51 protein-coding genes and 2 pseudogenes (1 of these 53 running past the window's edge) are annotated in these 57671 nt (G+C 59.9%); 27 read left to right on the top strand and 26 right to left on the bottom strand.

What is annotated here, in order from left to right; genetic code table 11:
- The 3 genes from KW848_RS25170 to rarD all read left to right on the top strand — a co-directional run.
- Window positions 1-878: the final stretch of a PhoX family phosphatase gene (locus KW848_RS25170; RefSeq protein WP_218538426.1), read on the top strand. The gene continues 1024 nt to the left of window position 1, outside the view; 878 of the gene's 1902 nt are visible here — the last part of the coding sequence; its start codon lies beyond the left edge, outside the window; it ends in the stop codon at window positions 876-878.
- Window positions 879-1069: 191 nt separating this feature from the next.
- Window positions 1070-2044 carry a serine/threonine protein kinase gene (locus tag KW848_RS25165; RefSeq protein ID WP_111448561.1) on the top strand — a complete coding sequence of 325 codons (975 nt, stop codon included), beginning with the start codon at window positions 1070-1072 and terminating at the stop codon, window positions 2042-2044.
- Between the two features lie 181 nt (window positions 2045-2225).
- Complete coding sequence (gene rarD / locus KW848_RS25160) at window positions 2226-3113, top strand: EamA family transporter RarD (protein WP_218538425.1); 888 nt, start codon at window positions 2226-2228, stop codon at window positions 3111-3113.
- 215 nt (window positions 3114-3328) lie between these two features.
- Here the strand turns inward: rarD and KW848_RS25155 are convergent, their stop codons facing one another.
- On the bottom strand, window positions 3329-3847 hold the full coding sequence (locus tag KW848_RS25155) for a glycine cleavage system protein R (RefSeq protein WP_007947710.1): 519 nt from the start codon (window positions 3845-3847) through the stop codon (window positions 3329-3331).
- Window positions 3848-4381: 534 nt separating this feature from the next.
- On the opposite strand from KW848_RS25155, the gene KW848_RS25150 reads away from it, so the two are divergent.
- Window positions 4382-6559 carry a malate synthase G gene (locus KW848_RS25150; protein WP_218538424.1) on the top strand — a complete coding sequence of 726 codons (2178 nt, stop codon included), beginning with the start codon at window positions 4382-4384 and terminating at the stop codon, window positions 6557-6559.
- A 69-nt stretch (window positions 6560-6628) separates the two neighbouring features.
- Here KW848_RS25150 and KW848_RS25145 read toward each other — a convergent pair whose 3' ends face one another.
- The gene (locus KW848_RS25145; protein ID WP_111448558.1) at window positions 6629-7075 is read right to left on the bottom strand and encodes a response regulator; all 447 of its coding nucleotides are present in this window, start codon (window positions 7073-7075) and stop codon (window positions 6629-6631) included.
- Window positions 7076-7328: 253 nt separating this feature from the next.
- On the opposite strand from KW848_RS25145, the gene KW848_RS25140 reads away from it, so the two are divergent.
- From KW848_RS25140 to KW848_RS25105, 8 genes are all read left to right on the top strand, one after another.
- On the top strand, window positions 7329-9269 hold the full coding sequence (locus KW848_RS25140) for a putative nucleotidyltransferase substrate binding domain-containing protein (protein WP_218538423.1): 1941 nt from the start codon (window positions 7329-7331) through the stop codon (window positions 9267-9269).
- The gene (locus KW848_RS25135) at window positions 9266-9973 is read left to right on the top strand and encodes a PolC-type DNA polymerase III (protein WP_218538422.1); all 708 of its coding nucleotides are present in this window, start codon (window positions 9266-9268) and stop codon (window positions 9971-9973) included. Before KW848_RS25140 ends, KW848_RS25135 begins: the two co-directional genes overlap by 4 nt.
- A gap of 239 nt (window positions 9974-10212) precedes the next feature.
- Entirely contained in the window at window positions 10213-10731 is a 519-nt protein-coding gene (locus KW848_RS25130) for an RNA polymerase sigma factor (protein ID WP_218538421.1), read from the top strand.
- Complete coding sequence (locus KW848_RS25125) at window positions 10728-11702, top strand: FecR domain-containing protein (protein WP_218538420.1); 975 nt, start codon at window positions 10728-10730, stop codon at window positions 11700-11702. Before KW848_RS25130 ends, KW848_RS25125 begins: the two co-directional genes overlap by 4 nt.
- A gap of 255 nt (window positions 11703-11957) precedes the next feature.
- The gene (locus KW848_RS25120) at window positions 11958-14387 is read left to right on the top strand and encodes a TonB-dependent siderophore receptor (RefSeq protein ID WP_218538419.1); all 2430 of its coding nucleotides are present in this window, start codon (window positions 11958-11960) and stop codon (window positions 14385-14387) included.
- 72 nt (window positions 14388-14459) lie between these two features.
- Entirely contained in the window at window positions 14460-15590 is a 1131-nt protein-coding gene (locus KW848_RS25115) for a PepSY domain-containing protein (RefSeq protein ID WP_218538418.1), read from the top strand.
- Window positions 15587-15766 (top strand): hypothetical protein, encoded by a 180-nt coding sequence (locus KW848_RS25110; RefSeq protein WP_218538417.1) that lies wholly within the window; start codon window positions 15587-15589, stop codon window positions 15764-15766. The genes KW848_RS25115 and KW848_RS25110 overlap by 4 nt, the downstream gene beginning before the upstream one ends.
- A gap of 159 nt (window positions 15767-15925) precedes the next feature.
- Window positions 15926-16555 (top strand): glutathione S-transferase, encoded by a 630-nt coding sequence (locus KW848_RS25105; RefSeq protein ID WP_192409247.1) that lies wholly within the window; start codon window positions 15926-15928, stop codon window positions 16553-16555.
- A gap of 210 nt (window positions 16556-16765) precedes the next feature.
- Here KW848_RS25105 and creD read toward each other — a convergent pair whose 3' ends face one another.
- The 4 genes from creD to KW848_RS25085 form a co-directional block, all read right to left on the bottom strand.
- Window positions 16766-18136, bottom strand: coding sequence for a cell envelope integrity protein CreD (creD, locus tag KW848_RS25100; protein ID WP_218538416.1), 1371 nt, complete (start codon window positions 18134-18136; stop codon window positions 16766-16768).
- Window positions 18137-18422: 286 nt separating this feature from the next.
- Window positions 18423-19844 (bottom strand): two-component system sensor histidine kinase CreC, encoded by a 1422-nt coding sequence (gene creC / locus KW848_RS25095; RefSeq protein ID WP_218538415.1) that lies wholly within the window; start codon window positions 19842-19844, stop codon window positions 18423-18425.
- Window positions 19844-20524 carry a two-component system response regulator CreB gene (gene creB / locus KW848_RS25090; protein WP_218538414.1) on the bottom strand — a complete coding sequence of 227 codons (681 nt, stop codon included), beginning with the start codon at window positions 20522-20524 and terminating at the stop codon, window positions 19844-19846. The genes creC and creB overlap by 1 nt, the downstream gene beginning before the upstream one ends.
- Window positions 20525-20598: 74 nt before the next feature.
- Window positions 20599-21105: an ATP-dependent zinc protease gene (locus tag KW848_RS25085; RefSeq protein ID WP_218538413.1), complete on the bottom strand. Its 507-nt coding sequence runs from the start codon at window positions 21103-21105 to the stop codon at window positions 20599-20601.
- Between the two features lie 314 nt (window positions 21106-21419).
- Here KW848_RS25085 and KW848_RS25080 point away from each other — a divergent pair, with 314 nt between their 5' ends.
- The gene (locus KW848_RS25080) at window positions 21420-22307 is read left to right on the top strand and encodes an acyltransferase (protein ID WP_218538412.1); all 888 of its coding nucleotides are present in this window, start codon (window positions 21420-21422) and stop codon (window positions 22305-22307) included.
- A gap of 1 nt (window position 22308) precedes the next feature.
- Here the strand turns inward: KW848_RS25080 and KW848_RS25075 are convergent, their stop codons facing one another.
- The 9 genes from KW848_RS25075 to KW848_RS25035 form a co-directional block, all read right to left on the bottom strand.
- Window positions 22309-22860 carry a DUF2780 domain-containing protein gene (locus KW848_RS25075; RefSeq protein ID WP_192409241.1) on the bottom strand — a complete coding sequence of 184 codons (552 nt, stop codon included), beginning with the start codon at window positions 22858-22860 and terminating at the stop codon, window positions 22309-22311.
- A gap of 203 nt (window positions 22861-23063) precedes the next feature.
- The gene (gene fdhA / locus KW848_RS25070) at window positions 23064-24263 is read right to left on the bottom strand and encodes a formaldehyde dehydrogenase, glutathione-independent (RefSeq protein ID WP_111448543.1); all 1200 of its coding nucleotides are present in this window, start codon (window positions 24261-24263) and stop codon (window positions 23064-23066) included.
- Between the two features lie 205 nt (window positions 24264-24468).
- Window positions 24469-25326, bottom strand: a complete 858-nt coding sequence (purU, locus tag KW848_RS25065; RefSeq protein WP_111448542.1) for a formyltetrahydrofolate deformylase — start codon at window positions 25324-25326, stop codon at window positions 24469-24471.
- 228 nt (window positions 25327-25554) lie between these two features.
- On the bottom strand, window positions 25555-26187 hold the full coding sequence (locus tag KW848_RS25060) for a sarcosine oxidase subunit gamma (protein ID WP_218538411.1): 633 nt from the start codon (window positions 26185-26187) through the stop codon (window positions 25555-25557).
- 175 nt (window positions 26188-26362) lie between these two features.
- Window positions 26363-29380 (bottom strand): sarcosine oxidase subunit alpha, encoded by a 3018-nt coding sequence (locus KW848_RS25055; RefSeq protein ID WP_218538410.1) that lies wholly within the window; start codon window positions 29378-29380, stop codon window positions 26363-26365.
- Window positions 29377-29706 (bottom strand): sarcosine oxidase subunit delta, encoded by a 330-nt coding sequence (locus KW848_RS25050; protein ID WP_046818244.1) that lies wholly within the window; start codon window positions 29704-29706, stop codon window positions 29377-29379. Before KW848_RS25050 ends, KW848_RS25055 begins: the two co-directional genes overlap by 4 nt.
- 14 nt (window positions 29707-29720) lie before the next feature.
- On the bottom strand, window positions 29721-30971 hold the full coding sequence (locus KW848_RS25045; protein ID WP_007947735.1) for a sarcosine oxidase subunit beta: 1251 nt from the start codon (window positions 30969-30971) through the stop codon (window positions 29721-29723).
- Between the two features lie 23 nt (window positions 30972-30994).
- Window positions 30995-32248: a serine hydroxymethyltransferase gene (gene glyA, locus KW848_RS25040; RefSeq protein ID WP_074871495.1), complete on the bottom strand. Its 1254-nt coding sequence runs from the start codon at window positions 32246-32248 to the stop codon at window positions 30995-30997.
- 285 nt (window positions 32249-32533) lie between these two features.
- Window positions 32534-33250 carry a TraX family protein gene (locus tag KW848_RS25035; RefSeq protein WP_218538409.1) on the bottom strand — a complete coding sequence of 239 codons (717 nt, stop codon included), beginning with the start codon at window positions 33248-33250 and terminating at the stop codon, window positions 32534-32536.
- Between the two features lie 133 nt (window positions 33251-33383).
- Between KW848_RS25035 and KW848_RS25030 the strand changes: the two genes are divergently transcribed.
- The 3 genes and pseudogenes from KW848_RS25030 to KW848_RS25025 all read left to right on the top strand — a co-directional run bounded on the left by KW848_RS25030 (window position 33384) and on the right by KW848_RS25025 (window position 35478).
- On the top strand, window positions 33384-34424 hold the full coding sequence (locus tag KW848_RS25030; RefSeq protein ID WP_111448537.1) for a low specificity L-threonine aldolase: 1041 nt from the start codon (window positions 33384-33386) through the stop codon (window positions 34422-34424).
- Between the two features lie 23 nt (window positions 34425-34447).
- Window positions 34448-34543: pseudogene (locus tag KW848_RS32265) on the top strand (metal ABC transporter ATP-binding protein); the annotation flags it as partial.
- A gap of 110 nt (window positions 34544-34653) precedes the next feature.
- A complete protein-coding gene (locus KW848_RS25025; protein WP_218538408.1) occupies window positions 34654-35478 on the top strand; it encodes an NAD(P)-dependent oxidoreductase in 825 nt (274 codons plus the stop codon).
- 105 nt (window positions 35479-35583) lie between these two features.
- On the opposite strand, the gene gbcB is transcribed toward KW848_RS25025, so the two are convergent.
- On the bottom strand, window positions 35584-36684 hold the full coding sequence (gbcB, locus tag KW848_RS25020) for a glycine-betaine demethylase subunit GbcB (RefSeq protein ID WP_111448535.1): 1101 nt from the start codon (window positions 36682-36684) through the stop codon (window positions 35584-35586).
- A 281-nt stretch (window positions 36685-36965) separates the two neighbouring features.
- Here gbcB and gbcA point away from each other — a divergent pair, with 281 nt between their 5' ends.
- Window positions 36966-38261: a glycine-betaine demethylase subunit GbcA gene (gene gbcA / locus KW848_RS25015; RefSeq protein ID WP_218538407.1), complete on the top strand. Its 1296-nt coding sequence runs from the start codon at window positions 36966-36968 to the stop codon at window positions 38259-38261.
- Between the two features lie 775 nt (window positions 38262-39036).
- On the opposite strand, the gene KW848_RS25010 is transcribed toward gbcA, so the two are convergent.
- The 8 genes from KW848_RS25010 to KW848_RS24975 all read right to left on the bottom strand — a co-directional run bounded on the left by KW848_RS25010 (window position 39037) and on the right by KW848_RS24975 (window position 48796).
- Entirely contained in the window at window positions 39037-40218 is a 1182-nt protein-coding gene (locus tag KW848_RS25010; RefSeq protein ID WP_218538406.1) for a retropepsin-like aspartic protease, read from the bottom strand.
- A gap of 94 nt (window positions 40219-40312) precedes the next feature.
- Window positions 40313-40879 (bottom strand): GNAT family N-acetyltransferase, encoded by a 567-nt coding sequence (locus tag KW848_RS25005; RefSeq protein ID WP_192409232.1) that lies wholly within the window; start codon window positions 40877-40879, stop codon window positions 40313-40315.
- A gap of 137 nt (window positions 40880-41016) precedes the next feature.
- Window positions 41017-41787, bottom strand: coding sequence for an electron transfer flavoprotein subunit beta (locus KW848_RS25000; RefSeq protein WP_111448533.1), 771 nt, complete (start codon window positions 41785-41787; stop codon window positions 41017-41019).
- Between the two features lie 15 nt (window positions 41788-41802).
- Window positions 41803-43023: an electron transfer flavoprotein subunit alpha/FixB family protein gene (locus KW848_RS24995; RefSeq protein WP_218538405.1), complete on the bottom strand. Its 1221-nt coding sequence runs from the start codon at window positions 43021-43023 to the stop codon at window positions 41803-41805.
- On the bottom strand, window positions 43023-44972 hold the full coding sequence (gene dgcB, locus KW848_RS24990; protein ID WP_218538404.1) for a dimethylglycine demethylation protein DgcB: 1950 nt from the start codon (window positions 44970-44972) through the stop codon (window positions 43023-43025). The genes KW848_RS24995 and dgcB overlap by 1 nt, the downstream gene beginning before the upstream one ends.
- 162 nt (window positions 44973-45134) lie before the next feature.
- Entirely contained in the window at window positions 45135-47195 is a 2061-nt protein-coding gene (gene dgcA / locus KW848_RS24985; RefSeq protein ID WP_008008115.1) for a dimethylglycine demethylation protein DgcA, read from the bottom strand.
- Window positions 47196-47210: 15 nt separating this feature from the next.
- A complete protein-coding gene (locus KW848_RS24980) occupies window positions 47211-47741 on the bottom strand; it encodes a DUF5943 domain-containing protein (protein ID WP_008033249.1) in 531 nt (176 codons plus the stop codon).
- Between the two features lie 77 nt (window positions 47742-47818).
- Window positions 47819-48796, bottom strand: a complete 978-nt coding sequence (locus KW848_RS24975; protein WP_007907542.1) for a dipeptidase — start codon at window positions 48794-48796, stop codon at window positions 47819-47821.
- A gap of 236 nt (window positions 48797-49032) precedes the next feature.
- Here KW848_RS24975 and KW848_RS24970 point away from each other — a divergent pair, with 236 nt between their 5' ends.
- From KW848_RS24970 to KW848_RS24955, 4 genes are all read left to right on the top strand, one after another.
- The gene (locus KW848_RS24970) at window positions 49033-49434 is read left to right on the top strand and encodes a lysozyme inhibitor LprI family protein (protein ID WP_192409228.1); all 402 of its coding nucleotides are present in this window, start codon (window positions 49033-49035) and stop codon (window positions 49432-49434) included.
- A gap of 212 nt (window positions 49435-49646) precedes the next feature.
- Window positions 49647-49901, top strand: coding sequence for a type II toxin-antitoxin system RelE/ParE family toxin (locus tag KW848_RS24965; protein ID WP_218538403.1), 255 nt, complete (start codon window positions 49647-49649; stop codon window positions 49899-49901).
- Window positions 49885-50208 (top strand): helix-turn-helix transcriptional regulator, encoded by a 324-nt coding sequence (locus KW848_RS24960; protein WP_111448528.1) that lies wholly within the window; start codon window positions 49885-49887, stop codon window positions 50206-50208. Before KW848_RS24965 ends, KW848_RS24960 begins: the two co-directional genes overlap by 17 nt.
- A 32-nt stretch (window positions 50209-50240) precedes the next feature.
- Window positions 50241-50657 (top strand): DUF3010 family protein, encoded by a 417-nt coding sequence (locus KW848_RS24955; RefSeq protein ID WP_111448527.1) that lies wholly within the window; start codon window positions 50241-50243, stop codon window positions 50655-50657.
- Window positions 50658-50796: 139 nt separating this feature from the next.
- Here the strand turns inward: KW848_RS24955 and KW848_RS24950 are convergent, their stop codons facing one another.
- On the bottom strand, window positions 50797-51756 hold the full coding sequence (locus KW848_RS24950; RefSeq protein ID WP_111448526.1) for a GlxA family transcriptional regulator: 960 nt from the start codon (window positions 51754-51756) through the stop codon (window positions 50797-50799).
- Between the two features lie 211 nt (window positions 51757-51967).
- Here KW848_RS24950 and choX point away from each other — a divergent pair, with 211 nt between their 5' ends.
- From choX to KW848_RS24920, 6 genes are all read left to right on the top strand, one after another.
- Window positions 51968-52912 (top strand): choline ABC transporter substrate-binding protein, encoded by a 945-nt coding sequence (gene choX, locus KW848_RS24945; protein ID WP_218538402.1) that lies wholly within the window; start codon window positions 51968-51970, stop codon window positions 52910-52912.
- 88 nt (window positions 52913-53000) lie between these two features.
- Window positions 53001-53888 (top strand): 3-keto-5-aminohexanoate cleavage protein, encoded by an 888-nt coding sequence (locus KW848_RS24940; protein WP_218538401.1) that lies wholly within the window; start codon window positions 53001-53003, stop codon window positions 53886-53888.
- Between the two features lie 139 nt (window positions 53889-54027).
- Complete coding sequence (locus tag KW848_RS24935; RefSeq protein WP_218538400.1) at window positions 54028-54993, top strand: L-carnitine dehydrogenase; 966 nt, start codon at window positions 54028-54030, stop codon at window positions 54991-54993.
- 165 nt (window positions 54994-55158) lie between these two features.
- A complete protein-coding gene (locus KW848_RS24930) occupies window positions 55159-55635 on the top strand; it encodes a thioesterase family protein (RefSeq protein WP_218538399.1) in 477 nt (158 codons plus the stop codon).
- Window positions 55636-55649: 14 nt separating this feature from the next.
- Complete coding sequence (locus tag KW848_RS24925) at window positions 55650-56813, top strand: gamma-butyrobetaine dioxygenase (RefSeq protein ID WP_218538398.1); 1164 nt, start codon at window positions 55650-55652, stop codon at window positions 56811-56813.
- A 388-nt stretch (window positions 56814-57201) separates the two neighbouring features.
- Entirely contained in the window at window positions 57202-57465 is a 264-nt protein-coding gene (locus tag KW848_RS24920; RefSeq protein WP_111448520.1) for a hypothetical protein, read from the top strand.
- 112 nt (window positions 57466-57577) lie between these two features.
- Here the strand turns inward: KW848_RS24920 and KW848_RS31950 are convergent.
- Window positions 57578-57671 (bottom strand): annotated as a pseudogene (locus KW848_RS31950) (IS110 family transposase); the annotation flags it as partial.

The following is a 57671-nucleotide window of genomic DNA, read 5'->3' as shown; positions in this document are numbered from 1 at the left end:
GCGAGTTCATCTACAAATTTGTCAGCCGCGACAGGATCAACCACAAAAACCCCAAGGCCAACCGCGACCTGCTGGACCACGGCACCTTGTACGTGGCGCGCTTCGATGCGGGCGACGGCAATGCCGATCACCCGAAAGGCCAGGGCGAGTGGATCGAACTGACCCACGGCAAAAACGGCATCGACGCCAGCAGCGGTTTCGCCGATCAGGCCGAAGTGTTGATTCACGCCCGACTCGCGGCCAGCGTGGTGAAAGCTACGCGCATGGACCGCCCGGAATGGATCGTCGTCAGCCCCAAGGATGGCCAGGTCTATTGCACGCTGACCAACAACGCCAAGCGTGGCGAGGACGGGCAACCGGTGGGCGGGCCGAACCCGCGCGAGAAGAACGTCTACGGGCAGATTCTGCGCTGGCGCACTGACCGTGACGATCACGGCTCGAAAAGCTTTGCCTGGGATCTGTTTGTGGTCGCCGGCAACCCGGGCGTCCACGCCGGCACGCCGAAGGGCGGTTCATCGAACATCACACCGCAGAACATGTTCAACAGCCCGGACGGCTTGGGTTTCGACAAGGCTGGGCGGTTGTGGATTCTGACCGATGGCGATTCGAGCAACGCAGGCGACTTCGCGGGCATGGGCAATAACCAGATGCTCTGCGCTGACCCGGTCACCGGGGAAATCCGCCGCTTCATGGTCGGGCCAGTGGGCTGCGAGGTGACGGGGATCAGCTTTTCGCCGGATCAGAAGACCTTGTTTGTCGGGATTCAGCATCCGGGGGAAAACGGCGGGTCGACGTTCCCTGAGCATCTGCCGAATGGCAAACCGCGGTCTTCGGTGATGGCGATTTCTCGTGAGGACGGTGGCATCGTCGGCGCCTGATCGGGCCTCTTCGCGAGCAAGCCCGCTCCCACATTGGATCTGTGGCACACCGCAAATCTCCTGTGGGAGCGGGCTTGCTCGCGAAGGCGTCAACCCAGACAACACTCATCTCAAGCCCAACCCCTAAAGACACCCCGTCTGCGCTACCATGCTTGGCCGGACGCGGCAGCCTGCTGCGCGCAGGAGTCAGCATGGCCCACCCGTTTGCAACCCTCACCCCAGACCTCGTGCTCGATGCCGTCGAAAGCATCGGCTTTCTCAGCGACGCGCGCATTCTGGCGCTCAACAGCTACGAGAACCGTGTCTATCAGGTCGGTATCGAAGACTCCGAACCGCTGATCGCCAAGTTCTACCGTCCGCAGCGCTGGACCAACGAAGCGATTCTCGAAGAGCACCAATTCACCTTTGAACTCGCCGAATGCGACGTACCGGTGGTCGCGCCGATGATTCACAACGGTGCCAGCCTGCACGAACACAACGGTTTCCGTTTCACCCTGTTCCCCCGCCGTGGTGGCCGTGCGCCGGAGCCGGGCAATCTCGATCAGCTGTATCGCCTGGGGCAACTGCTCGGTCGCCTGCACGCCGTCGGCTCTACCAAACCGTTCGAACACCGCGAAGCGCTGGGTGTGAAGAACTTCGGTCATGACTCGCTGACGACATTGCTCGAAGGCAATTTCGTACCCAAAAGTCTGCTGCCCGCCTACGAGTCCGTGGCCCGTGACCTGCTCAAGCGGGTGGAAGAGGTCTACAAGGCCACGCCGCACAAGAACATCCGCATGCACGGCGACTGCCACCCCGGCAACATGATGTGCCGCGACGAGATGTTCCACATCGTCGACCTCGACGACTGCCGCATGGGCCCTGCGGTGCAGGACATCTGGATGATGCTGGCGGGTGATCGTCAGGAATGTCTCGGTCAGTTGTCGGAATTGATGGACGGCTACAGTGAGTTCCACGACTTCGATCCGCGGGAACTGGCGTTGATCGAACCGCTGCGCGCCTTGCGCCTGATGCACTACAGCGCCTGGCTCGCCCGCCGCTGGGACGACCCGGCATTCCCGCACAGTTTTCCGTGGTTCGGCAGTGAACGGTATTGGGGCGACCAGGTGTTGGCCTTGCGCGAACAACTGGCTGCGCTCAATGAAGAGCCCCTAAAACTCTTTTAAACACCGCGTCCCCTTGTAGGAGCAAGGCTTGCCCGCGATGAACGATAACGCGGTCCGCCAGACAGACCGCATCGATCCAATCGCGGGCAAGCCATGCTCCTACAAAAAAAAAGCGACACGACACGTCTATACAACCGCCTTACAATCCCCTCTTTGTTAGCTGCCTAAGCAAGGATTCTGCATGCAAGCCGCCAACCCGCGTCGCGGGTACATTCTAGGCCTGAGTGCCTACATCATCTGGGGACTTTTCCCGCTCTACTTCAAAGCCATCGCCAGCGTGCCCGCCGTGGAGATCATCATCCACCGAGTGCTCTGGTCCGCGCTGTTCGGCACCTTGCTGCTGATGGTGTGGAAACATCCGGGCTGGTGGCGCGAGTTGCGTGACAACCCGAAACGCCTGGCGATCCTGGCCCTGAGCGGCACGCTGATCGCGGCCAACTGGCTGACCTACGTCTGGTCGGTGAACAACGGGCGCATGCTCGAAGCCAGTCTCGGTTACTACATCAACCCGCTGGTGAATGTGCTGTTGGGCATGCTGATCCTTGGCGAACGGCTGCGACGCATGCAATGGCTGGCGGTTGGCCTGGCGGCGGTCGGCGTCGCGCAACAGGTCTGGCAAGTCGGCAGTCTGCCTTGGGTGTCGTTGGTGCTGGCGCTGACCTTCGGTTTCTACGGACTGATCCGCAAACAGGCACCGGTCAAGGCGTTACCGGGTCTGGTGGTGGAAACCTGGATGCTGGTGCCGATTGCGATTGCCTGGCTGCTATTCAATCAGACGGCCACCAGCGCTCAGCCTGAATTCTGGACCACGTCCGAAGCCTGGTGGCTGGTGGCCGCCGGTCCGGTGACGCTGGTGCCGCTGGTGTGTTTCAACGCCGCTGCACGGCATTTGCCCTACACGACGTTGGGATTCCTCCAATACCTGGCACCGACCCTGGTGCTGTTGCAGGCCGTTCTGTTGTTTGGCGAAAAATTGTCGTCGAGCACACTGGTAGCGTTCATCTTTATCTGGGCGGGCCTGGCGGTTTACAGCATTGACGCGTGGATAAGTCTGCGACGTCGCCGCTGATCAAAAAACGCACAAACCTCTGCAAGCCACGGCTACCGTGGCCTGCATCGATCCTTCCCAAGGTTATCCACAGCGTGATCCCCGGCGTTTGTGTGCAAGTCCCTGAAACTGCTGGTTTTTTGATCAGCTCCTGAAGAGTCCCGGACGACGTGGCCTGGAGAACGGTCTCTACAGGTTATCCACAGGCAGGTGCACGTATAACTTGGATAACCTGTTCAGGGTTCACTGCGCAGCACCAATTCGACCATCAAATCATCCGCCAGGGTTTCCAGGCGCGATTGCAGCACGTCCAGGGACAGCGTCAACGGCACTGCGAGAATCGCTTCAGCGTGGAATAAAGGCTCGCTGCTCATCGGCGCCGGACGTACTTCAGTCACCAGACGCTCCAGGTTCACCCCCTGTTCACTCAGCAGACGCGTGATGTCGCGTACGATCCCCGGGCGGTCATTGCCCACCAACTCCATGGCTATCGGTTTCCAGGTGCAGGATTGCTCGATGCCGCTTTCGGCAATCAGCACACGAATGCCATGGGCGGACAACGCCTGTAGGGCATCGACCAATTCATCGTAGGCCTCGGCCGGCACGCCCACGCGAAGAATCCCGGCGAACTGCCCGGCCATGCGCGACATGCGACTCTCCAGCCAGTTACCGCCGTGCTCGGCGATGCATTGGGCAATGCGCTCGACCTGCCCAGGCTTGTCCGGAGCGAAAACAGTGAGTACGAGGTGGTCCATGGCGCAGCCCTCTTTTGTTATAGAAAAAGAAGTATAGGCAAAGGTGGTTGCTGCGCTGAATCGGCTGACGCCTTCGCGAGCAGGCTCGCTCCCACAGGATTCGCGCAGGCCTTTGTGGGAGCGAGCCTGCTCGCGAATGGGGCACCGCCGATCTAGTTGGAAAAACAAATCGTGTACAAGTTTTTATATTTAACTGGAACAATCCAATGGTTTTTTGAGAACATCCTGTTCCCCGACGTGACCGCAATGCGTCATGGCGTCGCAGAACGACGTAATTAGTCTAATTTTCACAAGCGCAATTCATCATGTAGTATGCCGCAGCGCGCACTACATAACGCTGGATCGATGTCTGCCGCAGGTGCAGCCACAACCCTGAAAGCCCCGTCAGCAAGGCCTCAACGCCGTTGATTGGTCATAACCCAGCCGCCCGCAATGGCATGTACTGGTCAACAGATTTGTGGTTTAAATGCCAGAGGCTTCATTGTTAAATTGAAGAGCTGAAAAGCGAAATAGCTGAGCAGAGTGAGGCAAGCAATGACTGAACACGTTCAAGTCGGTGGCCTGCAGGTCGCCAAAGTCCTGTTCGACTTCGTGAACAACGAAGCCATTCCCGGTACCGGCCTCACCGCCGATAAGTTCTGGGCCGGTGCCGACAAGGTCATTCATGACCTGGCGCCGAAGAACAAAGCCCTACTCGCCAAACGCGATGATTTCCAGGTTCGTATCGATGGCTGGCACCAATCCCGTGCCGGTCAACCACACGACGCCGTGGCCTATAAAGCCTTCTTGCAAGACATCGGTTATCTGCTGCCAGAAGCGGCTGATTTCCAGGCAACGACGCAAAACGTCGATGACGAAATCGCCCGCATGGCCGGTCCACAGCTTGTGGTTCCGGTGATGAACGCCCGTTTCGCGCTCAATGCCTCGAACGCCCGTTGGGGTTCGCTGTATGACGCGCTCTACGGCACCGATGCCATCAGCGAAGCTGACGGCGCGGAAAAAGGCAAAGGCTACAACAAGGTTCGCGGCGACAAGGTCATCGCCTTCGCCCGCGCCTTCCTCGACGAAGCGGCGCCATTGGCTGCCGGCACTCACGTCGATTCCACCGGCTACAAGATTGTTGACGGCAAACTGGTGGTCGCCCTTAAAGGCGGCAGCAACACCGGTCTGCGCGATGATACGCAACTGATCGGTTTCCACGGCGATACAGCGGCTCCAACCGCGATCCTGCTGAAAAACAACGGCCTGCACTTCGAAATCCAGATCGATGCCAGCACCCCGGTCGGCCAGACCGATGCTGCCGGCCTCAAAGACATCCTGATGGAAGCCGCACTGACCACCATCATGGACTGCGAAGACTCCGTCGCCGCCGTCGATGCCGATGACAAAGTGGTGATCTACCGCAACTGGCTCGGCCTGATGAAGGGCGATCTGTCGGAACAAGTCTCCAAGGGCGGTCAGACTTTTACCCGCACCATGAACGCCGACCGCACTTACACCGGTGTCGATGGTAAAGAACTGAGCCTGCATGGTCGTTCGCTGCTGTTCGTGCGCAACGTCGGTCACCTGATGACCATCGACGCAATCCTCGATAAAGACGGCAACGAAGTGCCGGAAGGCATCCTCGACGGCCTGGTCACCAGCCTCGCGGCCATCCACAGCCTCAACGGCAACAACTCGCGCAAGAACAGCCGCACCGGCTCGGTCTACATCGTGAAACCGAAGATGCACGGCCCGGAAGAAGCAGCGTTCACCAACGAGCTGTTCGGTCGCATCGAAGAAGTACTCGGTTTGCCACGTAATACGCTGAAAGTCGGGATCATGGACGAGGAGCGCCGTACCACGGTCAACCTCAAGGCCTGCATCAAGGCTGCCAGCGAGCGTGTAGTGTTCATCAACACCGGTTTCCTCGACCGTACCGGTGATGAAATCCACACCTCCATGGAAGCCGGCCCGATGGTGCGCAAGGCGGACATGAAGGCTGAGAAGTGGATCGGCGCCTACGAGAACTGGAACGTCGATATCGGTTTGAGTACCGGCCTGCAAGGTCGCGCGCAGATCGGTAAAGGCATGTGGGCGATGCCCGACCTGATGGCGGCGATGCTCGAACAGAAAATCGCTCACCCGCTGGCGGGTGCCAACACTGCGTGGGTTCCATCGCCGACCGCTGCTGCGCTGCATGCGCTGCATTACCACAAGGTCGATGTGTTCGCCCGTCAGGCCGAGTTGGCCAAACGTGCGCGCGCTTCGGTGGATGACATCCTGACCATCCCGTTGGCTGTCAATCCAGACTGGACTGCAGAGCAGATCAAGAACGAACTGGACAACAACGCCCAGGGCATTCTCGGTTATGTGGTGCGCTGGATCGACCAGGGCGTGGGCTGTTCGAAAGTGCCGGACATCAATGACGTCGGCCTGATGGAAGACCGTGCGACGCTGCGCATTTCCAGCCAGCACATCGCCAACTGGCTGCGTCACGGCATCGTCACCGAAGATCAGGTCATGGAAAGCCTCAAGCGCATGGCGCCAGTGGTTGACCGTCAGAACGCCAATGACCCGCTGTATCGCCCGCTGGCACCTGACTTCGACAGCAACATCGCCTTCCAGGCGGCGGTCGAACTGGTGGTCGAAGGCACGAAGCAGCCGAACGGCTACACCGAGCCGGTCCTGCACCGTCGTCGCCGCGAGTTCAAGGCTGCCAAAGGCCTTTGACTGAGCGCTGACGCCGGACAAAAAAAGCCCTGATCGAAAGATCAGGGCTTTTTTGTTTCAAATCGGTTACTACACATCCATTCCCAACTCATGCTTGACCAGCGCCAACAGCTTGCCGGTATCGACAGGCTTGAGCAGGAAGTCGACCACGCTTAAATGCATCGCGGCGATCGCGTCTTCCACGTCGGCGTCACCGGAAACGATGATGATCGGCATTGCCGCCCGAACCGACTCACGAACCTGACGAATCAGGTCCAGACCATCGACATTTCCCATCCGCAGATCGGTAATCACCAGGCCAATCGATGGCGTCGTCTCCAACATTTTGAGTGCGCTTTCGCCACTGGCGGCGGTCACGCAGCGCACTCCGTCCAGGGCCAGAATCTCCGACAGCAACTCGCGCGCATCTTTATCGTCATCGACGATCAGCACCCGCTGCGGCGGCAGGTCGGGTTCCAGCATGACGTCACTCAGCGCCTTGCGCTCAGCGTCACTCAAAATATCGTGGTCGGACATGGCTTACTCTACGTTTTCATTTCTATTCCCTAGCACATCGGTCAGACATCGCTAAGTAGGCCTTCAATGTGCACGTCGTCGGAAAAGTTTCCTATAGCCAATGTAGGAGGTTTTTCCCACAGTTGCGTCAGACATTTCCCAAATATCGACAGCCTCGCTGCCTACCTAGACTTACGTCCAATGGGCACCCCGCGCGCAGGGGCCGACCATGGCTCAGTCATCCGACAACAACAATTCAAAAAAGACTGCGGTAATGGTTATGAGTAAAACGGACGCCTTCACACAGGCCGGGAAAACCGCGGTGTTGCAGAACATCCAGGGCACTTTGCAATTCCTGCAGCGCTTCCCTCCCTTCAATCAGATGGAACACGCCCACTTGGCGTACCTGGTCGAGCAGTGTCAGCTGCGTTTTTATGCGCCCGGCGAGAGCATCCTCAAGCCCGCCGACGGCCCGGTTGAGCATTTCTACATCGTCAAGCAAGGCCGGGTCGTGGGTGAACGCCCCCATACCGCCAAGGGCGGCACCGAAACCACCTTCGAAATCACCACCGGCGAGTGTTTCCCCCTCGCCGCGCTGCTGGGTGAGCGCGCGACGCGTACCGAACATCTGGCCTCCGAAGACACTTTTTGCCTACAGCTGAACAAGCTGGCGTTCATTAAACTGTTCGCACTTTCCAACGCGTTTCGCGACTTTGCCCTACGCGGCGTGAGCAGCCTGCTGGATCAGGTCAACCAGCAAGTCCAGCAAAAAGCCGTGGAAACCCTCGGCACGCAGTACTCGCTCAATACCCGTCTGGGCGAATTGGCCATGCGCCATCCGGTCACCTGCAACCCGACCACGCCCCTGCGTGAAGCCGTGACCCTGATGCATGAGCAGCAGGTCGGCAGCATTGTGGTGGTCGACGAACATAAAGCGCCGCTGGGGATTTTCACCCTGCGCGACCTGCGCCACGTGGTGGCCGACGGCACTAACGATTTCAACGAAGCCATCGAGCGCCACATGACCCAGGCGCCGTTTTTCCTGTCGCCGGACCACAGCGCCTTCGATGCGGCGATTGCCATGACCGAACGGCACATCGCCCACGTCTGCCTGGTGAAGGATCATCGCCTGTGCGGCGTGGTCTCGGAACGTGATCTGTTTTCCCTGCAACGGGTTGATCTGGTGCATCTGGCGCGGACTATCCGCAGCGCTCAGAAGGTGGAAAACCTGGTCGCGATGCGCGGCGAGATCGGCCAACTGGTGGAGCGCATGCTGGCCCACGGTGCCTCTTCAACCCAGATCACGCACATCATCACCCTGCTCAACGACCACACCGTGTGCCGGGTGATCGAACTGACCCTCGCCGAGAAAGGCGACCCCGGCATTGCGTTCAGCTGGCTGTGCTTCGGTAGCGAAGGCCGTCGCGAACAGACGCTGCACACCGATCAGGACAACGGCATTCTCTTCGAAGCCCGGGATGCGGCCCACGCCGCCGAGATTCGCGGCAAATTGCTGCCCATCGCCCAGCAGATCAACCAAAGCCTGGCGCTTTGCGGTTTCACCCTGTGCAAAGGCAACATCATGGCCGGCAACCCCGAGCTGTGTCTGTCCCGGGCCGAGTGGTCACGACGTTTTGCCGCGTTTATCCGCGAGGCCACGCCGGAGAACCTGTTGGGTTCGAGCATTTATTTCGACTTGCGGGTGGTCTGGGGTGACGAGCAAGGCTGCGAGCAGCTGCGTCATGGCATTCTCGATCAGGTGAATGACAACCGACTGTTCCAACGAATGATGGCCGAGAACGCCCTGCGCAACCGTCCGCCCGTGGGACGTTTCCGTGAGTTCGTACTGGCTCGCAAGAATGGCGAGAAAGCCACTCTGGACTTGAAAATCCAGGGGCTGACGCCGTTTGTCGACGGTGCCCGACTGCTCGCCTTGGCCCATGGGGTCGAGGCGAACAACACGTTGGAGCGCTTTCGCCAACTGGTGGACAAAGAAGTCATCGAACGGCTGGACGGTGCGGCGTACGAAGAGGCCTATCACTTCATTCAGCAAACCCGCATGCAGCAACATCAGCTACAGACCCGGGAGAACTTGCCCTACTCCAACCGGGTCGATCCGGACAGCCTCAATCATCTGGATCGACGGATCCTGCGTGAATCCCTGCGCCAGGCACAACGTCTGCAAAGCAGCCTGGCCCTGCGGTATCAGCTATGAGCCTGTTTTCATGGCTGCGCCCGGCAGGTCCGAGCCTTCCCGGCGAACTTCAACAACGTTTGCAACGCTTGCCTTCGGCGGCAGAGCTGGGCGAATGCAGCCTGCGCGAACAACGCTGGGTGGTGCTCGACCTGGAAACCACCGGGCTGAACCTGAACAGGGATCGGGTGTTGTCCATCGGCGCGGTGGTGATCGAGGACGGCGCGATCGACTTCAGCCAGCAGTTCGAACGCACGTTGCAATGCGCCGACATGAAGTTGGCGCCCAGCGTGTTGATCCATGGCCTGGGGCCGAGTGCGATTGCCGCGGGCAGCGATCCGGCTCAGGCCCTGGTCGAGTTCATGGAGTTCGTCGGCGACAGCCCGGTGCTGGCGTTTCATGCGCCGTTCGATCAGCACATGCTCGGGCGCGCGCTGAAAGATCATCTGGGCTACAAGTTGCAGCATCCGTTTCTGGATGTGGCAGACATCGCGCCGCTGCTTTGCCCTCAGGCGCACATTCGCGATGCCGGGCTGGATCAGTGGATCGACTGGTTCAAACTGGAAGTGTTCGAGCGCCACAATGCCAGTGCCGATGCGTTGGCCACCGCTGAGCTGGCGTTGATTCTGTTCAGCCGGGCGCGGCAGTTGCAGATTCATAGCCCGTTGAATCTGCAGCAGCGGTTGAGTCAGTGGAAGCGCAGACAGCGAGCGCCTTCCTTCTAAATCTCTGGCGCCTGTTCTGGCGCCTTCGCGAGCAAGCCCGCTCCCACATGGTTTTGTGTCGTTCGCCAATTTCGTGAACGACATAAGACCTGTGGGAGCGTGGCTTGTCGGATCGCCGCACCGCCGCGATGAACGATGACGCGGTCCACCTGACCAGTGGCCAATTGCTTACCACCCCCGCCTCTGCCACAATCGCGAACAATTCTCGTTAGTTAACACTTCCCAATCGGTGATGCTGCGTGTCGTCAGTCCAAAGCCCTCAAAGTGAGCTCGTTGGTGCGTTGTATCGCGACCATCGCGGTTGGCTATTGGCTTGGCTTCGACGCAATGTGGCGTGTCCGCAAAGGGCCGAAGACCTGAGTCAGGACACTTTCGTGCGTTTGCTGGGTCGTGAAGAACTGAAGGAGCCGCGTGAACCGCGCGCGTTTCTGGTGGCGATTGCCAAGGGTCTGCTGTTCGACTATTTCCGCCGCGCCGCGCTGGAACAGGCCTACCTCACCGAACTGATGCTGATCCCCATAGGTTTACAACCGTCGGTGGAGGAACAGCAGCTGATCCTCGAAGACCTCAAAGCCATCGACCGCCTGCTCGGCAAGCTCTCAAGCAAGGCCCGGGCAGCGTTTCTGTATAACCGTCTCGACGGTCTCGGCCACGCCGAAATCGCCCAGCGCCTGGGCGTGTCAGTGCCGCGGGTGCGTCAGTATCTGGCCCAAGGCATTCGTCAGTGCTACATCGCGTTGTACGGTGAGCCGCTATGAGCCCGGTCAGTTCCAAACCCGTCTCGGCGCAGGTGCTGGATGCCGCGATTGCCTGGCAGTTGTCCCTGGATTCCGGCAACCCGGTGGAGCGCGAAGAGTTTGCCAAATGGCACGCCGCCCACGAAGAGCATGCGCGGGCCTGGCGCCAACTGGGCATGCTCGACCAGCGCTTCAGCGTTGCCAGCGGCCCGGCCCGCACCGCGTTACTGCAATCGCGCGAAAGCATTCGCCGGCGTGTGCGCAAACTCGGCAGCGGCGTGGCCAGTATCGTCGCGGTGATCGGGTTGGCGTTGTTCGCCGGCGATCGTTATCTGCCGATCGACTATTGGCTGGCCGACCAGCGCACCGCCACCGGCGAGCAACGCACCCTGCGCCTGACTGACGGCACACTGATCAACCTCAACACCCACAGTGCCGTGGATGTGCGTTTCGATGAAAAACAACGGCTGATCATCCTCCAGGAAGGGGAAATCCTCGTCGAAACCGGTCATGGCGACGCCCGGCCATTTATCGTCGAAACCCGCGAAGGCAGCATGCGTGCACTGGGAACAAGGTTCCTGGTCAAGCGTGAAGAAGAAGGTACGCGCCTGAGCGTGCTGAAATCGGCGGTGGCCGCCAATCCCGGGGCGAGCGCTGAAGAGCAGATTCTGCGTGAAGGCCAGCAAGTCCTGATGCGCAGCAATGGCCTCGGTCCGATCGTCGCGCTCACCCTCGGCGCCGATGCCTGGACCCGCGGCATGCTGGTGGTGGACAACACACGGCTGGAAGACCTGGTGCAAGAACTCGGTCGTTATCGACGCGGGTATCTTGGCGTTGCGCCAGAAATCGCCGACCTGCGCATCACCGGCAGCTTCCCGCTGCACGACACCGATCTGGCCCTGAGCGCCCTGCTGCCGACCCTGCCGGTGCAGATCGAACAGCACACGCCGTGGTGGGTGACGGTGGCGGCAAAAACTGAGGCCAAGCCCTAAAAGGTGCTGCGCCTGATAGACCGCCTTCGCGAGCAAGTCGAATCGTCGCACCGCCGCTCCCACATTCGACCGCATTCTCATGGAAGAACTCGGTGAAATGTGGGAGCGGGCTTGCTCGCGAAGAGGCCATCAGCCTCGCCACATCAAAACGACGTGTTTGCTGAATCGAAATTATTTTCATCTAGCCCCTATCACTTTTGAATTCTCGTCCGGCACCTAGGCAATTGAGAAATATTTCCATTCAGGAGCCGCTGTATGTCCCGTTCGCTAGACACCGTGTTGCGCCCCAGTTTGCTGGCGATTGCCATTGCCCTTTGTGCCCCTCTGGCCAGCAGTCAGCTGATGGCCGCTGAACAGGCGTCCAGCGTTCGCGCCTACAACCTGCCGGCCGCGCCATTGGCCAGCACCCTGAACCAGATCGCCAGCCAGGCCGGCCTCGCGTTGTCGTTGAATCCATCGCTGGCGGCAGGCAAGACCTCGGCGCCGGTCAAAGGCCAGTTCGACGCAGCCGGCGCCCTGCGCGAAGCCTTGCGCGGCACCGGTCTGCAACTGGAACAGAGCAGCACTGGCACCTTCAGCCTGGTGGCCGTGCCAGAGGGCGTGATGGCCCTGCCGGAAACCGCCGTCATTGGCGTGGAAAACACCGAAAGTGCCTGGGGACCGGTGCAAGGTTACCTGGCGACCCGCACCGCCGCCGGCACCAAGACCGATACCGCGCTGGTCGAAGCGCCGCGCTCGATTTCGATCGCCACCCGCGAGCAAATGGACGACCGCAATGTGCACAGCCTCGATGACGCGGTGCGCTACATGCCCGGCATCACTTCCAGCAGCTACGGCAGCGACACCCGTGCCGACTGGTTGCGCGTGCGCGGTTTCGAGCCGACGCAATTCCTCGATGGCCTGCCACTGCCAAAAGGCGTGTACGCCAACCCGAAACAGGAAACCTGGAACCTTGATCGCCTCGCCCTGCTGCGCGGCCCGGCCTCGTCGGTTTACGGCCAGACCCCGCCAGGCGGCTTGCTGGACATGGTCAGCCGTCGTCCCAGCGCCGAGTCGAGCAGCGAAATCCAGGTGCAATACGGTAGTGACAATCATCGCCAGATCAACTTCGCCAGCACCGGCAAGATCGATGACGAAGGCCAGTTCCTCTACGGTTTGAGCGGTGTGGTGCGCGACAGCGGCACGCAGATCGACCACGTCGACAACAAGCGCTACAACATCGCGCCGAGCCTGACCTGGAACATTGACGAAGACACCAAATTCACCCTGCTGACGCAATTCACCCGCGACGATACCGGCATCACCAGCCAATTTCTGCCGGTGCAAGGCACCAAGATCCATTCGCCCCTCGGCAAGATTTCCCATCATAAAAACCTGGGCGACCCGGACTGGGAATTCTACGACCGCACTTACTACGCACTGGGCTACGCCTTTGAACATCGTTTGAACGATGTCTGGCAGTTCAAGCAGAACCTGCGTTACACCAAATCGGACCTGTCCTTCCAGGCCCTCACCCCCGGCGCCTACCCGTTCACCCAGGTGGATGCCGAAGGCAACGTTGGCCGCTCGAGCACCAGTGTCGATGAGGACATCAGCCAGTTCGCCGTGGACAACAACTTCCAGGGCGACTTCGCGACCGGCGATATCCGTCACACGCTGCTGATCGGCCTCGATCATCAGCGCACCAACACCAACTACACCTCGATTTTCGGTGACGGTCTGACCACTAACGTCAACAACCCGATCTATGGCCAGCCCATTGTTCGTCCGCCACGTTCGGCGGCGTTCTATGACTACGACCAGAAAACTTACCAGACCGGCCTGTACGTTCAGGACCAGATGGCCCTCGACCAATGGCGTCTGACGTTGGGTGGGCGTGAAGACTGGGTCCACACCGGCACCAAATTCTTCAACAAAGGCGATGCCACCCATACCGAGCGCGACAAGAACTTCAGCGGCAACGCGGCGATCAGCTACGTGTTCGACAACGGCATCGTGCCGTACCTGTCGTACGCCGAGTCGTTCCAGCCGACCAGCAATGCCACCGCATCGCCGACCGATTCGTTCAAGCCGACTGAAGGCAAACAGTGGGAACTGGGCATCAAGTACCAACCGCCTGGCAGCATCACCCTGTTGACCGCAGCGGTCTATGACCTGACCCAGAAAAATGTCTCCGTCACCACGACCAACTCGGACAACGTTTCGGTCACCAGCCAGACCGGTGAAGTGAAAGTCAAAGGCCTGGAACTGGAAGCCGTCTCCGACGTGACCGAGAACCTCAAGGTCATCGCCGCTTACACCCTGGCCAAATCCGAAGTGCAGAACGGCACTTTCAAAGGCAATCGTCTGCAACTGATGCCTAACCAGCAGGCGTCCCTGTGGACCGATTACACCTGGCACAACGGCATGCTGGACGGTTTCGGCATTGGCGCCGGCGCTCGCTACACCGGCAACACCTACGGCGACCAGGGCAATACCTCGCTCGGCAAGGCGGACGCCTACACCGTGTTCGACGCCGCGGTTCATTACGACCTGGGCCGCCTGGACAACAGCCTCAAAGGCGCCTCCCTGGCACTGAACGCCACCAACCTGTTCGACAAGGACTACATCTCCACGTGCGACAGCTTCTACTGCTACTACGGCGACCAACGCAGCGTCGTCGCCAGTGCTACTTACAAGTGGTAATGGCCTGACCCGGCACGCCCAAGACCCGAGCCGTCCGACAGGGGCGGCTTTGGTATTTCTGAAGGCTATGAAATGAAAAGCAAAACAATTCGCCGCTGGTCCTTCGTCCACACCTGGACCAGCCTGATCTGCACCGTGTTCCTGCTGATGCTCGCACTGACCGGCCTGCCATTGATCTTTCACCACGAGATCGACCACTTGCTGGGCGATGCCGCTGAATTGAAGACGATGCCGGCGGACACCCCGCAGCTGAATTTGCAGCAATTGGTGCAGGCCGCTGAAAAACATCGCCCTGGCGAAGTCATGCAGTATTTCGGCTTCGACGAAGACCAGCCCAACGCCGCGATCACGATCATGGCGGCCACCGCCGGCACCGAGCCGAACTCGTCTCACACCTTCATGCTCGACGCCCGCACCGGTGAAGCGCTGGAGATGCCCTCGGCCAACGGCGGCTTCATGATGATCATGTTGCGCCTGCACGTGGACATGTTCGCCGGTCTGCCGGGCAAGTTGCTGCTGGCGTTCATGGGCATTCTGTTCGTGGTGGCGATTGTCTCCGGGACGGTGCTGTACCTGCCGTTCATGCGCCGTTTGAAATTCGCCACCGTGCGCCAGGACAAATCCACGCGCCTGCGCTGGCTCGATCTGCACAATTTGATCGGCGTGGTGACCTTGACCTGGGCCTTGGTGGTCGGCGTCACCGGCGTCATCAGTGCCTGCGCCGACCTGTTGATCGCCGCGTGGCGCAACGACAGCCTGAGCGCGATGGTCGCGCCGTACCGTGACGCACCGCCACTGACACAACTGGCGCCCGCGACCCGCTTGCTCGACATCGCCAAGGAAGTCGCACCGGGCATGCAGCCGGACTTCATCGCCTTCCCCGGCACACGATTCTCCAGCGAACACCATTACGCGGTGTTCATGAAAGGCAGCACTCACCTGACCTCGCACCTGCTGACACCGGTGCTGATCGACGCCAACACCCTGCAAGTCACCGCCGTGGCCGAACGCCCGTGGTACATGGACGCCATGGGCATGTCCCAGCCGTTGCACTTCGGTGATTACGGCGGCATGCCGATGAAGATCCTCTGGGCGACGTTGGATGGGCTGACCATCGTCGTGCTCGGCAGCGGAGTTTATCTTTGGGTGGTGCGGCGCAAGGCTGCGAAACCGGTGTTCGAGAACGCGGAGAGTGCAGCATGAGGCCGCGGCAGTCGAATTTCTGGAAGGTGTTCTCCACCCCAACGGTTATCGCCCTGTTCAGCGCGGCGGGGTTGTTCGCCGCGTTACTGGGGGATGGCGTGTGGGACGCATTGAGTTGGCTTGGCCTGGGCATTCCCGCCGCCCTTGCCCTGCGCGGCCTGCTGCAACGCCGCTAAAAACCTGTGGGAGCGGGCTTGCTCGCGAAGGCGGTGTGCCAGTAAACATTGAAGCTGTCTGACACACCGCCTTCGCGAGCAAGCCCGCTCCCACAGGGGGTTTGAGCTCCCGGATCCACGCGCTATGCTGCCCAGCACTGCCCATACCGAGACGCTGCCATGTCCGCCGCCAGCATGACCCTGTTCCACAACCCTTTATCGCCCTTCGTTCGCAAAGTCATGGTGCTGCTGCACGAAACCGGTCAACAGGACCGCGTGACGCTGCAAGACTGCGTGCTCACACCGGTCAGCCCGGACCTGATGCTCAACGAAGACAACCCGCTGGGTAAAATCCCGGCCCTGCGCCTGGCCGATGGCAACGTCATTCATGACAGCCGGGTGATCCTCGATTACCTCGACCACCAGCACGTCGGCAACCCGCTGATCCCGCGTGACGGCTCAGCCCGCTGGCGGCGCCTGACCCTGGCCTCCCTGGCCGACGGGATCATGGACGCTGCGGTGCTGATTCGTTATGAAGTCGCTCTGCGTGCCCCGGAAAAACACTGGGATGAGTGGCTCGATGGCCAGCGCGAGAAGATTCGTCGCGCCCTGGCACTGCTGGAAGCGGACGCGATTGCCGAGCTGACCAGCCATTTCGATGTGGCGGCGATCAGTGTTGCCTGTGCGTTGGGCTACCTGGATTTGCGCCATCCGGATCTGGAATGGCGCACGGTGAATCCGAAGCTGGCGAACTGGTATTTTGAGGTGAGTCAGCGGGCTTCGATGCTCGCGACGATGCCCAAGGTTTAGATTTTCACTGGCTGTCAGGGCCTCTTCGCGAGCAGGCTCGCTCCCACAGTTGATCGGTTGTGTGCACGAATTTTGTGTTCACTGGAGATCCCTTGTGGGAGCGAGCCTGCTCTCGATGGCACCACAGCGGATCCACTGGAAACAACCCGAATATCAGCGTCGCCAACACCTCGCCCTCACGCTGATCCTCGCGCAACCCCAACGACCGGCTCATTCCACCGCTCCAATATCAAACACCAACGGCTTGGCCGGCTTCTGCCCGATCCCATACCAGTCCAGCTTGCGGGTCAGCACCATGAACACGCCCAACAACCCGAACAACAGCAGCGAACCCATCAACAACGCGTAATCCTCGGCACTCAGCAAGCCATAGAGCAAGCCATACAACGCCGCCAGCCCTGCCGAAAAACTCAAGCCGTGACGCACGCTGCGCAGCACATGGCAGACATAAAAGCCGATCAGCAACACGCAGCTGCCCGCCGACAACAGGTATGCCAGAGCAAAGCCGATGTGCTCGGACAGCGACAGCAGCAACAAGTAGAAAAACGCCAACGCCACCCCCACCAACGCGTACTGGATTGGATGCACGGCCATACTTTTGAGCACTTCGAACAGGAAGAATCCGGCGAAGGTCAGGGCAATGAACAGCAGCGCGTATTTGATCGCCCGATCACTCTTGAGGTACTGATCCACCGGATCGATGAAACTCACCCCGAAGTTGCGGCTCTTGAACTCGTCACAACGGTCGCTGGTCAGGCAGTTGGTCAAGGCTTCTTCCAGGTTGGTGGAAAAGAACGAAGTCTGCCAATTCGCGGTAAAACCTGTCCCGGTGACTTCACGCTGAGCCGGCAAGTAGTTGCCGATAAAACTCGGGTGAGGCCAGTTGGCCGCCAGTTGCACCTTGCTGGTTTTGCCGACCGGAGTGATCTGCAACTGGCCGGTGCCCTGCAGGCGCAGGTCAAAGGCGAACGCCAGTTCCGCGCCTTTGTGCCTGTCCAGCGCGGGCAACATGACGTGTGCCCCCTCGCCTAGCCAGCCCAGCTGCGTGCCCGGTTCAAAGTCCAGACTCTGACCATTGAGGTCCAGTTTCAGGGCATTTTCGATCCCGCGGATATCGCTGATGCCTATCGTCAGAAATGCTTGATCAAACTGATAGTCGGCGAAATCTTCCTTGATGCCCAGCTGCGCGGGAATCGAAAACAGGCCGCTGATGTGGTTGTCGGCGTGGTACAGCCGCGCCTCGTAAATCCCCCGCGAGCGCAACTCGGTCTGCACCTTGCCGTCGAGCTCGAAACGTTCCGGCAGAAAATACAGTTGGCCGCGTTCTTCGCCGGTTTCCTGGTAGCGCTTGTTGGTTTTCTCATTGGTCTTCCAGATCCGCACCACTTTGCGATACGGCACCACCATGATCGGACCGCTCAGTTGCTGGCTGTAGCTGGAACTGCGGGCGATGTCTTCGAGCACGCCGTCGCGCAGTTGCTGGCGGTCCTGGATCACGCCGTTAATCATCAGGAGTGGGATCAGCAACAACAGAATCAGAAGGGCAATGGCCCCGAGTTTTATGGTCAGGCTGCGGTTCATGGGACTCTCCCTGTTTGGATGGGGAGAGTTTGGGATCGATGTGTGGGAGATTTGTGGGGGGAATGTGGAGACTTTGTGGAGAGTGTTTTCGGCAAGGAAAACCACCCCTCACCGTAACCCTCCCGAAACGTCGGACCGCCCCAGGGGGTAGAGGGGACTGACCGATGTGTTCCTGAGAAATTTTGCGACCGGGAAAATAGAGTCGAACTCAGGTTTTGAAAAGCTTGAAGATCTGCTCCCTTTCCCCCTCTCCCCCGTGGGGAGAGGGCTGGGGTGAGGGGTGGATCTAAGCAGGCATACGCAATATGACTTGAACACCACCATCGACATTACCGATGCTCACCGCGCCACCATGCAACTTAACCACCTCTTCAACGAAGTTGAGCCCCAACCCCGTACTCTTGCGCCCGCTGTCCGGCCGCGGTAGCGAATAGAATCGTTCGCTCAACCGCTGTAACGCATAGCCGGGAATCGCCTCAGCCTGGTTAAAAAGTTTGAACTCGATTTGCTCGCCGGCCTTTGCGGCACTGAATCGCAACACGCCCGTTGCAGGCGTGAAATCCAACGCATTCTCCAGCAAATTACCCAGCGCCTGACGCAACAGGAACGGTTCACCGGTCAGCATCAGATCCGCTGCAATGGTTTGTTCCACGCGCAATTGCTTGCCTTCAATGCGCGCCGCCTGAGCGCTCAGCAACTCATCTACCAACTTCGCCAGCGGCACCGCCACCCGTTCCTCCAGCCCTTGGCGTTGTTCGACCAGGGCCAGGTTCAACAGACGCTCGATCAACTGCTGCATCCGCGCGCTTTCGCTGTCGATGTTGCTGACAAAACGCTGTTGCTGGGCCAGCGGCATCTCGCTTTGCAGCAATTCCGCCGCACCACGAATCGCCGCCAGCGGGCTTTTCAGTTCGTGGGTCAAGGTGTGCACGTAACGTTCGACGTAGGCTTTGCCTTCGAGCTGCGTGCGCATCTGCTCCACCGCTGTCGCCAGTTGTTCCAGTTCGCCGCCACGGTAGTGCGGAACCTCGACCCGCCGGCCTTCACTGACGGCCTGAGCGTAAGCAGTCAGCCGCCGCAGCGCCGCGCTCAACCACCACGACAACAGCGCGCCAAACAGCAGACCGAGGCCGATCAGCCCGGCCCCCCAGGCAAGCAATCGCCGTTCGGTGCGATCAACGTATGGCTGCAACGAGCTATTGGGTTTGGCGACGGTGACCACACCGATGATCTGGCCGTTGTCGCGAATCGGGGCACCGACGTGCATCACTGAGGAGTTCGGATCGTCCGGATCGCTGCGGCTGGAACGAGCGCCGTACTCGCCGCGCAGGGTCAGTAAAACGTCGTTCCAGCGCGAGTAATCCTGCCCCACTGCCACTCCGCTGGAGTCCAGCACCACAACGCCCTTGGCATCGGTGACGTAGATGCGGTGGTTGACCTGATTCTTCGGCAAGCCCCAGATGCTCGCCTTCGGCTGCCGTTCGCCATAAGCCTTGAGCAGTTCGGGCCAGCGGTTCTGGTTCAAGGTGCCGGCCTTGAAGTCATCGCGCAAAATCTCGGCCATCAGGTTGGCGGTGTCGACCAGCGTTTCTTCGGTGGACTGGCGCACGCCGGGACGGATTTCTTCCATCACGGTGTTCAGCACGAAATAACCGGTCAGGCCGATAAACAGCACGTAGACCAGAAAAATCCGGATCCCCAGAGGCATCAGCTACGCCCCGGGCTGTAGCTGTAGCCGAGGCCGCGATGGGTCTGGATCGGCTCCGCGTCGGCCCTCACCTGGCGCAGTTTGGCGCGCACGCTCTTGATGTGGCTGTCGATGCTGCGCTCGTACCCGGCATCTGCAGCGACGCCCAGCGCATCGAGCAATTGCTCGCGGCTGAAGACGCGTTCGGGTTGGTCCAGCAGGCATTGCAGCAGACGGAATTCATGGCGGGTCAAGGATAGAAGCTGACCGCGATAGCTGATCTGCACCCGTTCGCTGTCGATGCGAAACAGCGTCGATGCCACTTCGGCGGTCGCTCGCGGCGCCATGCGTTTGAGAATCGCACGGACTCGCGCCGCCACTTCTCTTGGGCTGAACGGCTTGACCACGTAATCGTCGGCACCGATTTCCAGGCCCACGACGCGATCGATTTCGGCATCCCGGGCGCTGAGGAAGATCACCGGCACTTCGCTGAAACGCCGCAATTGCTTGCAGGTCTCGAAGCCGCTGATGTCCGGCAGACCAATGTCGAGAATGATCAGGTCGGCCGGAATCTGGCGCTGATGCTCAAGCGCAGCGGCGCCAAGGCTCAGCCAGGTGGTGGTGAAGCCCTCGCCCTGCAAGGCGAAAATCAGGGTGTCGGCAATCGCCGCTTCGTCTTCGACAATCAGGATATGAGGCATGGCGTCCGAGCCCGGGGGTTAAGTGGGCGAACGGTGCCCCAAGGCTCACGTCACGTCAATAAGATCACCTGAAATCAGCAGTCGGGTTTGTCCGCCGTAAAGCGCCGTGCCGGGTTCACCGCCGCGCCGAACTCACGCAAGGCTTTGGCACCGATCAACAAAGGGTAGTTGAAGCTGCTGCGGTCAGTGAGGTTGACCTCCACGGTGCGCTTGACGTTGCCCAGGCACAGTTCCAGATCAACCACCGGACGCTTGGTGGGTGCGACCGCTTCTTTGTCGTCCTCGTCTTCTTCGGAGCGGGTCTTGATCTTGCTGATCCGCGCGATCTTGTGTTCGTAGACCTTGTTGCTCGCGCCTTTGGTAGCGAGGCGGAAACGCACCCACTCGTCGCCATCGCGGGTGAAGGTTTCGATGTCTTTGGCCGACAGCGACGCGGTCAGGGCGCCAGTGTCCATCTTGGCCTTGAGGACTTCGCCACCGATTTCCGGCAGCGCGATGTATTCATAGCGCCCGTACAGGGTCGGCTCAGCAGCCAGGACCGGCAGGGCCACGAGGGAAAGCAGTGCAAGGATAGATTTCACGTATTGGGCTTCCTTGAGGAGTGGGCAGCGGAATTTTAGACCGTCAGTGAGCAATTCGTTCGTTCTTGAAATCGCTTCGCGGGCAAGCCACGCTCCCACAGGGTTTCGTGTCGTTCACAAACCTTGGGTACACCCCAATCTACTGTGGGAGCGGGCTTGCCCGCGAAGAGGCCGGCACAGTCCCCACAAATGCCCGACAGGTTCAAATCTGCTCAAGCATACCGCCGAAAAGGTGAAACATTCGTCGTCACCGATTTGGCCTGCCGTCCGAAGCTGCTTATCATTGCGCGCCCAAAGGCTTTCAAGAGTTACTTATGCGCCGCCTGCTCACCGGCTGTTTCGTTACCCTGCTGCTGTTGCTCAACACCCTGGTCCTGTTCGGGCCGCTGATGGTGTTCGCCTTGCTCAAACTGGTCCTGCCCGGGCGCTTGCGTGATTACGCCTCATGGACGGTGATGGGGATCGCCGAGACCTGGGCCGAAATCGACAAGCTGGTTTTCCGCCTGTGCATCCCCACGCAATGGGACATCCGTGGCGGCGATGATCTGCGGGTCGACACGTCGTATCTGGTGATCAGCAACCATCAATCCTGGGTCGATATCCCGGCGCTGATCCAGGCCCTGAATCGGCGCACGCCGTTCTTCAAGTTCTTCCTCAAGAAAGAGCTGATCTGGGTGCCGTTTCTCGGGTTAGCGTGGTGGGCGCTGGATTACCCGTTCATGAAACGCTACACCAAGGCATTCCTGGCGAAGCACCCTGAGTTGGCCGGCAAGGACCTGCAGATCACCAAAGCGGCGTGCGAGTTGTACAAGCGTCAACCGGTGACGGTGGTCAATTACCTGGAAGGCACTCGCTATACCGCGGCGAAAAGTGCCCAGCAGCAATCACCCTTCACCCACTTGCTCAGGCCCAAGGCTGGTGGCGTGGCGTTTGTTCTGGCGGCAATGGGCGAACAGCTGGACGCCGTCCTTGATGTGACGGTGGTGTATCCGCAGCAGACGATTCCGGGGTTTTGGGATTTGCTCAGCGGCAACGTGCCGAGGGTCATCATCGACATCAAGACCCGCGAACTCGACCCGGCGCTGTGGCAGGGCGATTACGAAAACAATCCGCAGTTTCGCGAAACCATTCAGAACTGGGTCAACCAGCTCTGGATCGAGAAGGACCTGCGCATCGACGCGTTGCGCGCCGAGCGCCGCTGAATCAGGTACCGGTGCCTGCGCCCCAGATCCCGCCCAGGTTTGTCAGCAGTGAGCCGCCGACGCCCTGCTGACCGAAAAATTTCAGAAGCACGGGGGCAAACACGCCGATCATGCCAGTGTCCATGCCCAATGCGTTGAAGGCACTGTTCAGGTCGTTGGTGTTACTCACGTTGCCCAAGAGGTTGTCCAGACCTGCCGCTTTACCGGAAGAGCCAAGCAAGCCGCTGAGGACGCCCAGTTCACCGCCACCGGACAGCAAGTCGATTCCGGGCACGCTTTTGGCCAATTCTGAGTAGTCGGTCGAACTCAATTGATTCTTCGCCAGACCGAGCATCGCCCCGGCACCGCCAATGGCTTGTTCTGTCGTCACGTCCAATTGGCTGAGCGCACTCAGCAGATCAGCCGTCTGCGCGGTTGGCGCGGCTGCGGCGGCGTCATCGTCCTGCGTGCCGGAGAGGGCATTGGCCGCATCGAACAGGCTGAACTGAGCAAAGACCGGACTGGCCGCCAGACACATCAGCGAAGCCAGTGCAAAACCGCGTGAAATCTTCATCCAGACATCCTCATGTGCCATGAAAACCGCCCGGCAATGGGCGGCGGAAAATCGTGGTTTGGACTGGCATCCCGGGGGATTGTTCCCAGGTTTGGCAAGCTCCTGACGAACAGTCGAAAAAGAATTGACCGAGCGTGAGAACGATCATTCCAGCCATAAAAAACGGCGACCCGAGGGTCGCCGTTTTTGTTTTGCGTGAAGCCTTACGCTGCGCTGAACAGTTTGTGCGGATCGATCACAAACTTCTTCGGCACGCCCGCATCGAACTCGCCATAACCACGTGGCGCGTCGTCTAGGTTGATCACCTCAACACCCACGATGTCGGCAATGTGGATACGGTCCCACATGATCGCCTGCATCAGTTGGCGGTTGTACTTCATCACTGGCGTTTGACCCGTGTGGAAGCTGTGGGATTTGGCCCAGCCCAGACCGAAGCGGATGCTCAGGCTGCCCATCTTCGCGGCGGCGTCGACTGCTCCCGGATCTTCAGTCACGTACAGGCCCGGGATACCGATTTTGCCAGCCACCCGAACCACGCCCATCAGCGAGTTGAGCACGGTGGCCGGAGCCTCGTGTTTCACGCCGTCATGGCCGTGACCACGCGCTTCGAAGCCCACGGCGTCGACGGCGCAATCCACTTCAGGCTCGCCCAGCAACGCAGCGATCTGTTCGTGCAGCGGGGTGTCCAGGGACAGGTCGGCGATTTCAAAACCTTGAGCCTTGGCATGCGCCAGGCGGACGGTGTTGACGTCACCGATGATCACCACGGCCGCGCCCAACAGGCGAGCGGAAGCGGCAGCGGCCAGACCGACAGGACCGGCACCAGCGATGTACACAGTGCTGCCCGGGCCAACGCCCGCCGTCACTGCGCCGTGGTAACCGGTCGGCAGGATGTCGGAGAGGCAGGTCAGGTCACGGATTTTTTCCATGGCCTTGTCGCGGTCAGGCAGTTTGAGCAGGTTGAAGTCGGCATACGGCACCATCGCGTATTCAGCCTGACCGCCGGTCCAGTCGCCCATGTCGACATAACCGTAAGCACCGCCCGGACGCGCCGGGTTAACACTCAGACAGACACCGGTGTGCATCTCTTTGCAGGAACGGCAGCGCCCGCAAGCGACGTTGAACGGGACGGACACCAGGTCGCCGATCTGCAGGTTCTCGACGTCGCTGCCCTTCTCGATCACTTCACCGGTGATTTCGTGACCCAGTACCAGGCCGGTTTGAGCGGTTGTACGACCGCGCACCATGTGCTGGTCGGAACCACAGATGTTGGTGGACACGACACGCAGGATGACAGCGTGATTAATCTTCCTGCCGCGCGGGTCCTGCATTTTCGGATAGTCGATTTTCTGTACTTCGACTTTGCCATTGCCGAGATACACCACACCACGATTGCCAGACATGCTTTCACCTCGCTGTTGTTTTTATGTAACGGGCGCGTCGCCATGGATCGGCGGCGCGTTGATTGCTCGGGTTATTGCCTGTGTGTCTTGTGTTGTCTGTTATGGCCTCATCGCTGGCAGGCCAGCTCCCACAGTGACTCGGGTGAGCACAGGATTTGTGAACAACCCAAAACCCTGTGGGAGCTAGCCTGCTAGCGATGGCGATCTAAAGAACGACGGTGCGATTGGCGTTCAAAAACACCCGTCGTTCAATGTGATAACCAACGGCCCGGGCCAGGGTCAGCCCTTCGATATCCCGCCCCTTGGCGATCAAATCTTCCGGGTAATGACTGTGGTCCACCGCCTCCACGCCCTGGGCAATGATCGGGCCTTCGTCCAGGTCGTTGTTGATGTAGTGCGCCGTGGCGCCGACCAGTTTCACGCCCTTGTTGTAAGCCTGGTGATAGGGCTTGGCGCCCTTGAAACCCGGCAGCAGGGAGTGATGGATGTTGATCGCCTTGCCGTCGAGTTTGCGGCACAGTTCTGGCGACAGGACTTGCATGTAGCGGGCAAGGATCACCAGTTCGGCGCCGGACTCTTCGATCACCTGCCAGACCTGACGCTCTTGCGACGGTTTGTCGTTCGGGTCCAGCGGGAAGTGGTAGTACGGAATCTGATGCCAGTCCGCCAACGGCTTGAGGTCCGGGTGGTTGGAGACCACGGCGGCCACGTCCATCGAGAGTTGGCCGATGCGCTGGCGGTAGAGCAAATCGTTGAGGCAGTGATCGGCTTTGGAAACCATGATCACCACTTTCGGGCGGTAGTTCGGCGGCGTCAGTTCGAAGATCATGCCGAAGGCTTTACCACGCTCTTCGAGACCGGCGCGGAAGGCTTGTTCGTCGAAGCCGTCGGGCTGGCGGAATTCCACGCGAATGAAGAAACGGCCCGAAAGCCGGTCATCGAAGGAATGGTGCTCAGTGACGTAGCAGCCCTGCTCGAACAGAAAGCGGGTCACCGCATCCACGGTGCCGAGGACGCTTGGGCAGTCGGCGGTCAGAATCCATGTGTCTGGGGCGCGGCTCATAGTGCGGTGACTCCTGTTCGAAAATACCTGCACAATTTCTAGGCTGTGCAGGATCCTGTGGCGAGGGGATTTATCCCCGTTGGGTTGCGAAGCAGCCCCAGAACCAGCAAGCGCGGTGTATCAGGTGTATCGCGTGCAATGGTTTACGACTGCTTCGCAGCCGAACGGGGCGGTGCGACGTTTCGCTAAATCCCCTCGCCACAAAAGCAGTCTTGACATACCACTGGGTCAGGCCTGGACGCTCAGCCCGTATTCAGCGGCCGCATCCTGCAACCACAACCACCAGTAATCCGAGAAACTGCGACGAATCAGCAGTTCCCAGGTGTCTTCAGCGGTATGGCGGATCACCAGTTGCGATTTGGCAAACACGGTGCCCACAGCCTTGCCCACCGGGAAGTTGTTGGGGTGTACGTCATAGCTGGTGGACTTCATCAGCACCTGGCGCACGTTCGGGCCGCTCAGTTCGAGGAGCTGCTGGCCGCCACTGACGTTGGTGATCGCGATGTGCAGGTCGCCCAGCGCTTCACGCAGTTTCTTCTCGGCGGCGAATTCTTCACCGGTCGGCACGATCAGCAGCCATTCATCCGGCCCCATCCATTGCAGGCTGGTTTCGCCTTTGACGACGACGGTCAGCGCGCTCGGCAATTCGATACCGAGGGCTTTGTGCACACCGGCAGCGAACGCAGCATCGTGGCCATCGCCACGAATGGTCAGGTGGCCGAGGAGTTTTTTCTCACGCACGATCACGCCGGCGCTTTTGCGGCCCTTGCCCACCAGGCTGGCGAGGTCGGCGTGATGCAGCGACGACTCGGCCTTGGCCCCAGTGGTTGGGCGTTGTTGGTAAACATTGGCTGCGGTCATAAAGCACCTGTTCCTGAATTCTGTTGTGCGGTTGGTCTCAACCCTTGTGGTGACCGGGCTGCCGTCTTCGCGAGCAAGCCCGCTCCCACCTTTCGACCGCGGTCCCCTGTGGGAGCGGGCTTGCTCGCGAATGGGCCGACTCGGTGTCATTGCCCACCCACAAGATCTAGGGCCGTTAGATGTTCTGGCGATCGCCTTTCGGATCGAAGAACACCGAAGAAACGATTTCCGCCTCGATCACGCTGCCATCGGCCAGCGGTGCGAACACACGCTCACCCATGCGCTTCAAGCCGCCCTTGACCACACCCATGGCAAACGAATAGCCCAGGGAGTTGTGCAAGTAGCTGGAGGTCACGTGACCAACCATGGTCATCGGGATCGCCTGCTTGGTGTTGAACACCAGTTGCGCCCCTTCCGGCAGCCATTTGGTCGGATCGATCGGCTTCAGACCGACCAACTGTTTGCGTTGATCACGCACGCAGTCTTCGCGGTTCATGCCACGCTGGCCAATCCACGAGAACGGTTTGGTGCGACCGACACACCAGCCCATGTTCAGGTCATCCGGGGTCATCGAGCTGTCAGTGTCCTGACCTACGATGATGAAGCCCTTCTCGGCCCGCAGCACGTGCATGGTTTCGGTGCCGTACGGGGTCAGGTTGTACTTCTTCCCGGCCTCGACGATTTTTTCCAGAACGCCCATGGCGTAGTCGGCCTGAACGTTGACTTCGTACGACAGTTCACCGGTAAACGAAATCCGGAACACCCGCGCCGGCACACCGCCGACCAGACCTTCTTTCCAGGTCATGAACGGGAAGGCTTCGTTGCTCAGGTCGATGTCGGTGACTTCGCTGAGCAGCTTGCGGCTGTTCGGCCCGGACAGGGTCATGGTTGCCCAGTGATCCGTCACGGACGTGAAGTACACCTTCAGGTCTGGCCATTCGGTCTGGTGGTAGATTTCCAGCCATTGCAGCACGCGTGCAGCGCCGCCGGTGGTGGTGGTCATCACGAAATGGTTGTCGGCCAGGCATGCAGTCACGCCGTCGTCGAACACCATGCCGTCTTCTTTGCACATCAGGCCGTAGCGAGCCTTGCCCACGTCGAGCTTGGTCCAGGCGTTGGTGTAGATGCGGTTGAGGAACTCACGGGAATCCGGGCCCTGGATGTCGATTTTGCCCAGGGTCGAAGCGTCCAGCAGGCCGACGCTGTCGCGCACGGCTTTGCACTCGCGCTTCACGGCGGTGTGCAGGTCTTCACCGTTTTTCGGGAAGTACCACGGACGCTTCCATTGACCGACGTCTTCGAACTCGGCGCCGTTCTTCACGTGCCAGTGATGCAGCGCAGTGAAACGCACCGGCTCGAAGATGTGCCCACAGTGACGGCCGGCCACGGCGCCAAATGTTACCGGCGTGTAGTTCGGACGGAACATGGTGGTGCCCATCTGCGGGATGGTCACGTTCAGCGAACGGGCGGCGATGGCCAGACCGTTGACGTTGCCGAGCTTGCCCTGGTCAGTACCGAAGCCCAGTGCGGTGTAGCGCTTGACGTGCTCGACCGACTCGAAGCCTTCACGGGTCGCCAGCTCGATGGCGGCAGCGGTAACGTCGTTCTGCAGGTCGACGAATTGCTTCGGCGCACGGGCAGTGGCTTTTTCGTGAGGCACCTGGAACAGCGCCAGCGTCGGCTCTTCCAGACGGCTCAGGGCTTTGGGCAGTACGCCTTCGACCTTGCCGAAACCGGCTTCGCTGGCGGCGCGAGCGCCACCTTCAAAACCATCGGCCAGGGAATCGCCGAGGCCGTAGACGCCATTGATGCCACCGACGCACACGCGTCTTTGCGGTGCTTCGCCCGGTACGAAACCGAGGATGTCTTCACGCCAGATCGGCTTGCCGCCCAAGTGCGATGCCAGGTGAACCACCGGGCTGTAACCGCCGGAGCTGGCGACCAGGTCGCAATCGAGCCACTCGCCCGGGCTGGTCACGGTGTGCGCTTTTACATCGATCGCGGCAACGCGAGCGGCGGTCACGTGCTTACTGCCACGGGCCTCGATCACGGCGCTGCCGGTCAGGATGCGGATGCCTTTGGCGCGTGCTTCTTCCACCAGCGCACCGCGCGGATTGCTGCGGGCATCGGCGATGGCGACGACTTGCAGACTGGCGTCGAGCCAATCCAGTGCAACACGGTAGGCGTGATCGTTGTTGGTCGACAGCACCAGTTTTTTGCCCGGTGCCACGCCGTAACGACGCACGTAAGTCGACACAGCGCCGGCGAGCATGTTGCCCGGCACGTCGTTGTTGCCGTAAACCAGTGGACGCTCGTGAGCGCCGGTCGCCAGCACTACACGCTTGGCGCGAACGCGGTGGATGCGCTGACGGACCTGGCCAATCGGAGCGCGGTCGCCGAGGTGATCGGTCAGGCGCTCGTGAATGGTCAGGAAGTTGTGGTCGTGGTAACCATTGACCGTGGCGCGCGGCAACAGCAGCACGTCCGGGGTGTTTTTCAGCTCGGCGATGACGCTGGCGACCCACTCGGTGGCAGGCTTGCCGTCGAGGCTTTCACGGGAATCGAGCAGGCTGCCGCCGAACTCTTCCTGCTCATCGGCGAGAATCACACGGGCACCGCTGCGAGCAGCCGCCAGTGCAGCGGCCAGGCCAGCCGGGCCACCGCCGACGATCAGCACGTCGCAGTGCTGGTTCATGTAGTCGTAGGTGTCCGGATCGTTCTCGGTCGGCGAACGGCCAAGACCGGCGGCCTTACGAATGTACTTCTCGTAAGTCATCCAGAACGATTGCGGGTACATGAAGGTTTTGTAGTAGAAGCCCGGCGGCATCAGCTTGCCGCCGACCTTGCCGAGAATCCCCATCATGTCGTTGTTCACGCTCGGCCAGCCGTTGGTGCTGGTGGCGACCAAACCTTGATACAGCGCTTGTTGCGTGGCGCGTACGTTCGGGATCTGTGTGGCTTCAGTCGCGCCGATTTGCAGCACGGCGTTTGGTTCTTCGGCGCCAGCGGCAAAGATGCCGCGCGGACGGGAATACTTGAAGCTGCGACCGATGATGTCGACACCGTTGGCCAGCAAGGCCGCGGCCAGGGAATCGCCTTCAAAGCCTTTGTAGGTCTGGCCGTTGAAAGTGAAGCTCAGCACTTTGTTGCGGTCGATCCGTCCGCCGTTGGACAGGCGATTGATCTGGCTCATACCTTCTCTCCCAGAGCCGTGGCGGCCGCTTTCGGGCTATCGGTCTTGTCGGTGAATTGTGGCTTGGTGCCGATCTTGTAAGTTTCGAGAATCTCGTAGGTCACGGTGTCACGGGTGGCGTTGAAGTACTGACGGCAACCGGCGACGTGATCCCACAGCTCGTGGTGCAGACCGCGAGGGTTGTCGCGGAAGAACATGTAGTCGCCCCACTCCTCGTCGGTGCAGCTGTTCGGGTCCAGTGGGCGCGGGATGTGCGCCTGGCCGGATGCGTGGAATTCCTCTTCGGAGCGCAGTTCGCCGCAGTGAGGACAGAAGATATGCAACATGGGGATTTCTCCTGTTAGTGGGCAACCGCAGCAGCGCCGTGTTCATCGATCAACGCACCGTTGTGGAAACGGTCGATGGAGAAAGGTGCAGCCAATGGGTGCATTTCACCCTTGGCCAGACTCGCGGCAAACACGTTGCCCGAGCCAGGTGTTGCCTTGAAGCCACCGGTGCCCCAACCGCAGTTGAAGAACATGTTCGGGACCGGGGTTTTCGAGATGATCGGGCAAGCGTCCGGCGTGGTGTCGACGATGCCGCCCCACTGACGGTTCATGCGTACGCGGGACAATACCGGGAACATCTCGACGATGGCCTGAATGGTGTGCTCGATCACCGGGTACGAACCACGTTGGCCGTAGCCGTTGTAGCCGTCGATACCGGCGCCGATCACCAGGTCGCCCTTGTCGGACTGGCTGATGTAACCGTGTACGGCGTTGGACATGATCACGCTGTCGATAATCGGCTTGATCGGCTCGGACACCAGCGCTTGCAGCGGGTGGGATTCGATCGGCAGACGGAAACCGGCGAGTTTGGCCATGTGCCCGGAGTTACCGGCGGTCACCACACCGACGCGCTTGGCGCCGATGAAGCCTTTGTTGGTTTCAACACCGATGCACACACCGTTTTCCTTGCGGAAACCGATCACTTCGGTCTGTTGAATCAAGTCCACACCCAAGGCGTCGGCCGCACGGGCAAAGCCCCAGGCCACGGCATCATGACGGGCCACGCCGCCGCGACGCTGGACGGTTGCGCCCATCACCGGGTAGCGAGTGTTTTTTGAGCAGTCGAGATACGGAATCTCGTCGGCTACTTGTTTGGCATCGAGCAGTTCGCCGTCTACGCCGTTGAGGCGGTTGGCGCTGACCCGACGCTCGGAATCACGGATGTCCTGCAGGGTGTGGCACAGGTTGTAAACGCCGCGCTGGGAGAACATCACGTTGTAGTTCAGGTCCTGGGACAGGCCTTCCCACAATTTCATCGCGTGTTCGTACAGGTGCGCCGACTCGTCCCACAGGTAGTTGGAGCGAACGATGGTGGTGTTGCGCGCGGTGTTACCGCCGCCCAGCCAGCCTTTCTCGACCACGGCCACGTTGGTGATGCCGTGCTCTTTGGCCAGGTAGTAGGCGGTCGCCAGACCATGCCCGCCACCGCCGACGATGACCACGTCATAGACCTTTTTAGGGGTCGGCGTGCGCCACATTTTCTGCCAGTTTTCGTGATGGCTGAGGGAGTGTTTGAAGAGGCCGAAGCCCGAGTAGCGTTGCATAGTCATTTACTCCAAAACCGCGCTCAGCGATAAACCGGGAAGTCCGCGCACAAGGCCGAAACATGCTGCGCAACATTGGCTTCGACGTCGGCGTCGCCGAGGTTGTCGAGGATGTCGCAGATCCAGCCGGCCAACTCAACGCACTGGGTAACCTTGAAGCCGCGAGTGGTCACCGCCGGGGTGCCGATGCGCAGGCCGGAGGTCACGAACGGCGACTGTGGATCGTTCGGGACAGCGTTCTTGTTCACGGTGATGTGGGCGCGACCGAGTGCTGCATCCGCGTCTTTGCCGGTGAGGCCCTGACGGATCAGGCTGACCAGGAACAGGTGGTTATCGGTACCGCCGGACACTACATCGTAGCCGCGTTTGATAAATACGCCGGCCATGGCCTGGGCGTTGTCGATAACTTGTTGCTGATAGGCCTTGAAACCAGGCTCCAGTGCTTCCTTGAAGCACACCGCTTTGCCAGCAATGACATGCATCAGCGGGCCGCCCTGTGCGCCGGGGAATACCGCAGCGTTGAGCTTTTTCTCGATCTCTTCGTTGGACTTGGCCAGGATCAACCCGCCACGTGGACCGCGCAGGGTCTTGTGGGTGGTGGTGGTGACCACGTCAGCGTACGGCAGCGGATTCGGGTACAGACCAGCGGCGACCAGACCGGCCACGTGAGCCATGTCGACGAACAGCAGCGCACCGACCTTGTCGGCAATCTGCCGGAAACGCGGGAAGTCGAGGGTCTTGGAGTAAGCCGAGAACCCGGCGACGATCATTTTCGGCTTGCACTCGACGGCCAGACGTTCGACTTCGTCGTAGTCGATCAACCCGGTCTTGGTGTCGATGCCGTACTGCACGGCGTTGTAGAGCTTGCCCGAGGACGACACTTTCGCGCCGTGGGTCAAGTGACCGCCGTGAGCCAGGCTCATGCCGAGAATGGTGTCGCCCGGCTGGATCAGCGCCAGGTAAACGGCGCTGTTGGCGGAAGAACCGGAGTGCGGCTGCACGTTGGCGTAGTCGGCACCGAACAATTGCTTGGCGCGTTCGATGGCCAGCGCTTCAACTTTATCGACGTGCTCACAGCCACCGTAGTAGCGCTTGCCCGGATAACCTTCGGCGTATTTGTTGGTCAGGCCGCTGCCTTGCGCTTCCATCACGCGCTTGCTGGTGTAGTTCTCGGACGCGATCAGCTCGATGTGATCTTCCTGGCGTTGCTCCTCGGCATTCATCGCCGCCAGCAGTGCATCGTCGTAACCCTGGATCTGGTCTTGCTTGCTGAACATCGCGTCTCTCCCAGCGGCATCTATGCGCCATTCGTCTCGGTAAGGCACTGGTGTTTCGACAGTGCCCTTTGAATGCGATGGTATGACCGGCGCAGACAGGCCAAATGCCTACGGACGCCACGCAAAGGTGCGTTTACGACATGGCGGGAAATGGCTGGCCGGACACAAGCCTTGAAGTAGCCAGAATCCCCTGTGGGAGCGGGCTTGCTCGCGAATGCGCCGGGCCAGTCAGCATCAGTGTCGGATGACAAACCGCATTCGCGAGCAAGCCCGCTCCCACAGGGGTCAGGTGATGACCTGACGTATTGCGAGCAACAGCAGGAAATGCGCGGGATAGAGCGCATACGCCCACCGGCGCATCGGCGGTGGCTGGAAGCCTTTTGCATGTCGCAACAAGAGCAGCCCCAGCAATGGCGCAATCAGACAAGCGGCGATGCCGAGGATGGCTTCAATATTGTGAAACTGCGCGGAGGAATACAGCACTGGCCACTGATTGGCCGCCAGGCACACCAGCCCCGGCAACAGGCTGAAGTACCAGGGACGTCCGATCACCAGCAACATCGCCAGCGGCAACAGTACCCCGAAGAAGCCGAACATCAGTCGCGGCGCAAACAGCGCCGCCAGCAGCAAGGCGCCTGCCGCCAACAGTCGCGTTTGCAGGGCTCGGTCCTGCCAGCCACGGGCCACCAGCAATCCCAGCGCCAACGTGGGCAGCACGTTCAAGGTGTCGGGATCAGGAATGTACATCCTGTAGGGAATTTCGCTGATGGCGCTAAACAGCAGCAACCACCCCAGATAACGCCACTGGCCCTCGGTCGTCACCACGCGGGCCCGCGCCAGGTTTGCGGCCATCGCCAGACAGAACCACGGGAACGCCAACCGTCCCGGTATATACAGCAGATCGACGGAATACCCGACATATCGCAGGTGATCGAGCACCATGCTCAGCAGCGCCAGCCACTTGAGCAGATCCAGTGCCCCATCCCTTTGCGTCATGTGCATAATTGCCCGTCGTCTTTGGATTTTTCTGTCAGACGCATCGCGTGTGCTCCCCGGATGATCTTCGGTAAAGTGCGCACCATCATTGACCACGAGGCTCTTCACCATAAGCGTCTCGACCACGGAAAGCAGGGCCATGACTGATAAGAGCCAACAATTCGCCAGCGACAACTATTCCGGTATCTGCCCTGAAGCCTGGGCTGCCATGGAACAGGCCAACCACGGCCACCAACGCGCCTATGGCGACGACGAATGGACCGCACGTGCGTCCGACGATTTCCGCAAACTGTTCGAAACCGACTGCGAAGTGTTCTTCGCCTTCAACGGCACCGCGGCCAACTCCCTGGCCCTGTCGTCGCTATGCCAGAGTTACCACAGCGTGATCTGCTCGGAAACCGCCCACGTCGAAACCGACGAATGCGGCGCGCCGGAATTCTTTTCCAATGGTTCCAAGCTCCTCATCGCCCGCACTGAAAACGGCAAACTGACCCCGGAATCGATCCGCGAAATCGCGCTCAAGCGCCAGGACATCCACTACCCGAAACCGCGCGTAGTCACCCTGACCCAGGCGACCGAAGTCGGCAGCGTCTACACCCCGGAAGAAATCCGCGCCATCAGCGCCACCTGCAAAGAACTCGGCTTGAACCTGCACATGGACGGCGCGCGCTTCTCCAACGCTTGCGCTTTCCTTGGCTGCACGCCGGCAGATTTGACCTGGAAGGCCGGCGTCGACGTGTTGTGCTTCGGCGGCACGAAAAACGGCATGGCGGTGGGCGAAGCGATTCTGTTCTTCAACCACAAACTGGCTGAAGACTTCGATTACCGCTGCAAACAGGCCGGTCAACTGGCCTCGAAGATGCGTTTCCTGTCGGCGCCGTGGGTCGGGATTCTGGAAAACGACGCCTGGCTCAAATACGCCAAACACGCCAACCACTGCGCGCAGCTGCTGGCTGAACTGGTCAGCGATATTCCTGGCGTGGAACTGATGTTCCCGGTGCAGGCTAACGGTGTGTTCCTGCAACTCTCGGAACCGGCCATCGCCGCACTGACGGCCAAGGGCTGGCGCTTCTACACCTTCATCGGCAACGGCGGCGCACGCTTCATGTGCTCGTGGGACACCGAAGAAGAACGCGTACGCGAATTGGCGGCGGATATTCGCGAAGTCATGTCCCGCTAACCTCCGAGATGAAATGAAACCCTGTGGGAGCGGGCTTGCTCGCGAAGGCGTCAGGTCATTCAACACCTATGTTGAATGACACACCGCATTCGCGAGCAAGCCCGCTCCCACAAGGATCGCGTCTTTCAGCTCCTGACTGACTGGCCTTTAGGCACGCACTCTCACCGCAAATTACTTGGTCTACATTGAGTGGCGAGTCGGTCAGATAACAATAATCAGGAGCGCACGCATGTCATTGAAAGGCAAAACCCTGTTCATTACCGGCGCCAGCCGCGGGATTGGTCGTGAGATCGCGCTGCGGGCTGCGCACGACGGCGCCAACATTGTGATTGCCGCGAAAAGCGCCGAGCCGCACCCCAAGTTGCCTGGCACGATTTTCAGCGTGGCCGCGGAAGTCGAAGCCGCGGGCGGCAAGGCGTTGGCCTTGCAGGTGGATGTGCGTGATGAAGTCGCGGTGCGTGAGGCGCTGACCAAGGCCAACGAGCATTTCGGCGGCATTGATGCGCTGATCAACAATGCCGGGGCGATCAAGTTGACCGGGGTTCAACACATCGAACTCAAGCGCTTCGACCTGATGCACCAGATCAACACCCGCGCCGTGCTCCTGTGCAGTCAGGCTGCCCTGCCCTATCTGAAAAAAACCAATGGTCACATTCTTAACCTGTCGCCACCGCTGAACCTGGCGACGAAATGGTTTGCCCAGTACAGTCCCTACACGGTGACCAAGTACGGCATGAGCATGCTGACCCTGGGCATGAGTGAGGAATTTTCCAGTTACGGAATCAGCGTCAATTCCCTGTGGCCGCAGACGATGATTGCCACCGCTGCCATCGAATTTCAGCTCGGGTCACGCGAGTCGTTCAAGCATGCGCGCACGCCGGCAATTATGGCGGACGCTGCTTACGCGATTCTGAGCAGCAGTGGTCGCCGCGTCACCGGTCGGTTGCTGATTGATGAGGAGATTTTGCGGGAGCATGGCGTGACCGAATTCGATCACTACCGCTTTGAGCCCGGCACCAACGACAAGCTGATGCCAGACCTGTTTGTGGACTGAAATAGCAACCCTTGTGGGAGCGGGCTTGCTCGCGAAAGCGGTGTGTCAGGCGACATCAATGTTGACTGTGCCGCCGTCTTCGCGAGCAAGCCCGCTCCCACAGGTTTAGAACTCGATGCGCACGTCGCCCTTCGGCACGCTGCAGCACGAAAGAATGAACCCTTCCGCTTCGTCTTCCTCGGTGATCCCGCCGTTGTGGTCCATTTCGACCTCGCCACCCAGCTTCATCACCTTGCACGTCCCGCAGATCCCCATCCCGCAAGCCTTCGGAATCAACAAACCAAGCTTGGCAGCCGCCGCATGCACGGTTTCACCCGGTGCAACACGAATGCTTTTCCCGGAAGCGGTGAATTCCACCTGGTGCAGGTCTGCGATGTCGATGTCCGGTGCATCCGCGGCGATTTCGGCTTGCTCCACCGCATCGGCACGGGCTTCCGCTGGCGTAGCGCCGAAGGATTCCTCGTGATAACGCGCCATGTCAAAGCCGACCGCTTCGAGCATGCGCTTGACCGCATTCATATACGGCGTCGGGCCGCAGCAGAAGACTTCGCGCTCCATGAAGTCCGGCGCCATCAGCTCGAGCATCTTGTGGTTCAGGTACCCGCGATAACCGGCCCACGGCTCGCCCAGACCATGCTTCTCGCAGATCAGGTGCAGGCTGAAGTTATCGATCCGCGACGCCATATGTTCCAGCTCGCGGTGGTAAATGATGTCTTTGGGCGAACGGGCGCTGTGGATAAACACCATGTCGACGTTGCCGTTGGTGTCGTAGAACCAGCGCGCCATCGACATGACCGGTGTGATACCGACGCCACCGCTGAGGTACAGCACCTTCGGCGCGGGGAAGTCCATGGCATTGAACAACCCGACCGGCCCGTGCACCGCCAGCTCCTGGCCTTCGTGCAGGGTGTCGTGCAGCCAGTTCGACACTTTGCCGCCCGGCACACGCTTGATGGTCACCGAAAAGCTGTACGGCACCGACGGCGAGCTGGAAATGGTGTAGGAGCGCATGATCGGCACCCCTTCGATTTCCAGCTCCAGGGTGACAAACTGCCCCGGTTTAAAGAAGAACAGGATTGGCTGGTCAGCCATAAAGCAGAAGGTGCGCACATCCCAGGTTTCCTGGATGACTTTGACGCAACGGACGATGTGTCGACCATTGGCCCAGGTCTGGGTGGTTACCGGATTCAGGAAGCTGTTGGACATGCTGTTCTCCACCGCCGATGGTCGGCCTTATGTTGGCGATTCTGCGTAACGTGCGAACCACCCATTTACCTATCTGCGACATTCACATACTTATCGCGACCAGCCCACATCTACCGGGGGTTGCGCGTCGGGAACAGATTGGGCCATGTCGCCCATGGATAAGGTTCTGGCTAGCGCCGGCCCCACACTCGCTCCATACCAAGACACAACCTTTACACCTTGCGTAGCAAACCTGATCAGCCACTTTCGCCGGCCACGCAGATGGCCTTGAGGATTAAATGATGGACGTCACCACTACCCTGAGCCTGGGCGATCCGCTGGAACCCGCACGCAAGGCCACCGCACAGATGCTGCAAGAGCGCGAGCGCACTTTCTCGCTGCCGCAGCCGTTTTACTCTGACGAGCGGCTGTTTGATATCGACATGCAGGAAATCTTTCAGAAAGAGTGGTTGATCGCCGGCATGACCTGCGAAATCCCGACCAAGGGCAACTACCTGACCCTGCAAGTCGGCAAGAACCCGATCATCGTGATTCGCGGCGCAGACGGCATAGTCCATGCGTTCCACAACGTTTGCCGTCACCGCGGTTCACGGCTGTGCACCAGTGAAAAAGGCAAGGTCGCCAAACTGGTCTGCCACTACCACCAGTGGACCTACGAGCTGGACGGCCGCCTGCTGTTCGCCGGTACCGAAATGGGCGCCGACTTCGACATGAAGCAGTACGGCCTCAAACCGGTAAACGTGAAAACCGCTGGCGGCTACATCTTCATCAGCCTGTCGGAGAACCCGCCAGCCATTGATGACTTCCTGTCGACACTGAACCATTACATGGAACCGTACGACATGGAGAACACCAAGGTGGCGATTACCACCACCTTGATGGAAAAGGCCAACTGGAAACTGGTGCTGGAAAACAACCGCGAGTGCTACCACTGCAACGCGTCGCACCCGGAACTGCTGAAAACCCTGCTGGAATGGGACGACGTCACCGACCCGCGTGCCGACCAGGCCTTCAAGGACCATGTCGCGGCCTCCGCCGCTGCCTGGGAAGCCGAGAAGATCCCTTACGCCCACGCCAGCTTCGGCCTGCGTAACCGCATCGTGCGCATGCCGCTGCTCAAGGGCACCGTGTCGATGACCCTGGACGGCAAACAAGGCTGCGCCAAACTCATGGGCCGGATCAAAAACCCGGACCTGGGCTCGATGCGTATCCTGCACCTGCCGCACTCCTGGAACCACTGCATGGGCGACCACATCATCGTGTTCACCGTGTGGCCGATCAGCGCGCAGGAAACCATGGTCACCACCAAGTGGATCGTCCACAAGGACGCGGTCGAAGGCGTGGACTACGACGTGGAGCGCATGCGCCAGGTCTGGGATGCGACCAACGACCAGGACCGTCGCCTGGCCGAAGAGAACCAGCGCGGGATCAACTCCACGGCTTACCAGCCAGGCCCTTACTCCAAGACCTATGAGTTTGGCGTGGTGAATTTTGTGGATTGGTACAGCGAGCGGTTGCTGAACAACCTTGGGGCAGAGCCTGCTCCATACCTTAAAGGTGTGCCGGTTCAGGGCTAACCTCAAAAGCTTCGCGAGCAAGCCCGCTCCCACAAGGGATCTTCAGTGCGTCATAGATCCAGTGTGGGAGCGGGCTTGCTCGCGAAAGCGCCCTCCCAGTCACTGCATCCCTCTCCCGCGAAACCCTCTCCCCCTATAGAACTGTACGAAATATGATCTATTACGTTCAGGCCTATACACCACATGGCTCCCAGCCTTTAGCAAACAAGTTATCCACACCTCCACCCACAGCTATTGGGGACAAGTGTGGATTTCGTGGAAACTTTCTCCACAGAAACTGAAGAAAATCCGTGACTTATCCAGAAGCAGGGTTTTGAACAACGATTGGTTGTTTTTTGATCTAAAGCTTGAAAGGCACGTTATACGTGGCTTGCAGAGGATGGCGAACACCTTATCCACAGAAGCGCCAACAGACTTTGGGGGCAACTTGGGCGGATCTGTGGAAAACCGCTGGAAGCCGCGATAAATCGGGGTTTGCGCGAGGTTTACCGGCTTAAAACGATGATTTGATCGCTTTTTGATCAGCCGCCTGATAGGCCCGTTTTATATGGCCTGTAGAGGACAGCAAACATCTTATCCACAGATGCGCTAACAGAGATTGGGGGCAAGTATTGGCTTGCGTACAAAGTTATCCTCTGGAAAAAGCCTGAAAAAACCGCAAGTTAGGCTGGTTGTTTTTTGTACGAAGGGTTGCAGGGCCTGGTTTGTATGGGGTGTAGCGATGGGCGAACACGTTATCCACAGAAGCACTAACAGGGATTGTGGGTAACCATGATCAGGTCCTGTTGAAACACGACCATCCCGAGTCGATATCCAGATTCAACTCATAATCATTGAATGCACCCCACCCAAGCAAAAGCGAAGGCACGTACTGACCCAGCAATAACGACGCAGGAATCGTAAAGTCCGGGTAGTAGTTGTAGGTGATCGATTGGATATGGCCCGACAGGCTCAATTCACCCTTGAAGGTTTGGGGACGAGGTTCATCGGTAACATGAATGGGTGAGTTGCCCGGCGAGGACGATGTCAGGTAATCGACATTGCCGGTGTCGATAATCACCGGTGTGGCCCGACGATCCAGGCGTGCGGCAATGGTCAGTCGTTGATTAATGTCCATGCGCGCGTAGCTAATTGGCGAATCGCATCGCGCGGGAGGTTCGGCGTTAACCTCCAGTGTCTTTTTGGTGACCTTCAAACGCCCCAACTTACCGATCAGATCAAGCCCCAGTAAGTTTTCCCGGTCGCTGACAAACACCAGGACGTTTCTGAACTCGCTTGTACCTATCGTTAAAGACTCAAAGATCCCGAGTTGGGCAGACAGGTCACGTTCGCCATAAAACGTGCTGTAGCCATAGTGAGAGTCGGTTAACAACCTGATGCCCATCAGCTTCGCGGTGTCGTTGTTGACCCGCGTTTGCGGTGCGCCGGTGTCCAGAATGAAGCGCGACGAGACACCATTGGCCGCTTTGACATCGAGGTAGGGCAGCACATCGTCAGAGACGTGACTGTCGCTGGCGTAAGGATGAATCGCCAGCACCTCGTGTCGCTTGGTTCTTGTCACCGAAAAATCGCCGAGCCTGCGCAGGGTCGCGAGGGATTCGCTGCCGAACATGGAGAACATCGCGTTGAGCTCAGGGTCATTCGCGATTGCCTGAGCATGACGACGCTTGATCGCCAGATAGTACTCGGGGATCAGGTTTGCGGTTTTGGCCTCGAACATTCGGGAGAAAACGGACACTGAACAATTCAGGTTCTTTTCAGTATCCAGCACCTTGTCGCATTGCTGTTTCATCTGCGCCAGGGAGGCTTTTTGCCCCTGTTCAGACTCCAGCCATTTGTAAAAATCCGGATCTTCCTTTCTGGTATCCGCTATCGAACGCGTGGTTACCACCAGAAAAAACACAACAAGCATCACGCCACAGATCAGACAGGTCTCACGTCGACTGACCGCTCCCATGTTCAACCCATTCTTGAAAACGAGTGTGAGGAATTAGCGCTGCTGCCACCCCGCCCTGCTCATGGAAAGCCAGCTCATAGAAAAATGTAGCTCATCAGGGCCGATACATCAGATAGGCCTCACCCGTGACCCGAATCATCGGATGGGGCGTGATCTGGCAGGTATCGACGATACGAAAGCCATGTCGCTCGTAAAACCGGCGGGCGCCGGTGTTCACCGCGTAGTCGATCAGGCTCAAGCCATTGAGCCCTAGCTGGTTGGCACGGTCGTAAGCGTAGGCGAGGAATTGCTTGCCCAGGCCCTGGTTTCGCCAGCCTTCATGCAGCGCGAGGCTGGAGATGTAGAGGGTGTCGGGGATTTCCATTTTGGCGTACGGCGCCAGGACTGGATCGGTCACTGGAGGCGCCAGTGGGTCGTGACGCATCACGTAGCTGTGCATCATGCCGATGACTTCACCCTCGGCCTGCGCAATCACGCAGTTTTGGTAAGAGAAATCGACGTCTTCACGGGCGTAGCGACTGGCCCCGACATCCAGCAAATCCTGACCGGGTTGTGCCAGTTGGCTCCAGATGTAATCTGCAGCGCCCTCTGAAGAAATCTGAAACAAGCGAGCAATCTCCCGCGCATCCGCGCGCAGGGCCGAACGAAATTCAACGGTCATTTGTTATTCCTTGTGGGAGCGGGCTTGCTCCGGGCGGCGATCCGACGAAAGCGGTGTGTCAGACAACATCAATGTCGACTGAACCGCCCTCTTCGCGAGCAAGCCCGCTCCCACATTAGATCTGTATTGGGTATTCGTTAGCGGACCACGCCTTCTTCGATCAGCAACTTGAGGATCGCCTCGGCACCTGCTTGCGCAGTCACGCCTTTAAGCACCTGCCCGCCGCCACCGCTGGCCTTGGCCGTCGCGGCTTTCATCCGGTCCGCGCCGCTCTTGGCCTTGATCACCTTCAAGCGTTTAGGCCGTGGCTTGGCCGGTTGCAGCGTGGCGACCGCCAGCAGTGCGTCGTCGATCACTTCGACTTCATCCGCCTGCAACACCCCGCGTCGAGCCGGGCCATAGGCGCTCTGCCGAGGTTTCGGCGCAGCGTTATCCACAGTTGCGAGGAACGGCAGCCGCACTTTCAACCGACGGCGCTGACCGCGAGGCAAGGCTTGCAGCACCAGCGCTGAATTGCCGTCGATGGATTCAACTTGAGCCAGCCCGACTACCAATGGCCAGCCCAGGCTTTCCGCCAGCAGGAACGGCAACATGCCCGAGCCTTCACCGGTTTCCGCCTGGCTGCCGGTCAGCACGACCTGCGCCCCGGCATCACGCAAATACGCAGTCAATGCCGGCAGCGCATCGGCGCCTTCCGGTTGCTCCAGCACATGCAGCTGTTCCAGGCCCATGCCCAAATAGGCACGCAATGCGGGTTCCGCGACGTCACCGGCATGCAGCACTTGCAGGTTATCCCCAGCCAATTGCAGGCCCAGCTCCACCGCCCGCGCATCCTGCTCCGCGCGACGTGGCCGGCCGGAGGTCGGGTGGGCGCCGATGGACACCAGGCTGATGATTTTCGTGCTCATAACCCTTTCCTTTCCTTAAGCCGCATCGCGCTTGGCTTCATTGCGGTAAGCCTCTACCGCATCGATCAAGGCTTGAAGAATCTCGGCGCTCTCGCCGATCACCGACAAGTCGGCCCGTTTGATCATGTCGCAGCCAGGGTCGAGGTTGATCGCCACCACCTTGTCGCAGGCACCGATGCCTTGCAGGTGCTGGATCGCCCCGGAAATCCCCACTGCCACGTAGACCCGCGCAGTCACCCAGGTGCCGGACGCACCGACCTGACGGTCGCGCGCCATGAAGCCATCGTCCACCGCCACGCGGGACGCGCCTTCGGTAGCACCCAGCGCTTCGGCGGTCCTGTGGAAAAGTCCCCAGTCCTTGACCCCGTTGCCGCCGGAGAAGATGAACTCGGCTTCGGCCATCGGAATCGCCGCCGGGTCCACTGCCACCGCGCCCAGATCCTCGATGCGCGACAAGCTGCGCGCCACGGCTGTGGATAACTCCACCGGCAAGGCTTCGTGACGGGTTTCGCTGACCGGTTCGGCGCATTCGACGGCAGCCAGAATCAAGCGTGCCACCGGGCGCGCAAGGTCTTGCAAACCGGCACCGGCGCGGCCGATGCATTCCTGATCCTTGACCTGCCAGACCCGGGTGGCCGGGCGTTCGCCCAGCGCGGCGGCAAAGCGTCGACCCAATTCACCACCACCGCTGCGACTGTCCGGCAGCAACCAGTGACGCGGGTTGAACTGGTTATCCACAGCCCGTAGCCCCTGGACCCGTTGTTCCGGTGCATAACCGCTGAATTCTTCGCCATCGAGCACCAGCAAGCGATCGACGCCAGCAGTGGCGAAAGCGTTTTCTTTATGTTCGCCAAAGACCACGGCCAATACCGCGCCGTCCTTGCCGGCCAACTGATGAGCCAGGCCGAGCAAGTCGCGGTCGTGGCTGCTCAAGCGGCCGCCGACCATGTCCGGCACCACGTTGATGTAGAACGCCGGTTGCGGCACTTGATGCAGCGGCAATTGCACTTCAACCGCGGCCGAGCGTTTAGTCGCCCCGCCCTGTTGAGCGCCGCTGCGGTCGATTCGTTTGATCCCGTTGGGACCGATAAAACCGATGCCATGGGGATTCTTGCGGATGACGCCGTTAGGCCCCATCCAGCTGTGTTGCGCCGGTTGCATGGCCGCGTGCAGCGGGTGCAGACGGTTGCGGGCGATCCATTCAGCGCGTGGGTCGCGGCGGATAATGTCGCTCATCAATGCACCTCCGCAGGTTCACGTTTGGCCGGTGCTGAAGGCTTTCCCGGCGCGGTGTCTTCAAGCAACGCGTCCGCCACCAGTTCGGCGATGTCCTTGATCAGCGGCCGAGGTTCGACCACGCCTTCGAGCATCGCGGTGCACTGTGGACAACCCACGGCCACCAGTTCGGCGCCGGTTTCGCGGATGTCTTCCATGCGCATGTCGGGGATCCGTTGCTTGCCCGGGATGTCGGTGATCGGCGCACCGCCACCACCGCCGCAGCAGCGCGAGCGGAAACCGGAGCGTTGCATTTCCTTGATCTCGATCCCCAGGGCGCGCAGCACTTCACGCGGCGCCTCGTATTCGCCGTTGTAGCGGCCGAGGTAGCACGGGTCGTGATAAGTCACGCTGCTGCCTTTGTGCTGACCAAGGTTCAGGGCGCCAGCGCCGATGATTTCCGCCATGTAGGTGCTGTGGTGCTGCACGAGGTAGTTGCCGTCGAAGGCGCCGTACTCGTTTTTCAGCACGTGGAAGCTGTGCGGGTCGCAGGTGACGATGCGGTTGAAGTTGTATTTGGCCAGGGTCTGGATGTTGCGTTTGGCCAACAGCTGGAAGGTCGCTTCGTCGCCCAGACGTCGGGCTACGTCACCGCTGTCGCGCTCTTCGAGACCCAGTACCGCGAAGTCGACCTTGGCCGCTTTCAGCACTTTGACGAAGGCGCGCAGAGTGCGCTGGTTGCGCATGTCGAAGGCACCGTCGCCGACCCAGAACAGCACGTCGACCGACTTCTTCTCGCTCATCAGATTGAGGTTCAAGTCCGCCGCCCAGTTCATCCGCCCACCCGGGGCGAAGCCGCCAGGGTTGTCGGTGGCGATCAGGTTTTCGAGGACTTCGGCGCCCTTGTTCGGGGTCGCGCCTTTTTCCAGGGTCAGGTGACGGCGCATGTCGACGATGGCGTCGACGTGCTCGATCATCATCGGGCATTCCTCGACGCAGGCGCGGCAAGTGGTGCAGGACCACAAGGTTTCAGCGTCCACCAGGCCGTTGACGATCGGTTGATGCGGGTTACCGGCGTGTTCGCCGATCGCCTTGCCTGGATACGGGCTGCCGGCGAACTTGGCATCGGTGCCACCGGCCAGGCCAACGACCATGTCCTGAATCAGCTTTTTCGGGTTCAGCGGCTGGCCGGCGGCGAACGCCGGGCACGCGGCTTCGCACTTACCGCACTGCACGCAGGCGTCGAAGCCGAGCAGTTGGTTCCAGGTGAAATCCTTGGGTTTTTCCACGCCCAGTGGCGCGGTTGGGTCGTTCAGGTCCAGCGGTTTCAAACCGGTGGAGCGGCCGCCACCAAAACGTTCGGCGCGACGGTGCCAGGCCAGGTGCAAGGCACCGGCGAAGGCGTGCTTCATCGGCCCGCCCCAGGTCATGCCGAAGAACAACTCCGATACGCCCCACAGCACACCGACGCCGAGGATCGCAGCGACCACCCAACCGCCGAAGTTTTCCGGGAGGATGCCGGCGACCGGCAGGGTCAACAGGAAGAAGCTCGCAGAGAACGCCAACAGGCTTTTCGGCAGACGCATCCATGGCCCTTTGGAAAGGCGAGCCGGTGGGTTGCGACGACGCAGGAACATGAAAATCGCACCGACGAACATCACCGCCGAGGCAATTAGCAGGGCAATACCGAGAATGCGATTGTGCAGGCCGAAACCGTGAACCAGGATCGCCAGCACAATGGACGCCACCGCACCGCCAGCCGTGGCGACGTGAGTGTTGGCGATGTATTTGTCCCGCGCGACGACATGGTGCAAATCGACCATGTAGCGCTTGGGCATGGCGAACAGGCCGCCGATCAGGTCGACTTTCGAAGCCCGGCCTCGGCGCCACATAGCCACCCGCCGCAACGCGCCGAGGACGGCAAGGCCCAGGGCTGCGAACAACAGGATTGGAAGAAGGGTGTTCAACATGGTGGAGCTCCCAAAGACCTCGGGGTCTTGCAGGTCGAGATGCCTTACTCGGTTCCTGTGGGAGCGGGCTTGCTCGCGAAGACGGACTGACATTCAACATCGATGTCGTCTGACCCGCCGCTTTCGCGAGCAAGCCCGCTCCCACAGGGTTATGTGCAAGCCTTAGAAATCCTTACAGAGCCTCAACGCGTCGTAGATCGCCGCGTGGGTGTTGCGCTGCGCCACGCAGTCGCCGATGCGGAACAGCAAGTAGCCGTCGCCCGCCTGGCTCAGCGAAGGTTGTGGCTTGATCGCGAACAGGGCTTCGATGTCCATCTGGCCTTTGTTGCGCGAGCCTTCCTTCAAGGCGTAGTAGATTTCTTCGTCCGGACGCACGCCGTTTTCGACGACGACCTGGTCCACCACCCGCTCCTCTTTGGCGCCGGTGTATTCGTTTTCCAGCACCGCCACCAGCTTGTCGCCTTCGCGGTAGACCTTCTCCAGCATCATGTCCCCGGTCATGATCACTTCTTTGGGGTACATGCTGCGGTAGTACGTCGGGAACGAGGTGCCGCCAATCGCCACGCCTGGCTTGATGTCGTCGGTGACGATCTCGACCTGGCTGCCCTTGTCGGCGAGGAAGTCGGCGGTCGACATCCCGGTGAACTCGCAGATGGTGTCGTAGACCAGCACGTTCTTGCCCGGTGCGACCTTGCCATCGAGAATGTCCCAGCTGCTGACCACCAGGCCTTCAGCCGCGCCCCAGTGCTCGTTCTGCTCCAGGAATGGATGGCCGCCAACGGCGAGCACCACCACGTCCGGACGCAGGTCGAGAATGGTTGCCGCATCGGCGGCCACGCCCAGGCGCAGGTCGACCTTCAAACGCGCCAGCTCAAGCTGGAACCAGCGGGTGATACCGGCGATCTGGTCGCGCTGCGGAGCTTTCGACGCGGTAGTGATCTGCCCGCCGATGAATTCTTTCTTCTCGAACAGGGTCACGTCGTGGCCACGTTCGGCCGACACACGCGCCGCTTCCATCCCGGCAGGACCGGCACCGACCACCACGACTTTGCGCTTCACACCGGTCGATTTCTCGATGATGTGCGGTACGCCCATGTATTCACGGGAGGTCGCGGCGTTCTGGATGCACAACACGTCCAGGCCCTGGTACTGACGGTCGATGCAGTAGTTGGCGCCGACGCATTGTTTGATCTGGTCGACCTGACCCATTTTGATCTTGGCAATCAGGTGCGGGTCGGCGATGTGGGCGCGGGTCATGCCGACCATGTCCACGTAGCCGCCTTCCAGAATACGGGTCGCCTGGTTCGGGTCCTTGATGTTCTGCGCGTGCAGAACCGGGGCCTTCACCACTTCCTTGATACCGGCCGCCAAGTGCAGGAACGGCTCCGGTGGATAACTCATGTTCGGGATAACGTTGGCCAGGGTGTTGTGGGTGTCGCAACCCGAACCCACCACGCCGATGAAGTCGATCATGCCGGTGTCGTCGTAGTACTTGGCGATCTGCTTCATGTCCTCGTGGGACAAGCCGTCCGGGTGGAACTCGTCACCGCACAGACGAATGCCGACGCAGAAGTCCGGGCCGACTTCCTTGCGCACAGCCTTGATCACTTCCAGGCCGAAACGCATGCGGTTTTCGAAGCTGCCGCCCCATTCGTCGGTACGTTTGTTGACGCGTGGGCTCCAGAACTGGTCGATCATGTGCTGGTGCACGGCGGACAGTTCGACGCCGTCCAGGCCACCGGCCTTGGCCCGCGCCGCGGCGCTGGCGTAGTTGCCGATCACCCGCCAGATTTCTTCCGGCTCGATGGTTTTGCAGGTCGCACGGTGCACCGGCTCACGGATGCCCGACGGCGACAGCAGGGTTGGCCAATGCTCACCGTCCCAGCGGGAACGACGCCCCATGTGGGTAATCTGGATCATGATCTTGGCGCCATGCTTGTGCATGGCATCGGCCAGGTTCTGAAAGTGTGGAATGATCCGGTCGTCGGCCAGGTTGACCGACTTCCACCAGCCTTGCGGGCTGTCGATGGCCACACTGGAGGAACCACCACAAATCGCCAGGCCGATCCCGCCCTTGGCTTTCTCTTCGTAATACTTGACGTACCGGTCGGTGGTCATGCCGCCGTCGGTGGCATAAACCTCGGCGTGCGCGGTGCTGAGCACGCGGTTGCGGATGGTCAGTTTGCCGATCTGGATCGGCTGGAACATTGCTTCGAAAGCCATGGCGGGTTCCTCGACTTACAACGGCTTGACGGTGAACAGGCCGTCGTCGTGGCCTTCTTCGGAGCCACCGTAAACCTGTTCGGCAACGGTGCGGATCTTGCTGCCGCGGGCTTGCAGAATCTGATCCATGGCACCGGCAAACCAACCGGTGAACATGTAGTCGACCTTGCGCCCGACCTTGCCGTACACGTAGACGAACGCCGAGTGTTCGAGCTTGACGCTGGCAGTGCCTTTGTCGAGGTCGATGTCCTGGATCTTGAACAGGCCCCAGCCGCGCTGCGACAGGCGCTTCATGTAGTGTTCGAACACCGCAACGCCTTCCAGGCCGTGGCATTCAGCTTCTTTTTCACACCAGTGCCAGGCGGACTTGTAGCCGGCCTTGTAGAGGATTTCGGCGTAGGCGTCGGCGCCCAGCACTTCCTCGATGCCCATGTGGTTGTTGACGAAGAAGTGACGCGGTACGTACAGCATTGGCAGGGCGTCGGAGGTCCAGACACCGGTTTCGCTGTCGACTTCGATTGGCAATTGCGGGGCGATCTTGGCCATGGAAACTTAACTCCAGAAAATTTTGGTGTTGCCCCCGGCGCGGACGGCCGGGGGAAAGGATTCAGAGGTGCTGTGGCTTACTCGCCCCAGACGTCCTTCAAGACGTTGACCCAGTTCTCGCCCATGATCTTGCGCACCACGCGCTCGGAATGGCCGCGCTTGAGCAGGGTTTCGGTCAGGTTCGGGAATTCGCCGACGGTGCGGATGCCCAGCGGGTTGATGATCTTGCCGAAGCTGGTCAGGCGGCGGGCGTAGCCCTTGTCATGGGTCAGGTATTCGAAGAAGTCCTGGCCATGGCCCTGGGTGAAGTCGGTGCCGATACCGATGGCGTCTTCACCGACGATGTTCATGGTGTATTCGATGGCTTCGGCGTAATCGTCGATGGTCGAATCGATGCCCTTGGCCAGGAATGGCGCAAACATGGTCACGCCGACGAAACCGCCGTGATCGGCGATGAACTTCAGTTCTTCATCGGACTTGTTGCGCGGGTGGACTTTCAGGCCCGACGGCAGGCAATGGGAGTAGCAGACCGGCTTCTTCGATTCGAGGATGACTTCTTCGGAGGTCTTCGAGCCGACGTGGGACAGGTCGCACATGACGCCGACGCGGTTCATCTCGGCGACGATTTCACGACCGAAACCCGACAGGCCGCCATCACGCTCGTAGCAACCGGTGCCAACCAGGTTCTGGGTGTTGTAGCACATCTGCACGATACCGACGCCCAGCTGCTTGAACACCTCTACATAACCGATCTGGTCTTCAAAGGCGTGAGCATTCTGGAAGCCGAACAGGATGCCGGTCTTGCCTTGCTCTTTAGCCTTGCGGATATCGGCGGTGGTGCGCACTGGAATCACCAGGTCGCTGTTTTCGCGGATCAGCTTCTGGCTGGCGGCGATATTGTTGACGGTGGCCTGGAAGCCCTCCCACACCGACACGGTGCAGTTGGCCGCGGTCAGACCGCCCTTGCGCATGTCTTCGAACAGCTCACGGTTCCACTTGGCAATAATCAGACCGTCGATAACGATGCTGTCGGCGTGCAATTCGGCTGGGCTCATCAGGCTGTCCCCTATTAGCGATTCATGCGCCGAATCGTGTGCCGGCGCTTTGGGGCCAGCATATGCCTGAGGGAGGGGGCAGCCGGGTGCAAAAACGACAGGGGGTTTGCCGAAAGCGTCAATCCGCGACAAAGGGTCGTCGCCGGACGTCATGGGGCACCTGTTCAAGGGCCTGCGCATGGGCCAGAATTCGCGCCATTACTGGATGCTTTACTGGAAAAACGGGCGGCGGCGCAATGAAATCGATCTTCCTGGCTTTGGCACTGATAGCGACCGGCGTACACGCGGCTGAAGAAGCCGACGATAACCCCTGCGACAAAGTCGAAAACGAGGTCCAGACCCTGGAATGCTCGGTCTACAGCAGAACCACCGCCGAAGACCTGCTGAGCGAAAACTACAAAAGCCTGAACGAGCGCATGCAGACGCTCTACGGCAAGAGCCCGGCGCAACTGACCGACATCACCGCCAAGCTCAAGGTTGCTCAACAGCAGTGGCTGAAGACCCGGGATGCGGATTGCGCGGTTGAAGCGTTTCCGGCGACAGCCGGTAGCAAGGCGTTCACGATTGCGCAGAATGATTGCGTGGCGCGGATGAGTGACGAGCGGTCGGAGTTTTTGGAGTCGATTGGGCAGGAGTAAACCTTATCGTCCGTCGGAAGCTGGTGCTGTCGCCAGCTTTCAATCCTCAAGAAATACGTGTTCCTACAGACTCTGTTGACCACGCCTGCATCTGTCCTTTAGCCAAAAACGACTGCTCCAATGTGGGCAACATGCCGACACGGTTCGTTTATTGGCCACCTGCAAAATATAAGTAAAGATTCGCAAATCTTATAAAAGACTTATATTCTCCTATGAACAGCATCCACTGGACTCGAAAGGCCGTTAAGCAGCTTCTGAAATTGCATTCCGCTCATCAGATCCAGGTTCGTGATGCCATCACGGTGCTGGCTGACATGCCTGATGTGGGCAACGTCAAAGCACTGGTTGGTCATGATTACGCCTACCGTCTGCGAGTCGGCAATTATCGGATCATGTTCGACTGGGATGGCGCAATTAAAGTGATCAGTATTCAAGAGGTCAAAAAACGCGATGAGCGCACCTACTGACGTTCAAATCATCAATGACGCAGATGGAAACCCTGCGTTCGTGGTCATTCCCTACGCGCAATATGTGGCGCAGAGAATTGAGCCCGATCTTATTCCCCACGAGGTGGTCAGCCGTATCGTCGACGGCGCAACGCCAATTCGCGCCTGGCGCGAACATCTGAACCTTACCCAGGATGAAGTGGCCAAACGCATGGGCATCTCCCAACCGGCCTTCGCCCAGCAAGAGACCGTCGCCAAGCCTCGCAAGGCGACACGTGAGAAAATTGCCGCGGCTTTTGGCATCAACGCCGATCAACTTGAGCTGTAAGCTGCACGCTATCAGCCAGTAAAGGGATTCAAATGAAAATCTGCGGCATCGAAATCAAAGGCAGCGAAGCAATCATTGCCGTGGCTTCCCTCGACGATCAGGTCCTGAGCCACATCCCGCTGAACACCAAGAAAATCGCCCTAGACGATGACGACGAAGCCGCGAACGTCAAAGTCTTTGCCGCTCAGGTGGCGTCGTTTGTGCGCGAGAACGCCATTGATCGGATTGCGATCAAGAAACGCAGCAAGAAGGGTGAGTTTGCCGGTGGGCCGACCACGTTCAAGATCGAGGGTGTTTTCCAGTTGCTGGAGAATTGCGAGGTCACGCTGCTGTCGCCACAAACTATCAATGCGCAGAACAAGAAATTCGATTTCGAACTGCCGGCCACACTGAACAAGTATCAGCACGAGGCGTACAAAGCGGCCTGTTCGGCGCTGATGAAGAAGTAACATTCACAGCAGATCAAAACTGTGGGAGCGGGCTTGCTCGCGAATGGGGTGTCTCAGTCGACCTTAATGTTGCATGAATGACCGCATTCGCGAGCAAGCCCGCTCCCACAGTGGTTTTGTGTCAGGTCCAAGCCCCTCATCAAACAAGCTCCCGGCCATCCCCCAACCGCCGCCGATCCTCTCGCGGACACCGCTCAAACTTCGCCCGATAGCTTCGAGTGAAATACGACGGCGATTCAAAACCGCACGCAATACTCACTTCCAACACGCTCATATTGGTCTGGCGCAGCAACTGCCGGGCCTTCTCCAGCCGCAAGCGCAGGTAGAAATTGCTCGGTGTGTCGTTCAGGTGCAACCGAAACAATCGCTCCAGTTGCCGTCGCGTCACCTTGATCGATTCGGCCAATTCCAGCGTGCTCAGCGGCGGTTCGCTGTGCTGCTCCATCTCCCCAATCACCTGCACCAGTTTCTTGTTGCTGATGCCATAACGCGTGGCGACTTCCATGCGCTGGTGGTCTTTGCGCGGGCGGATACGGCCGAGTACGAATTGTTCGCTGACCTGGATCGCCAGTTCCGGGCCGTGGGCCTGGGCGATAAGGTCGAGCATCAGGTCGATGGAAGCGGTACCGCCGGCGGAGGTGATGCGTCGGCGGTCGATCTCGAACAGCTCCTGGGTGACGCTCAGCTGCGGGTAGGACTCCTTGAAGGCGTCGATGGCTTCCCAGTGCAGGGTCAGGCGATGGCCGTCGAGCAGCCCGGCTTCGGCGAGGATGAAACTGCCGGTGTCGATGGCGCCGAGGGTCACGCCTTCGTTATCCAGGCGGCGTAACCAGTGCTCCAGGGCCGGAGTGGTGAACTTCAGCGGTTCGAATCCGGCGACCACCAGCAAGGTAGCGCCTTTCTTCAGCGGCTCCAGCGCCGCATCGGCGTTGACCGACATGCCGTTGCTGGCCAGTACCGCCCCGCCGTCCGCGCTGAGCACATGCCAGCGATAGAGCTCGCCACGAAAGCGATTGGCGACCCGCAGCGGCTCGATGGCCGAGATAAATCCAATTGCCGAGAAGCCCGGCATCAACAAGAAGTAGAAATCCTGGGACATGGAGCGCACTCGACTGGCAGGTAACGAGAGGGCGGGAAGCGTGTGGACGTTGATACGCCACTTGCGCGCGGCATTCAAGAGCGCAGGTCGCCGCAGTGCAAGAGCTGGTCGCCGCAGTGCGTTTTCACAGGGCCTTAGCTGCGTAACTTGGGCATCACCGGCGCACGAAGACGCCCGGACCCACAATAACGAACTGCCGAGGAAACCTGAGATGAAACGACTGATCAGCAGCTGTGTTCTTGCACTCAGCGGTACCGCTTTCTTGAGCGCCAGCGTCATGGCGGCCGAACCTGCTTCATGCCAGAACGTACGCATGGGCGTTGTGAACTGGACCGACGTGATCGCCACCAGTGCCATGACCCAAGTCCTGCTCGATGGCCTCGGCTACAACACCAAACAAACCAGCGCTTCCCAGCAAATCATCTTCGCCGGGATCCGCGACCAGCGCCTGGACTTGTTCCTGGGCTACTGGAACCCGCTGATGACCCAGACCATCACCCCGTTCGTCGCGGCCAATCAGGTCAAGGTGCTTGAGGCGCCAAGCCTGAAAGACGCCCGCGCCACTCTCGCCGTACCGACGTATCTCGCCGACAAGGGTCTGAAAACCTTCGCCGACATCGCCAAGTTTGAAAAGGAACTGGGCGGCAAGATCTACGGCATCGAGCCAGGTTCGGGTGCCAACACCCAAATCAAGGCGATGATCGCCAAGAACCAGTTTGGCCTCGGCAAGTTCCAGTTGGTCGAGTCCAGTGAGGCCGGCATGCTCGCGGCGGTGGATCGCGCCGTGCGACGCAAAGAGGCCGTGGTGTTCTTCGGCTGGGCGCCGCACCCGATGAACGTCAACGTGAAGATGACCTACCTCACCGGCAGCGACGACGCCCTGGGCCCGAACGAAGGCATGGCCACGGTCTGGACCGTCACCGCGCCGAAATACGCCGAGCAATGCCCGAACATCGGTCGCTTGCTGAGCAACCTGACCTACACCGCCGAAGACGAGAGCCGGATGATGCAGCCGCTGCTGGATCACAAGGACGCCTTCGAATCGGCCAAGCAATGGCTGAAAGATCACCCGCAAGACAAGCAACGCTGGCTCGAAGGCGTGACCACCTTCGATGGCAAACCGGCAGCTGACAACCTGAAACTGACCATCAAATAAACCCGATTGAACCACCGACTCGCAGCCCGACAGGGCTGCGAATCGACTAATCACGCCCGCCATTCCCACAAAGAACAGGAACCGCCTCATGAACCACGACGTCATCATCACCTGCGCACTCACCGGTGCTGGCGACACGACCAGCAAGAGCCCACACGTGCCGGTCACCCCGAAACAAATCGCCGCAGCCGCCGTGGAAGCCGCCAAGGCCGGCGCCACTGTCGTTCACTGCCACGTTCGTAACCCCGAAACCGGCAAATTCAGCCGTGATGTAGCGCTGTATCGCGAAGTGATGGAGCGCATCCGCGAGGCGGACGTCGACATCATCGTCAACCTCACCGCCGGCATGGGCGGCGACCTGGAAATCGGCGCGGGCGAGAACCCGATGGAGTTCGGCCCGAACACCGACCTGGTCGGCCCGCTGACCCGTCTGGCCCACGTTGAAGCACTGCTGCCGGAAATCTGCACCCTCGATTGCGGCACCCTGAACTTCGGCGATGGCGACACCATTTACGTGTCCACCCCGGCCCAGCTACGCGCTGGCGCCAAACGCATTCAAGAGCTGGGCGTGAAGGCCGAGCTGGAAATTTTCGACACCGGTCACCTGTGGTTCGCCAAGCAGTTGATCAAGGAGGGATTGCTCGACGACCCGCTGTTCCAGCTCTGCCTGGGCATCCCATGGGGCGCGCCGGCTGATACCACCACCATGAAAGCCATGGTCGACAACTTGCCAGCCAATGCGGTGTGGGCCGGTTTCGGCATCGGTCGCATGCAGATGCCGATGGCGGCGCAAGCGGTGCTGCTGGGCGGCAACGTGCGAGTCGGTCTGGAAGACAACCTCTGGCTGGACAAGGGCGTACTGGCGACCAACGGCCAACTGGTCGAGCGCGCCAGCGAAATCCTCAGCCGCCTCGGCGCCCGTGTTCTGACCCCGGCAGAAGGCCGGGCAAAAATGGGCCTGACCAAGCGCGGTTAACCCGAACCTACACCTCACCTGTGGGAGCGGGCTTGCTCGCGAAGAGGCCGTCACATCCGACATCTCTGTCGACTGACACCCCGCTTTCGCGAGCAAGCCCGCTCCCACATTAGGTCACCGAACTATTTAGGACGTCGCCATGAGCTTTATCACTGAAATCAAAACCTTCGCCGCCCTGGGCAGCGGTGTCATCGGCAGCGGTTGGGTGTCCCGCGCCCTCGCCCACGGCCTCGACGTGGTGGCCTGGGACCCGGCGCCTGGCGCCGAAGCCGCGCTGCGCAAACGCGTCGCCAATGCCTGGGGTGCCTTGGAGAAACAGGGCCTTGCGCCAGGTGCATCGCAGGATCGGCTGCGCTTTGTCGCCACCATTGAAGAATGCGTTCGCGATGCGGATTTCATTCAGGAAAGCGCCCCTGAACGTCTGGACCTGAAACTGGAGCTGCACGCCAAAATCAGCGCGGCGGCCAAGTCCAATGCCTTGATCGGTTCCAGTACTTCCGGCCTGTTGCCGAGCGAGTTCTACGAGAGCTCGACGCACCCGGAACGCTGCGTCGTCGGCCACCCGTTCAACCCGGTTTACCTGCTGCCGCTGGTGGAAGTGGTGGGCGGCAAAAACACCGCCCCGCAAGCGGTTCAAGCAGCAATGAAAGTCTACGAATCCTTGGGCATGCGTCCGCTGCATGTGCGCAAGGAAGTACCCGGTTTTATCGCCGACCGCTTGCTCGAAGCGCTGTGGCGTGAGGCGCTGCACCTGGTCAACGACGGTGTGGCGACCACCGGCGAAATCGATGATGCGATCCGCTTTGGCGCGGGTCTGCGCTGGTCGTTCATGGGCACATTCCTGACGTACACCCTGGCGGGTGGCGATGCGGGCATGCGGCACTTCATGGCGCAATTCGGGCCGGCGTTGCAGTTGCCGTGGACGTATCTACCGGCGCCGGAGCTGACCGACAAGTTGATTGATGATGTGGTGGATGGCACCAGCGATCAGTTGGGCACGCACAGCATTTCGGCGCTGGAGCGCTATCGTGATGATTGCTTGCTGGCGGTGCTGGAAGCGGTGAAGACCACCAAAGAGAAGCATGGGATGGCCTTCAGCGAATAACCCCAGGCTAATGGGCCAGCAGGTCTGGCCCCTTCGCGAGCAAGCCCGCTCCCACAGTTGATTTGATGTGTGAATACAATCTATGTCACCCAGCAGATCCCCTGTGGGAGCGGGCTTGCTCGCGAAGACGGCAGCCCAGTCACCACTCATGTTGGAACCTACACCATGCCCACCCTCACCACCTACCAAACCAAAATCATCCCCGACTGGGTCGACTACAACGGCCACCTGCGCGACGCCTTCTACCTGCTGATTTTCAGCTACGCCACCGACGCGCTGATGGATCGTCTGGGCATGGACAGCAACAACCGCGAAGCCAGCGGCAACTCGTTGTTCACCCTCGAACTGCACCTCAATTACCTGCACGAAGTGAAGCTCGACACCGACGTCGAAGTGCACACCCAAATCATCGGCCACGACAGCAAACGCCTGCACCTCTATCACAGCCTGCATCGGGTGGGCGACGACCAGGAGCTGGCAGGCAACGAGCAAATGCTGTTGCACGTCGACCTTGCCGGGCCGCGCTCCGCACCGTTCAGCGAAGACACCTTGAGCAAGCTGCGAGCCATCGTCGTCGAGCAAACCGACCTTCCCGCCCCCGACTACATTGGCCGAGTGATCGCGTTACCCCCTAAAAAATAACAAGGAGATCGCCATTGAACACCGCCGCCGCTTTTGCCGACTTCCGTACCTACCCGTTGATCAGCGCGTTGACCGCCGTACACACCCTGGCGGACCGAATTCAAGTGAAGTGGGCCGATGACCGTGTCAGCCCGTTTCATCATCAGTGGCTGCGGGACAACTGCCCGTGCCCGCTGTGCGTCTACACCGTCACCCGCGAGCAAGTGCTGGAAATCGTCGACGTCGCCGAAAACCTCAAGCCCTCGGACGTCAGCGTTGATGCTGAAGGCTGCCTGCGTGTCGATTGGCAGGACGGCCATCTCAGCCGCTTCGATCCTGGCTGGCTACGGGCCCACGCCTACGATGACGAGTCCCGCGCCGAACGCCGGGCATCCAAGCCAAAAAGCCAGCTCTGGAACAGCAACCTGACGCTGCCGGTGTTCGACTACCAGGCGTTGATGAACGACAACGACGCCTTGCTGCAATGGCTGCTGGCCGTGCGCGATACCGGCCTGACTCAGGTCCGCGGTGTGCCCACCGAGCCGGGCTCGTTGAAGTTGATTGCCCAGCGGATTTCCTTCATCCGCGAGAGCAATTTTGGCGTGCTGTTCAACGTGCAATCCAAGGCCGATGCCGACAGCAATGCCTACACCGCTTTCAACCTGCCGTTGCACAGCGACCTGCCAACCCGGGAGTTACAACCGGGGCTGCAATTTCTGCATTGCCTGGTGAATGACGCTGACGGTGGCGAGAGTATTTTCGTCGACGGTTTTGCCATTGCCGAAGCCTTGCGCAAAGAAGATCCCGAAGCGTTCAAAAGCCTCTGCGAAATCCCTGTGGAGTTCCGCAACAAAGACCGCCACAGCGACTACCGTTGCCTGGCGCCGATCATCGCGCTGGATGCCTTTGGGCAGGTTTCAGAAATCCGCATGGCGAATTTTCTGCGCGGTCCGTTCGATGCGTCGGTCGAGCAGATGCCGGCGCTCTATCACGCCTACCGCCGCTTTATTGCGATGACCCGGGAAGCGCGATTCCGCGTGATGACGCGGTTAAACCCTGGCGAAATGTGGTGTTTCGACAACCGCCGCACCCTCCACGCCCGCAACGCCTTCGACCCTGCTACTGGCGCCCGACATTTTCAGGGTTGTTATGTCGATCGGGATGAATTGTTGTCGCGGATTTTGGTGTTGCAGCGCTAGACCGCGTCATCGTTCTTCGCGAGCAAGCCCGCTCCCACATTCGACCGCATTCTCCTGTTAGAACTCGGTCAACTGTGGGAGTGAGCCTGCTCGCGATGGCGCCAGTCCAGACAACTCATACCTCCCTGATTCACAGGCAAAAAAAACCCCGATCAAGCCGTGACAGGATCGGGGCAGAGGTGGGTACTGTTGAGGAGCCGTTGCGCGAGGGTGACCAAACCATCGTGAAACCAGCTGATCCCAGTGTGCCCACTCCCATCTGTAGCAAGTTAGCCGAAAACGACCTGTTCATAGGTATTGCGGCCATTGCGACAAATCGTCCTTGCCGCCACTCCGTACCCCTATGAGAATCGAACCACGACACCGTTCCCTGAAGAAGGATTGCGTCATGATGTACACCGATTTGATTGACCAGGAAGACCTGTTGGGCCAGCTCAAGGCATTAGGATTTGCAGTCCCCCCAGGTGCAACCGCTGAGCAGGCCTGCGAATGCGCGGTACGGGGTTTGAACAACGAACGGGCAACGGAATTGCGGACAATGGTCAAGCAGATGTACACCAGCAGTGCGACCATCCTGCCGGCCGTGCGCCAGGCCATCGACAAGCAATTGCTGCCCGCGTTGGCCGAGTATCAGCAGAGCCGTAGCGCCTGATAGACCGCTTTCGTCAGATCGCCGCCCGGAGCAAGCCCGCTCCCACAGTTGACCGATTCCTCTCAGAGGAACGCGATCTAATGTGGGAGATTCTATGGTTGAGGGAAAGCCCTCAACTGGCTTTTGGCTGATATTCGCTTTGCCCTTTCAGCAAGGCGAATACCACCCGAGCAAGCTTGCGAGCCAGCATCACCAGCGCCTGAGTG

Source organism: Pseudomonas sp. PDM25, from assembly GCF_019219045.1.
In the GTDB taxonomy this organism is placed as follows: Bacteria; Pseudomonadota; Gammaproteobacteria; order Pseudomonadales; family Pseudomonadaceae; genus Aquipseudomonas.
This window is presented reverse-complemented; position numbering and strand designations above follow the sequence as displayed.

Coding starts and splice junctions, on each gene's coding strand:
- KW848_RS25165 (WP_111448561.1), top strand. CDS start 1,070: ATGGCCCACCCGTTTGCAACCCTCACCCCAGACCTCGTGCTCGATGCC.
- rarD (WP_218538425.1), top strand. CDS start 2,226: ATGCAAGCCGCCAACCCGCGTCGCGGGTACATTCTAGGCCTGAGTGCC.
- KW848_RS25155 (WP_007947710.1), bottom strand. CDS start 3,847: ATGGACCACCTCGTACTCACTGTTTTCGCTCCGGACAAGCCTGGGCAG.
- KW848_RS25150 (WP_218538424.1), top strand. CDS start 4,382: ATGACTGAACACGTTCAAGTCGGTGGCCTGCAGGTCGCCAAAGTCCTG.
- KW848_RS25145 (WP_111448558.1), bottom strand. CDS start 7,075: ATGTCCGACCACGATATTTTGAGTGACGCTGAGCGCAAGGCGCTGAGT.
- KW848_RS25140 (WP_218538423.1), top strand. CDS start 7,329: ATGGTTATGAGTAAAACGGACGCCTTCACACAGGCCGGGAAAACCGCG.
- KW848_RS25135 (WP_218538422.1), top strand. CDS start 9,266: ATGAGCCTGTTTTCATGGCTGCGCCCGGCAGGTCCGAGCCTTCCCGGC.
- KW848_RS25125 (WP_218538420.1), top strand. CDS start 10,728: ATGAGCCCGGTCAGTTCCAAACCCGTCTCGGCGCAGGTGCTGGATGCC.
- KW848_RS25120 (WP_218538419.1), top strand. CDS start 11,958: ATGTCCCGTTCGCTAGACACCGTGTTGCGCCCCAGTTTGCTGGCGATT.
- KW848_RS25115 (WP_218538418.1), top strand. CDS start 14,460: ATGAAAAGCAAAACAATTCGCCGCTGGTCCTTCGTCCACACCTGGACC.
- KW848_RS25110 (WP_218538417.1), top strand. CDS start 15,587: ATGAGGCCGCGGCAGTCGAATTTCTGGAAGGTGTTCTCCACCCCAACG.
- KW848_RS25105 (WP_192409247.1), top strand. CDS start 15,926: ATGTCCGCCGCCAGCATGACCCTGTTCCACAACCCTTTATCGCCCTTC.
- creD (WP_218538416.1), bottom strand. CDS start 18,136: ATGAACCGCAGCCTGACCATAAAACTCGGGGCCATTGCCCTTCTGATT.
- creC (WP_218538415.1), bottom strand. CDS start 19,844: ATGCCTCTGGGGATCCGGATTTTTCTGGTCTACGTGCTGTTTATCGGC.
- creB (WP_218538414.1), bottom strand. CDS start 20,524: ATGCCTCATATCCTGATTGTCGAAGACGAAGCGGCGATTGCCGACACC.
- KW848_RS25080 (WP_218538412.1), top strand. CDS start 21,420: ATGCGCCGCCTGCTCACCGGCTGTTTCGTTACCCTGCTGCTGTTGCTC.
- KW848_RS25075 (WP_192409241.1), bottom strand. CDS start 22,860: ATGAAGATTTCACGCGGTTTTGCACTGGCTTCGCTGATGTGTCTGGCG.
- fdhA (WP_111448543.1), bottom strand. CDS start 24,263: ATGTCTGGCAATCGTGGTGTGGTGTATCTCGGCAATGGCAAAGTCGAA.
- purU (WP_111448542.1), bottom strand. CDS start 25,326: ATGAGCCGCGCCCCAGACACATGGATTCTGACCGCCGACTGCCCAAGC.
- KW848_RS25060 (WP_218538411.1), bottom strand. CDS start 26,187: ATGACCGCAGCCAATGTTTACCAACAACGCCCAACCACTGGGGCCAAG.
- KW848_RS25055 (WP_218538410.1), bottom strand. CDS start 29,380: ATGAGCCAGATCAATCGCCTGTCCAACGGCGGACGGATCGACCGCAAC.
- KW848_RS25050 (WP_046818244.1), bottom strand. CDS start 29,706: ATGTTGCATATCTTCTGTCCTCACTGCGGCGAACTGCGCTCCGAAGAG.
- KW848_RS25045 (WP_007947735.1), bottom strand. CDS start 30,971: ATGCAACGCTACTCGGGCTTCGGCCTCTTCAAACACTCCCTCAGCCAT.
- glyA (WP_074871495.1), bottom strand. CDS start 32,248: ATGTTCAGCAAGCAAGACCAGATCCAGGGTTACGACGATGCACTGCTG.
- KW848_RS25035 (WP_218538409.1), bottom strand. CDS start 33,250: ATGCACATGACGCAAAGGGATGGGGCACTGGATCTGCTCAAGTGGCTG.
- KW848_RS25030 (WP_111448537.1), top strand. CDS start 33,384: ATGACTGATAAGAGCCAACAATTCGCCAGCGACAACTATTCCGGTATC.
- KW848_RS25025 (WP_218538408.1), top strand. CDS start 34,654: ATGTCATTGAAAGGCAAAACCCTGTTCATTACCGGCGCCAGCCGCGGG.
- gbcB (WP_111448535.1), bottom strand. CDS start 36,684: ATGTCCAACAGCTTCCTGAATCCGGTAACCACCCAGACCTGGGCCAAT.
- gbcA (WP_218538407.1), top strand. CDS start 36,966: ATGGACGTCACCACTACCCTGAGCCTGGGCGATCCGCTGGAACCCGCA.
- KW848_RS25010 (WP_218538406.1), bottom strand. CDS start 40,218: ATGGGAGCGGTCAGTCGACGTGAGACCTGTCTGATCTGTGGCGTGATG.
- KW848_RS25005 (WP_192409232.1), bottom strand. CDS start 40,879: ATGACCGTTGAATTTCGTTCGGCCCTGCGCGCGGATGCGCGGGAGATT.
- KW848_RS25000 (WP_111448533.1), bottom strand. CDS start 41,787: ATGAGCACGAAAATCATCAGCCTGGTGTCCATCGGCGCCCACCCGACC.
- KW848_RS24995 (WP_218538405.1), bottom strand. CDS start 43,023: ATGAGCGACATTATCCGCCGCGACCCACGCGCTGAATGGATCGCCCGC.
- dgcB (WP_218538404.1), bottom strand. CDS start 44,972: ATGTTGAACACCCTTCTTCCAATCCTGTTGTTCGCAGCCCTGGGCCTT.
- dgcA (WP_008008115.1), bottom strand. CDS start 47,195: ATGGCTTTCGAAGCAATGTTCCAGCCGATCCAGATCGGCAAACTGACC.
- KW848_RS24980 (WP_008033249.1), bottom strand. CDS start 47,741: ATGGCCAAGATCGCCCCGCAATTGCCAATCGAAGTCGACAGCGAAACC.
- KW848_RS24975 (WP_007907542.1), bottom strand. CDS start 48,796: ATGAGCCCAGCCGAATTGCACGCCGACAGCATCGTTATCGACGGTCTG.
- KW848_RS24970 (WP_192409228.1), top strand. CDS start 49,033: ATGAAATCGATCTTCCTGGCTTTGGCACTGATAGCGACCGGCGTACAC.
- KW848_RS24965 (WP_218538403.1), top strand. CDS start 49,647: ATGAACAGCATCCACTGGACTCGAAAGGCCGTTAAGCAGCTTCTGAAA.
- KW848_RS24960 (WP_111448528.1), top strand. CDS start 49,885: ATGAGCGCACCTACTGACGTTCAAATCATCAATGACGCAGATGGAAAC.
- KW848_RS24955 (WP_111448527.1), top strand. CDS start 50,241: ATGAAAATCTGCGGCATCGAAATCAAAGGCAGCGAAGCAATCATTGCC.
- KW848_RS24950 (WP_111448526.1), bottom strand. CDS start 51,756: ATGTCCCAGGATTTCTACTTCTTGTTGATGCCGGGCTTCTCGGCAATT.
- choX (WP_218538402.1), top strand. CDS start 51,968: ATGAAACGACTGATCAGCAGCTGTGTTCTTGCACTCAGCGGTACCGCT.
- KW848_RS24940 (WP_218538401.1), top strand. CDS start 53,001: ATGAACCACGACGTCATCATCACCTGCGCACTCACCGGTGCTGGCGAC.
- KW848_RS24935 (WP_218538400.1), top strand. CDS start 54,028: ATGAGCTTTATCACTGAAATCAAAACCTTCGCCGCCCTGGGCAGCGGT.
- KW848_RS24930 (WP_218538399.1), top strand. CDS start 55,159: ATGCCCACCCTCACCACCTACCAAACCAAAATCATCCCCGACTGGGTC.
- KW848_RS24920 (WP_111448520.1), top strand. CDS start 57,202: ATGATGTACACCGATTTGATTGACCAGGAAGACCTGTTGGGCCAGCTC.